Annotated in this window: 45 protein-coding genes and 5 tRNA genes (2 of these 50 only partly in view); 28 read left to right on the top strand and 22 right to left on the bottom strand. The window is 46.4% G+C overall.

Features of this window, described 5'->3' with window-relative positions:
- Window positions 1-863, bottom strand: the 5' portion of a protein-coding gene (gene ilvY / locus L1076_RS21030) for an HTH-type transcriptional activator IlvY (RefSeq protein ID WP_038873954.1). 28 nt of this gene lie to the left of the window's left edge; only the first 863 of its 891 coding nucleotides appear in the window; the start codon lies at window positions 861-863; its stop codon lies beyond the left edge, outside the window.
- 142 nt (window positions 864-1,005) lie between these two features.
- On the opposite strand from ilvY, the gene ilvC reads away from it, so the two are divergent.
- Window positions 1,006-2,490, top strand: coding sequence for a ketol-acid reductoisomerase (ilvC, locus tag L1076_RS21025; protein ID WP_038879763.1), 1,485 nt, complete (start codon window positions 1,006-1,008; stop codon window positions 2,488-2,490).
- A gap of 400 nt (window positions 2,491-2,890) precedes the next feature.
- Here the strand turns inward: ilvC and L1076_RS21020 are convergent, their stop codons facing one another.
- The 4 genes from L1076_RS21020 to L1076_RS21005 all read right to left on the bottom strand — a co-directional run bounded on the left by L1076_RS21020 (window position 2,891) and on the right by L1076_RS21005 (window position 8,115).
- Window positions 2,891-3,142 carry an accessory factor UbiK family protein gene (locus tag L1076_RS21020; RefSeq protein ID WP_005427244.1) on the bottom strand — a complete coding sequence of 84 codons (252 nt, stop codon included), beginning with the start codon at window positions 3,140-3,142 and terminating at the stop codon, window positions 2,891-2,893.
- 132 nt (window positions 3,143-3,274) lie between these two features.
- Window positions 3,275-6,397, bottom strand: a complete 3,123-nt coding sequence (vmeD, locus tag L1076_RS21015; protein WP_038869922.1) for a multidrug efflux RND transporter permease subunit VmeD — start codon at window positions 6,395-6,397, stop codon at window positions 3,275-3,277.
- A gap of 11 nt (window positions 6,398-6,408) precedes the next feature.
- Entirely contained in the window at window positions 6,409-7,515 is a 1,107-nt protein-coding gene (gene vmeC, locus L1076_RS21010) for a multidrug efflux RND transporter periplasmic adaptor subunit VmeC (RefSeq protein ID WP_038869923.1), read from the bottom strand.
- Between the two features lie 18 nt (window positions 7,516-7,533).
- The gene (locus L1076_RS21005; RefSeq protein WP_050566713.1) at window positions 7,534-8,115 is read right to left on the bottom strand and encodes a TetR/AcrR family transcriptional regulator; all 582 of its coding nucleotides are present in this window, start codon (window positions 8,113-8,115) and stop codon (window positions 7,534-7,536) included.
- A gap of 170 nt (window positions 8,116-8,285) precedes the next feature.
- Between L1076_RS21005 and rep the strand changes: the two genes are divergently transcribed.
- On the top strand, window positions 8,286-10,301 hold the full coding sequence (gene rep, locus L1076_RS21000) for a DNA helicase Rep (RefSeq protein WP_038882193.1): 2,016 nt from the start codon (window positions 8,286-8,288) through the stop codon (window positions 10,299-10,301).
- A gap of 72 nt (window positions 10,302-10,373) precedes the next feature.
- On the opposite strand, the gene L1076_RS20995 is transcribed toward rep, so the two are convergent.
- A complete protein-coding gene (locus tag L1076_RS20995) occupies window positions 10,374-10,787 on the bottom strand; it encodes a cytochrome c5 family protein (RefSeq protein WP_038882194.1) in 414 nt (137 codons plus the stop codon).
- Between the two features lie 361 nt (window positions 10,788-11,148).
- Between L1076_RS20995 and L1076_RS20990 the strand changes: the two genes are divergently transcribed.
- The 5 genes from L1076_RS20990 to L1076_RS20970 all read left to right on the top strand — a co-directional run bounded on the left by L1076_RS20990 (window position 11,149) and on the right by L1076_RS20970 (window position 11,752).
- A tRNA-Arg gene (locus L1076_RS20990) sits at window positions 11,149-11,225 on the top strand.
- Window positions 11,226-11,258: 33 nt separating this feature from the next.
- Window positions 11,259-11,334: transfer RNA gene (locus L1076_RS20985), tRNA-His, on the top strand.
- A gap of 75 nt (window positions 11,335-11,409) precedes the next feature.
- Window positions 11,410-11,486: transfer RNA gene (locus tag L1076_RS20980), tRNA-Pro, on the top strand.
- Window positions 11,487-11,534: 48 nt separating this feature from the next.
- A tRNA-His gene (locus L1076_RS20975) sits at window positions 11,535-11,610 on the top strand.
- A 65-nt stretch (window positions 11,611-11,675) separates the two neighbouring features.
- Window positions 11,676-11,752, top strand: a tRNA-Pro gene (locus L1076_RS20970).
- A 468-nt stretch (window positions 11,753-12,220) separates the two neighbouring features.
- Here L1076_RS20970 and L1076_RS20965 read toward each other — a convergent pair.
- Complete coding sequence (locus L1076_RS20965; protein WP_237304395.1) at window positions 12,221-12,946, bottom strand: HAD-IA family hydrolase; 726 nt, start codon at window positions 12,944-12,946, stop codon at window positions 12,221-12,223.
- Between the two features lie 686 nt (window positions 12,947-13,632).
- Here L1076_RS20965 and L1076_RS20960 point away from each other — a divergent pair.
- The 5 genes from L1076_RS20960 (at window position 13,633) to L1076_RS20940 (ending at window position 20,237) form a co-directional block, all read left to right on the top strand.
- Window positions 13,633-15,348 carry an ABC transporter ATP-binding protein gene (locus L1076_RS20960; protein WP_038869931.1) on the top strand — a complete coding sequence of 572 codons (1,716 nt, stop codon included), beginning with the start codon at window positions 13,633-13,635 and terminating at the stop codon, window positions 15,346-15,348.
- Between the two features lie 105 nt (window positions 15,349-15,453).
- Window positions 15,454-17,007, top strand: coding sequence for an ABC transporter substrate-binding protein (locus L1076_RS20955; RefSeq protein ID WP_045409200.1), 1,554 nt, complete (start codon window positions 15,454-15,456; stop codon window positions 17,005-17,007).
- Window positions 17,008-17,153: 146 nt separating this feature from the next.
- A complete protein-coding gene (locus L1076_RS20950; RefSeq protein WP_038869935.1) occupies window positions 17,154-18,131 on the top strand; it encodes an ABC transporter permease in 978 nt (325 codons plus the stop codon).
- 2 nt (window positions 18,132-18,133) lie between these two features.
- Window positions 18,134-19,090 carry an ABC transporter permease gene (locus tag L1076_RS20945; RefSeq protein WP_038869936.1) on the top strand — a complete coding sequence of 319 codons (957 nt, stop codon included), beginning with the start codon at window positions 18,134-18,136 and terminating at the stop codon, window positions 19,088-19,090.
- A gap of 160 nt (window positions 19,091-19,250) precedes the next feature.
- Window positions 19,251-20,237 carry an SPOR domain-containing protein gene (locus L1076_RS20940; protein WP_237304394.1) on the top strand — a complete coding sequence of 329 codons (987 nt, stop codon included), beginning with the start codon at window positions 19,251-19,253 and terminating at the stop codon, window positions 20,235-20,237.
- Window positions 20,238-20,445: 208 nt separating this feature from the next.
- Here L1076_RS20940 and L1076_RS20935 read toward each other — a convergent pair whose 3' ends face one another.
- The 5 genes from L1076_RS20935 to L1076_RS20915 form a co-directional block, all read right to left on the bottom strand.
- Window positions 20,446-22,767, bottom strand: coding sequence for a hypothetical protein (locus tag L1076_RS20935; RefSeq protein ID WP_038877071.1), 2,322 nt, complete (start codon window positions 22,765-22,767; stop codon window positions 20,446-20,448).
- 229 nt (window positions 22,768-22,996) lie between these two features.
- Window positions 22,997-24,559, bottom strand: coding sequence for a hypothetical protein (locus L1076_RS20930; RefSeq protein ID WP_237304393.1), 1,563 nt, complete (start codon window positions 24,557-24,559; stop codon window positions 22,997-22,999).
- Window positions 24,560-24,563: 4 nt separating this feature from the next.
- Entirely contained in the window at window positions 24,564-25,136 is a 573-nt protein-coding gene (locus L1076_RS20925) for a sigma-70 family RNA polymerase sigma factor (protein WP_038877068.1), read from the bottom strand.
- Window positions 25,137-25,138: 2 nt separating this feature from the next.
- Window positions 25,139-26,614 (bottom strand): hypothetical protein, encoded by a 1,476-nt coding sequence (locus L1076_RS20920; protein WP_038869943.1) that lies wholly within the window; start codon window positions 26,612-26,614, stop codon window positions 25,139-25,141.
- Between the two features lie 25 nt (window positions 26,615-26,639).
- Window positions 26,640-27,998, bottom strand: a complete 1,359-nt coding sequence (locus tag L1076_RS20915) for a protein kinase (RefSeq protein ID WP_237304392.1) — start codon at window positions 27,996-27,998, stop codon at window positions 26,640-26,642.
- A gap of 231 nt (window positions 27,999-28,229) precedes the next feature.
- Here L1076_RS20915 and L1076_RS20910 point away from each other — a divergent pair, with 231 nt between their 5' ends.
- The 4 genes from L1076_RS20910 to L1076_RS20895 all read left to right on the top strand — a co-directional run bounded on the left by L1076_RS20910 (window position 28,230) and on the right by L1076_RS20895 (window position 31,114).
- Complete coding sequence (locus L1076_RS20910) at window positions 28,230-29,237, top strand: LacI family DNA-binding transcriptional regulator (protein WP_038869946.1); 1,008 nt, start codon at window positions 28,230-28,232, stop codon at window positions 29,235-29,237.
- A 37-nt stretch (window positions 29,238-29,274) separates the two neighbouring features.
- Window positions 29,275-30,201, top strand: coding sequence for a LysR family transcriptional regulator (locus tag L1076_RS20905; RefSeq protein ID WP_038869947.1), 927 nt, complete (start codon window positions 29,275-29,277; stop codon window positions 30,199-30,201).
- A 203-nt stretch (window positions 30,202-30,404) separates the two neighbouring features.
- Window positions 30,405-30,782 carry an SMR family transporter gene (locus L1076_RS20900; RefSeq protein ID WP_237304391.1) on the top strand — a complete coding sequence of 126 codons (378 nt, stop codon included), beginning with the start codon at window positions 30,405-30,407 and terminating at the stop codon, window positions 30,780-30,782.
- A gap of 2 nt (window positions 30,783-30,784) precedes the next feature.
- Window positions 30,785-31,114: an SMR family transporter gene (locus L1076_RS20895; protein WP_005429986.1), complete on the top strand. Its 330-nt coding sequence runs from the start codon at window positions 30,785-30,787 to the stop codon at window positions 31,112-31,114.
- A gap of 77 nt (window positions 31,115-31,191) precedes the next feature.
- Here L1076_RS20895 and edd read toward each other — a convergent pair whose 3' ends face one another.
- Together edd and L1076_RS20885 are read right to left on the bottom strand one after the other, a co-directional pair.
- Window positions 31,192-32,988: a phosphogluconate dehydratase gene (gene edd / locus L1076_RS20890; RefSeq protein WP_237304390.1), complete on the bottom strand. Its 1,797-nt coding sequence runs from the start codon at window positions 32,986-32,988 to the stop codon at window positions 31,192-31,194.
- On the bottom strand, window positions 32,985-33,506 hold the full coding sequence (locus L1076_RS20885) for a gluconokinase (RefSeq protein ID WP_038869953.1): 522 nt from the start codon (window positions 33,504-33,506) through the stop codon (window positions 32,985-32,987). Before L1076_RS20885 ends, edd begins: the two co-directional genes overlap by 4 nt.
- A gap of 152 nt (window positions 33,507-33,658) precedes the next feature.
- Between L1076_RS20885 and L1076_RS20880 the strand changes: the two genes are divergently transcribed.
- Complete coding sequence (locus L1076_RS20880; protein ID WP_039975958.1) at window positions 33,659-35,035, top strand: GntP family permease; 1,377 nt, start codon at window positions 33,659-33,661, stop codon at window positions 35,033-35,035.
- Between the two features lie 9 nt (window positions 35,036-35,044).
- Window positions 35,045-35,656, top strand: coding sequence for a bifunctional 4-hydroxy-2-oxoglutarate aldolase/2-dehydro-3-deoxy-phosphogluconate aldolase (locus L1076_RS20875; RefSeq protein WP_005430025.1), 612 nt, complete (start codon window positions 35,045-35,047; stop codon window positions 35,654-35,656).
- Between the two features lie 121 nt (window positions 35,657-35,777).
- Here L1076_RS20875 and gorA read toward each other — a convergent pair whose 3' ends face one another.
- From gorA to L1076_RS20860, 3 genes are all read right to left on the bottom strand, one after another.
- Window positions 35,778-37,133 (bottom strand): glutathione-disulfide reductase, encoded by a 1,356-nt coding sequence (gene gorA, locus L1076_RS20870; protein ID WP_038877049.1) that lies wholly within the window; start codon window positions 37,131-37,133, stop codon window positions 35,778-35,780.
- Window positions 37,134-37,374: 241 nt separating this feature from the next.
- Complete coding sequence (locus L1076_RS20865) at window positions 37,375-38,073, bottom strand: glutathione S-transferase family protein (RefSeq protein WP_237304389.1); 699 nt, start codon at window positions 38,071-38,073, stop codon at window positions 37,375-37,377.
- Between the two features lie 146 nt (window positions 38,074-38,219).
- Entirely contained in the window at window positions 38,220-39,059 is an 840-nt protein-coding gene (locus L1076_RS20860; RefSeq protein WP_237304388.1) for a 23S rRNA (adenine(2030)-N(6))-methyltransferase RlmJ, read from the bottom strand.
- Window positions 39,060-39,462: 403 nt separating this feature from the next.
- On the opposite strand from L1076_RS20860, the gene prlC reads away from it, so the two are divergent.
- Window positions 39,463-41,505 (top strand): oligopeptidase A, encoded by a 2,043-nt coding sequence (gene prlC / locus L1076_RS20855; protein ID WP_042604068.1) that lies wholly within the window; start codon window positions 39,463-39,465, stop codon window positions 41,503-41,505.
- A gap of 83 nt (window positions 41,506-41,588) precedes the next feature.
- Here prlC and asnC read toward each other — a convergent pair whose 3' ends face one another.
- Entirely contained in the window at window positions 41,589-42,053 is a 465-nt protein-coding gene (gene asnC, locus L1076_RS20850) for a transcriptional regulator AsnC (protein ID WP_038869962.1), read from the bottom strand.
- 115 nt (window positions 42,054-42,168) lie between these two features.
- On the opposite strand from asnC, the gene L1076_RS20845 reads away from it, so the two are divergent.
- From L1076_RS20845 to L1076_RS20835, 3 genes are all read left to right on the top strand, one after another.
- Complete coding sequence (locus tag L1076_RS20845) at window positions 42,169-45,294, top strand: EAL domain-containing protein (protein ID WP_237304387.1); 3,126 nt, start codon at window positions 42,169-42,171, stop codon at window positions 45,292-45,294.
- 105 nt (window positions 45,295-45,399) lie between these two features.
- Window positions 45,400-46,179, top strand: a complete 780-nt coding sequence (locus tag L1076_RS20840) for a class I SAM-dependent methyltransferase (RefSeq protein ID WP_038869965.1) — start codon at window positions 45,400-45,402, stop codon at window positions 46,177-46,179.
- 205 nt (window positions 46,180-46,384) lie between these two features.
- Window positions 46,385-46,978 (top strand): hypothetical protein, encoded by a 594-nt coding sequence (locus L1076_RS20835; RefSeq protein WP_045399507.1) that lies wholly within the window; start codon window positions 46,385-46,387, stop codon window positions 46,976-46,978.
- A 76-nt stretch (window positions 46,979-47,054) separates the two neighbouring features.
- On the opposite strand, the gene L1076_RS20830 is transcribed toward L1076_RS20835, so the two are convergent.
- On the bottom strand, window positions 47,055-47,933 hold the full coding sequence (locus tag L1076_RS20830; RefSeq protein ID WP_237304386.1) for a carboxylate/amino acid/amine transporter: 879 nt from the start codon (window positions 47,931-47,933) through the stop codon (window positions 47,055-47,057).
- 73 nt (window positions 47,934-48,006) lie between these two features.
- On the bottom strand, window positions 48,007-48,432 hold the full coding sequence (uspA, locus tag L1076_RS20825) for a universal stress protein UspA (protein WP_038869971.1): 426 nt from the start codon (window positions 48,430-48,432) through the stop codon (window positions 48,007-48,009).
- A gap of 219 nt (window positions 48,433-48,651) precedes the next feature.
- Here uspA and ftnA point away from each other — a divergent pair, with 219 nt between their 5' ends.
- The 3 genes from ftnA (at window position 48,652) to L1076_RS20810 (ending at window position 51,203) form a co-directional block, all read left to right on the top strand.
- Entirely contained in the window at window positions 48,652-49,179 is a 528-nt protein-coding gene (gene ftnA / locus L1076_RS20820; RefSeq protein WP_038869973.1) for a non-heme ferritin, read from the top strand.
- A gap of 90 nt (window positions 49,180-49,269) precedes the next feature.
- Window positions 49,270-49,593 (top strand): universal stress protein UspB, encoded by a 324-nt coding sequence (gene uspB / locus L1076_RS20815; RefSeq protein WP_038869975.1) that lies wholly within the window; start codon window positions 49,270-49,272, stop codon window positions 49,591-49,593.
- A gap of 416 nt (window positions 49,594-50,009) precedes the next feature.
- Complete coding sequence (locus L1076_RS20810) at window positions 50,010-51,203, top strand: NAD(P)/FAD-dependent oxidoreductase (RefSeq protein ID WP_045409227.1); 1,194 nt, start codon at window positions 50,010-50,012, stop codon at window positions 51,201-51,203.
- Window positions 51,204-51,251: 48 nt separating this feature from the next.
- Here the strand turns inward: L1076_RS20810 and L1076_RS20805 are convergent, their stop codons facing one another.
- Both L1076_RS20805 and L1076_RS20800 read right to left on the bottom strand, forming a co-directional pair.
- Window positions 51,252-53,699, bottom strand: a complete 2,448-nt coding sequence (locus L1076_RS20805; RefSeq protein ID WP_237304385.1) for a GGDEF and EAL domain-containing protein — start codon at window positions 53,697-53,699, stop codon at window positions 51,252-51,254.
- A gap of 195 nt (window positions 53,700-53,894) precedes the next feature.
- Window positions 53,895-54,803 carry a DMT family transporter gene (locus L1076_RS20800; RefSeq protein ID WP_039975934.1) on the bottom strand — a complete coding sequence of 303 codons (909 nt, stop codon included), beginning with the start codon at window positions 54,801-54,803 and terminating at the stop codon, window positions 53,895-53,897.
- A 169-nt stretch (window positions 54,804-54,972) separates the two neighbouring features.
- Here L1076_RS20800 and rmuC point away from each other — a divergent pair, with 169 nt between their 5' ends.
- From rmuC to L1076_RS20785, 3 genes are all read left to right on the top strand, one after another.
- Complete coding sequence (rmuC, locus tag L1076_RS20795) at window positions 54,973-56,505, top strand: DNA recombination protein RmuC (RefSeq protein WP_237304384.1); 1,533 nt, start codon at window positions 54,973-54,975, stop codon at window positions 56,503-56,505.
- A gap of 78 nt (window positions 56,506-56,583) precedes the next feature.
- A complete protein-coding gene (ubiE, locus tag L1076_RS20790) occupies window positions 56,584-57,363 on the top strand; it encodes a bifunctional demethylmenaquinone methyltransferase/2-methoxy-6-polyprenyl-1,4-benzoquinol methylase UbiE (RefSeq protein ID WP_038869997.1) in 780 nt (259 codons plus the stop codon).
- 11 nt (window positions 57,364-57,374) lie between these two features.
- Window positions 57,375-57,671: the start of an SCP2 domain-containing protein gene (locus L1076_RS20785; protein WP_042604062.1), read on the top strand. The gene runs 339 nt beyond the window's last position; 297 of the gene's 636 nt are visible here — the first part of the coding sequence; the start codon lies at window positions 57,375-57,377; the stop codon falls past the right edge of the window.

The following is a 57,671-nucleotide window of genomic DNA, read 5'->3' as shown; positions in this document are numbered from 1 at the left end:
ACTTCCCATAGGGCTTTAACTAACGGGTTTTCTAGCTGGCTTTTAATACAGCAAACACCGAGTTCGAATGGTTTGATAGGCAGAACTTTCAGTCGATTTATCTTCTCTCTGACAGGGCTATTGTTGATTACCACATCCGGTGCGATACCTACGCCACAACCTAAAGCCACCATACTGACAATGGCCTCATGCCCTGCTACTTGTGCGTAGATGTTTGGTTTGATCTTCATTTGCTTAAACCAAACATTCGCTCTTTCTCTTGCTGTGCCTGCTTCTGGGAGAATAAAAGGGATCGTTGACCAATCCGGGGTTTCTTTTTGTAGTTCTTCTGCGAAGCTGCTGATTCCAACCGGAGCAATAACCGATAGAGGTATCTCGCTGATTGGTTCAAAAGCCACTTTAGCGGGTAGTTGGTCTGGCTTTGCCGAGATCGCGATATCAGCCTCATCCGCCATTATCTTATCGATAGCTTGGGCTGGATCGCCAGTAGAGAGTTTGAATTCAATAAATGGGTGTTGTATGCGGAAATCGGAAATAAGCTCCGGGAGGTGACTGTAACTTGCAGTTACCGAGCAAAATAAACGTATCTCCCCCTTTAGCTCATCTTCCGTTCCTTTGACGTAGCTTTGGTATTGCTGCCATTCCCCCAAGATCTTTAGTGCAACAGGCAATAACTTCTTTCCTTGAACCGTCAATTCGACACTTCGATTATCACGCAAGAACAGCTGTTGATGCGTTTCTTCTTCTAATTTTTGGATCTGCCGACTCAGTGCGGAAGGGCTGATATGCATTGCTGCCGCTGTCTTAGCGAAGCTTTTACTATCACATAGATGAATGAATAGTTGTAGGCTTTTGATGTTCATTAAATCTTTACGTCCATGTTGCATTTATTGCAATAAGTAATTGTGAATATATCACTTTCAGCAACAGAATGTCTGTTTTAGTATGAACTCATTCGGTAACACAAATACCGACCTCTATGGAAGAATGTTAAGGAGTACCCAGATGGCTAACTATTTCAATACCCTAAACTTACGTGAGCAATTGGACCAACTTGGTCGTTGTCGCTTTATGGACCGCGAAGAATTCGCATCAGAAGCAGATTACCTAAAAGGTAAGAAAGTGGTCATCGTAGGTTGTGGTGCTCAAGGCCTTAACCAAGGTCTAAATATGCGTGATTCTGGTTTAGACGTTGCTTACGCTCTACGCCAAGCTGCGATCGACGAGCAACGTCAATCGTTCAAAAACGCAAAAGATAACGGCTTTGAAGTAGACAGTTACGAAAAGCTAATTCCACAAGCTGACCTAGTAATCAACCTAACGCCAGACAAGCAGCACACTAACGTTGTTGAAACGGTAATGCCTCTCATGAAAGAAGGCGCAGCACTAGGCTACTCACACGGTTTCAACGTAGTTGAAGAAGGCATGCAAATCCGTAAAGACCTAACGGTTGTAATGGTTGCGCCTAAGTGTCCAGGTACAGAAGTACGTGAAGAGTACAAGCGTGGCTTCGGTGTCCCTACACTAATCGCTGTTCACCCAGAAAATGATCCTAAAGGCGAAGGCTGGGACATTGCAAAAGCATGGGCTGCTGGTACAGGTGGCCACCGCGCAGGTTGTCTAGAGTCTTCATTCGTAGCGGAAGTTAAATCTGACCTAATGGGTGAGCAAACTATCCTATGTGGCATGCTACAAGCCGGTTCTATCGTGTCTTACGAGAAGATGATTGCTGACGGTATCGACCCAAGTTACGCAGGTAAACTTCTACAATACGGTTGGGAGACAATCACTGAAGCTCTTAAGTTTGGTGGTATCACTCACATGATGGACCGTCTATCAAACCCAGCAAAAGTAAAAGCATTTGAGCTTTCTGAAGAGCTAAAAGAGCTAATGCGTCCATTATACAACAAGCACATGGATGACATCATCACAGGTGAATTCTCCAGCACTATGATGGCTGACTGGGCAAACGACGATGCAAACCTACTAGGCTGGCGTGAAGAGACGGGTGAAACCGCTTTCGAAAACTACCCTGCAGGCGACATCGAAATCTCTGAACAAGAGTACTTCGACAACGGCATTCTACTGGTAGCTATGGTTCGTGCCGGTGTTGAGCTAGCATTCGAAGCAATGACAGCATCAGGCATCATCGATGAGTCTGCATACTACGAGTCACTGCACGAGCTACCGCTAATAGCAAACACAGTTGCACGTAAGCGCCTATACGAAATGAACGTGGTAATTTCAGATACAGCAGAGTACGGTAACTACCTATTTGCTAACGTAGCAACACCGCTACTACGTGAGAAGTTCATGCCATCAGTAAGCACAGACGTAATCGGTAAAGGTCTAGGCGAGTCGTCTAACCAAGTCGATAACGCTACGCTAATCGCAGTAAACGAAGCGATTCGTAACCACCCAGTAGAGTACATCGGTGAAGAGCTACGTGGTTACATGACGGATATGAAGAACATCGCAGTAGGCGGCTAATTTCTATCTAAGTCAGTAAAGAACTCCGGATAGACTGGGGTCAATAAATACAACATACAACACAACATCTAATTAAAAGGCTTGGTCGCCGTTGACCAAGCCTTTTTGTTTTTATGAAGACTGACTGTTTCCTTCGAACCGTGGGAGTGCTTCGCTGTTAAAATCGGACGTGTTCGTTGGGATAGAATTGAAAGAAGTAGAGGTATCGTAAGTGTTGACTGAATTTGTCGTTAAGAAGACAACATTGAAGTGAATACCGAAAACAAAAAGGGTTGACGTGCACACGCCAACCCTTAAGAATTTTCTCGCTTCTCGCTTCTCGCTTCTCGCTTCTCGCTTCTCGCTTCTCGCTTCTCGCTTCTCGCTTCTCGCTTCTCGCTTCTCGCTTCTCGCTTCTCGCTTATTTATCAGCTAGCTTTTCTTCAAGCTCAGCCAATTTCTTTTCCATTTCTGTCAGCTTTTGACGAGTGCGCAGCAGAACTTGAGTTTGTACGTCAAATTCTTCACGGCTAACAACGTCTAGCTTGTTTAGCTGACCTTGGATGACTTGGCGAACTTTTTGATCAACATCCGCGCCTAGTTCTTTTACTGGCTGTGGCATTGATTCGTGAATTTGTTTAGCGATTTGCTCTAATTTCTTTGGGTCAAACATAGTGGCTAAAACTCCTTTTGATTTGCCCACATTCTATTTAATTGATACGTGAAAGTCGCCATTTAGATGGTAAAAAAGAGAGCAGCAATAAAAAAGGTCACCGAAGTGACCTTTTTCTTAGTGCTTTTATACTTACTTGTTATCAGCTAATTCGCGGTGAGCTGCTTTCGCTTCATCCACTCGAGCTAGCTTTTCCAAGTCTTTGTCTTCAACAAACACTGGTAGTGGCTTGTGTTTCTCAGCAAGGTAGCTGTAAATCACTGGCAGTACGAATAGTGTAAATAGCGTACCGATTGCTAGACCAGCAACGATTACGATACCAATACTGAAGCGTTGCTCAGCACCTGCGCCTGTTGCGTACATCAATGGGATAAGACCTGCAATCATCGCTGCCGTCGTCATCAGGATTGGACGAAGACGAACTTTTGCTGCTTCCATTACCGCATCGATACGAGACAGTTTGTTGTGTAACTGCTCTTCTTTCGCTACCTCACAGATCAAGATACCGTGCTTGGTGATCAGACCAACCAAGGTAATCAAACCAACCTGTGAGTAGATGTTCATCGATGCCGTACCCCACGCCAGAGCTATCAACGCACCACAAACCGCAAGTGGTACTGATACCATGATTACGATTGGATCGCGGATAGATTCAAACTGAATCGCCAGTACTAGGAAGATGATTGCTAGTGCCAAACCGAATGTTGCGTATAACGCACTACCTTCAGTTACGAACTGACGCGCTTCACCCATGTAGTCATGGTTGTAGCCCGACGGCAGTTTGTTTTGTGCCACGTCTTCGAACCAGTTGATCGCATCCCCCATTGCAACACCAGGAGCTGGTACAGCACCAACAGTGGCTGAGTTTAGCTGGTTGAAGTGAGGCAGTGCACGAGGCTCTGCGACCACATCAATTGTGATCAAACTACCCAATGGTACTGCTTTGCCGTCAACTGAACGTACGTAGTAATTCTTCATCGACTCTGGGTTTAGACGCCACTTACGTTCAACTTGAGGGATTACCTCGTATGAACGACCATTTAGGTCGATACGGTTTACATAACCATCGGCCATCATGGTACTTAACGTGACACCAATGTCTTGCATGGTCACGCCGTAAGCGCCGGCTTTGTCTTTATCGATGCTGATTTTCATCGTTGCTGAATCGTAGTTCAGATCCAGATCCGAATACACGAACAGTGGACTCTTCGATACATCGGTCAGAATATCACTTGCGATAGTAAACAGGCTCTCGAAGCTGTTTGGCGTAGTCACAACGAACTGAATTGGCAGACCTGAGCCTGCACCTGGAAGTTCTGGCATTTGGAAAGCCGTTACTGACATACCTGGTACATGAGAAACTAAGTCACCCACACGTTTGGTAATGTCCGCTTGGCTTGCCTCACGCTCACTCCAAGGTTTCAGTGTTGCTAGACCGAATGCTTGGTTCGAGTTAGGTACACCGTTAAACACCTGAGCGTATTCTACTTCTGGCTGGTCAGACAGAATCTTGTTTACATCGTTCATGGTGCTTTGGATGTAATCCAAGTTCGCATTTGATGGGGCTGTACCCATTAAGACCACAACGCCTTTATCTTCCGATGGTGCTAGTTCACTCGGAATGAACTTAAACAAGATCGGTAGACTCGCGAATACGATGATCGCAAAAGCAATGATAACCGGACGATGAGCCATGACTGCAGTTAGCATCTTCTCGTAGCGGTTGGTCATGCCATCAAGAACGTGGTGAACTTTTTGCTCAAACTTGCTTGGCTCTTCGTTTGCCTTCAGCATTTTTGAACACATCATCGGTGACAGAGTCAACGCGATGATACCGGACACAAATACAGCACCCGCAAGGGTAAGAGCAAACTCTTTAAATAGTGAGCCTGTAATACCACCCATCAGAGCGATAGGCGCGTATACCGCACCTAACGTCAGTGTCATCGCGATTACTGGGACAGCAATTTCTCGTGTACCAATGATCGCAGCTCGGAACGGTGATTCCCCTTCCTTGATGTGTCGATCGACGTTCTCAAGAACAACGATCGCGTCATCCACCACCAGACCGATGGCGAGTACCATTGCCAGTAGTGTCATCAAGTTCCAAGAGAAGCCCATCGCTTGCATCACCATTGCCACACCAATCAATGATAATGGGATAGTAACTATAGGGATGATTACCGCACGGAATGAACCTAGGAACAAAGTGATAACGATAAGTACGATGACTGCTGCTTCAAGAATGGTTTTCACAACTTCGTGAATCGATTCGTTGATAGCAATAGTTGAGTCGTACATCACATTCATTTTGATGTTACTTGGCAAGTTACGCTCTAGTTGAGGTAACAACGTCAGTACATCTGCTGCAATATTGATCGGGTTGGCACTTGGTGCTGCGTTAATCGCTGCAACCACGGCTTCTTGACCATTAGCACTAGCACGGTAAATATCGTGGCTCTTCTCTAGCGTCACTTTCGCAATGTCACCAAGGCGAATTACATCACCTTCACCGGTTTTCACCACAAGTGCTTCTAGTTCTGCAACGTTGGATACCTGAGTATCTGCACTGCCGTTGTAAAGTACGAATTCACCTGTCGCCTGACCAGTTGCCGACTGATAGTTGTTGGCGTTTAGTACGGTCATTACGTCAGTTGCTGTCAGCTTAAGTGCCCCCATTTTTGCAGGGTCTAGCCATACGCGCAGTGCGTATTTCATACCACCGTATAGGTCAACTTTCGATACACCGTTGACCGTGAATAACTGCGGGTTGATTACACGCTCAAGGTAGTCCGTGATCTGGCTTGAAGACAGCTCATCACTGGTGAAACCAATATACAGTACTGCCGTTGTCGAACCTGTCGACATGGTTACCGTAGGGTCTTCCGCTTCTTTTGGAAGCTGCGAACGAACCGAGTTGGTTTTCGCCAGAATGTCAGACAGCGCCGCATTCGGATCAGTGTTTAACTTCATGTTTACGGTGATGGTAGAAGTACCGAGTACCGAGGATGAAGTCATGTAGTCGATATTATCGGCCTGAGCAACGGCTTGTTCCAAAGGCTGAGTAATGAAGCCTTGGATTAAGTCGGCGCTGGCACCGTAATAACTGGTGGTTACAGTAACCACCGTATTTGTCATTTCAGGGTATTCACGAACCTGCATCTTGAATACGGCTTGCAAACCAAGCAACGCAATCAAAAAACTGATCGATACCGCTAAAACTGGACGTTTAATAAAAACATCGGTAAAGCGCATGATGCCTCCAATTAAAGCATTGGTGTTTCAGCAGGTGGTGTCAGTGCCGAATCTTCAACGATGGTCACTTTCGCATGGTTACTAAGGCGTACTTGCCCCGACGTTACCACTACGTCACCTGGTTTCACGCCTTCTAGAATATGCGCGATGTCTTTAGTACGCTCACCCACTTTCACAACGTGTTGCTTAACGCGTTTTTCACCGTCTTCTTCAGTAATGATGTACACGTTGTCGCCGTATAGCGTAAAGGTGATTGCCGTTTGTGGCAGAGTCACTTGATTCTCTAGCTTAGGCAGGATGATGTTTGCACGTGCGAACATACCGCTGCGAAGCTTGCCATCGCTATTTGGAATGTCTGCTTGGACTTGAATCAAACCACTTTGTACGTTTACTGCTGGCTCAATCGCAGAGATCGAACCTTTGAAAGGCTTGTCAGGGTAAGCGTCTACAAAGATATCCACTTCTTGGTCTAGCTTAATGCGTGAGATATCTGTTTGAGGCACAGTGAAGCGTAAACGCATTACTGTTGTATCTTCGAGACGTACGATGTCAGTACCTGCTTGTAGATATTGACCAAGATACACATTACGAATACCAACCACACCAGCAAAAGGTGCTTTTATTTCACGGCGGTCGATGGTCGCTTTCAAGCTCTCGATGTCCGCTTTAAGTGAGAAGTAGTTTGCTTCAGCTTCGTCGTACGCTTCTTTAGAAATCGATCCTTTCTTATAAAGACCTTGGTAGCGTTTGTACTTAGCTTGAGCTGCTGGCAGTTTTGCTTGAGAGCTCTTTAGGTTTGCTTTCTCAACATCAGAGTCTAGAAGAACCAGAGGTTGGCCTTCTTCCACTTGAGTACCAGAGTCGAAAGAAATCTTATCAATCACACCGCTGGTTTCGTTTGCAACAGTGACACCTTGGTTAGGTTCGATAAAGCCAATCGCTTCGATGACAGGAACCCAATCTACCGCTTTTACTTCCGTAACGGTAACAGGGAACTCTGGCTCCGGACGATTCGCCATGTATTCAGCAATTTTCTGTTGCTTGAATAAGTTGAAACCTATCACGCTTCCGAACAGAAGAACCGCGATAAGCAACATAAAGAAAGTCCACTTTTTCATTCTATTAAGAACTCCAAGTTAGTGTTTAATAATTGCATCCCAACTGGCTTCAACGGCTGCTTCCAGCGCATTGTCGTCCAGCTGATAAAATCCCAAAGCATGTTTTCTCGCAAGCGCAACACTAGCTTCGAAACTTAACCCTGATAGAATTTCGTTATCGAGGGGTTTGAATACCCCTTCCGCTTTGCCTTGATTAAAAAGACGATCTACTTGGGCAAACATTTGCCTTTCAAGTTCCCTCGTCCCTTTACGATTTCCACAAGGCAGTGATTCATATTGGACACGATTACTTAAGGTGTCTAAATTTGAGCCAGCAAGGTGCCAAATATTGAGCCACATGGTGCGGTAACGCTCTTTCAGGGGCATATCGTCATGAACATCCGCTTGAACGGCGTCCGCAATACGTTTAGTTACAGTAAGGCGAACCTCTTCCAAAAGATGTTCTTTATCTGAGAAATATCGGTAAATCGTGCCAGCTGCGACACCTGCTTCTGTAGCAAGTTTGTGCATGGAAAGACCATGAAAACCTGATTCAGCGATTAAGCGCTCGGCTGCTGCAATGATTTGTCCGTATTTATCTCCAGCAGTGTTATTGGACATAACGCCACCACCCAATGAATGAACGTTCATTCATTATAGCTTAAACTCTGGCCACGTATGCAACAAAATGTTGCATCTATCTGTGTAAAAATTACGTGAAAATCTCCGTAGCTTTCACGCGGTCACCCCTTTATCATAGGCGCCACAATTACCACCCGCAGAGAATTTCTATGAAGCTGAACCCTAGACAAGATGAAGCCGTTAAGTACGTATCAGGCCCATGCCTCGTGCTGGCTGGTGCTGGTTCGGGTAAAACTCGTGTAATTACCAATAAGATTGCTTATTTGGTTCAGCAGTGTGGCTATAAGGCACGCAATATTGCTGCGGTTACCTTTACCAACAAAGCGGCGCGCGAGATGAAAGAGCGCGTCGGTCAGACGTTAGGTAAATCAGAATCGAAAGGTTTGATGGTTTCGACCTTCCACACCTTAGGTTTGACCATCATCAAGCGTGAGTACAAGCATCTTGGCTTGAAAGCAGGCTTCTCCCTCTTTGATGATCAAGACCAACTTGCACTACTGAAAGAGCTGACAGAAAAGCAGCTAGATGGCGATAAAGATTTATTACGTCAACTACTAAGCAGTATCTCAAACTGGAAGAACGACATGCTGACACCAGAACAGGCAAAAGCGCTTGCTCAAGGTGAGCAGCAGCAATTGTTCGCGTTCTGTTTTGAGATGTACCAAAAGCAGATGAAGGCATACAACGCGCTCGACTTCGACGATCTGATTTCTTTGCCAGTGCAACTTCTGCGCAATAACGAAGAAGTGCGCCAACGCTGGCAAAATCGCATTCGCTACTTGTTGGTGGATGAATATCAAGATACCAACACCAGCCAATACGACTTAGTGAAGTTGATTGTCGGTGAGCGTGGTCGTTTGACTGTGGTAGGCGACGATGACCAATCCATCTATTCATGGCGTGGTGCTAAGCCGCAAAACTTGGTGTTGCTTGGTGAAGACTATCCAAATTTGCGTTTGATTAAGTTGGAGCAGAACTATCGTTCGACTAGCCGTATTCTGCGCGCAGCTAACATCTTGATTGCGAATAACCCACACGTGTATGAGAAATCACTGTTCTCGGAAATTCCTGACGGTGAAAAACTCAAAGTGTTGCTGGCGAAAAATGAAGAGCACGAAGCGGAGCGCGTGACGGGTGAATTGATTGCGCACAAGTTCCTAAACCGCACCGAATATAAAGATTATGCGATTCTATATCGTGGTAACCACCAATCACGTTTGATTGAAAAGTCACTGATGCAAAACCGTGTGCCATACAAACTGTCTGGCGGCACATCTTTCTTCGCTCGAGCTGAGATCAAAGACATCATGGCTTACCTACGTGTGTTGGTGAACCCAGATGATGACAACGCGTTCCTACGTATTGTGAATACGCCGCGTCGTGAAATTGGTCCCGTGACGCTAGAGAAGCTGGGTAGCTACGCCAACATGCGTGGTAAGAGCTTGTTTGAAGTCAGCTTTGAAATGGGACTAGAGCAGCACCTAACCGGTCGTGGTTTAGAGAACCTACGCCGCTTTACTCAATGGTTGGTTGCGATTGCCGATCAAGCTGAGCGTGGCGATACGGTTGAAGCGGTGCGTTCGCTTGTGCGTGATATTCATTACGAAGATTGGCTATACGAAACGTCAGCAAGCCCGAAAGCGGCTGAAATGCGTATGAAGAACGTTTCTGACCTTTACTCTTGGATTGTGGCTGACCTAGAAGGTGACAACTACGATCAAGAAGAGAAGACCATCAAAGAAGTCGTTCAACGTTTAACATTGCGAGACATGATGGAACGCGGAGAAGATGATGAAGATAGTGATGCCGTTCAATTGATGACGCTTCATGCATCGAAAGGTCTCGAGTTTCCTTATGTATATTTGATTGGTTCGGAAGAGGGAATTTTACCGCACCAAACCAGTATTGATGAAGATAACGTCGAAGAAGAGCGTCGATTGATGTACGTGGGAATTACGCGTGCTCAAAGAGAATTAACCTTTACGATGTGTAAAGAGCGTCGCCAGTTTGGTGAATTGATCAAACCGACACAAAGTCGTTTTTTAGATGAACTGCCATTTGATGACGTTGAATGGGAAGTAAACAAAAAACCAGTATCGGCAGAAGAGCGCATGGCAAAAGGCCAAGCTCACATCGCTAATATTCGAGCGATGTTTAAGAAGTAGGACAGCGTTGTTCTAATTTGCTAAAAACAAAAAGGCTTGCCAAGTGGCAAGCCTTTTTCGTTGGTGTCTTTATTACAGACCTTCAATCATGTGGTCGATGGCTGCGATGATTTCGTCATCAGAACAGTCCATACACGTACCTTTTGCTGGCATTGCATTGAAGCCTTGGATCGCATGGTTGGTTAGCACGTCTTTGCCTTGTGCAATACGTGGTGCCCAATCCGCAGCATCACCTGTTTTTGGTGCGCCACTTACGCCAGATGCGTGACAAGCAATACAGAAAGTACCGTAAACCGCGGCGCCATCACGTGGACCAGTTGGTTCTGCTTTTACTGGTTCTGCACCTGCTAGATAAACATCACCGACAGGTTTGATGCGTTCTGCGATCGCATCGTATTCAGTTTGGCTGATGTCAGAAGCTAAAGCTGCCGTAGAAAAAGTTAAGGCAGCGAACAAAACGCTAATCATTCGTCGAGACATATCCATTAAACCCACTTCACATTCCAAAGGTAAGTGACTTACCTATTTATATAGTTAGAGTATTTAGCCCTGTTGGATTCGGTTTTGCTGCATGGCCTGAATACTATGCAGAAAACCGTTCCTAACGGTCTAAAGTGATTGAACAATCTGGTTGCGACTGTTAAATCAATGTAAATAATGGGTGATTATATCCCGATAAGTTGTTGCAATAAACAACAAGTTATCCATGACAGGGCGTGAATCACATCAAAAATTCACTTTAAAGGCAGATAACTGTCGAAAAAGAGACCAAACGAGAAAAAAAGTAAAAAAAGTACTAGACGGCATAGTGTGATATCCGTATTATTCCTCTCCGCCGATGGGGCATGCGCCCGTAGCTCAGTTGGATAGAGCGTTGGCCTCCGGAGCCAAAGGTCGAAGGTTCGAATCCTTTCGGGCGTGCCATTCCGGAATACAAATTAACGGCACAAAATAGTGGTGGCTATAGCTCAGTTGGTAGAGCCCTGGATTGTGATTCCGGTGGTCGCGAGTTCGAATCTCGTTAGCCACCCCATTATTTCGGTAACTCATTAATTAATGAAGTTTCCAGTTTTGATTCAAATATCCCAAGAGTCGAAACAAAATTCGTCGGTGAATAGCGCAGCTTGGTAGCGCATCTGGTTTGGGACCAGAGGGTCGGGGGTTCGAATCCCTCTTCACCGACCATCATTTAGTTTATGGCTATACTAGAGCGGTAAACGACACAAATTGATGGTGGCTATAGCTCAGTTGGTAGAGCCCTGGATTGTGATTCCGGTGGTCGCGAGTTCGAATCTCGTTAGCCACCCCATTAATTTAAGGTGACTTCTTAGTTGAAGTATCCTGTTTGATTTGAGAGAATCAGCAAATACAGTTCGGTGAATAGCGCAGCTTGGTAGCGCATCTGGTTTGGGACCAGAGGGTCGGGGGTTCGAATCCCTCTTCACCGACCACTATTTAAAGCCTCAGTCGAAAGACTGGGGCTTTTTTACGTTTGAAATTTAGAGTGTTGGGACCAGAGGGTCGTGGGCTGGAGCGGCAGTCCGCAGGGTGCCCTGCCGCGTCGAATCTCTTCACCGACCACTATTAGAAAGCCTACTTTTTAGCAGGCTTTCGTCGTTTTAGAGCTTATGATCTTACTTGGACTGGATGAGTCGACAGTATTTCAATGGGGTTGAGCCCAAGTGGGGTTCGCCTGAAGTTAGAATATGGCTCTTCATCGACCGCTATTTGAAGCCTCAGTCGAAAGACTGGGGCTTTTTTACATTTCTCATCCTCAAAAACTCTCACGCCGCTTTCAATTCCACCAAAAATGTACAGCTTTGGGAGCTTTTGACCACCTATGATCCAAATGCTTTTCGAGCTGATAAAAGAAACCCCAGCACGGAGGCTGGGGCTTTGTATTTCTTGAGTTAAGTGCTTTATTGAGCGAGCGTTTTTAGAATTTCATTCAGCTCAACGGTCTCTTTTACTTCATAGTTTGGCTTGATATCGGTTGGGTTTACTGTGCCTGCCTCGTTAACCCACACACTCGGAATGCCCATATTGTTGGCACCCGCAATATCGGCTGGTAGAGAGTCACCAATATGAATCACTTCTTCTGGTTTTGCGTCAACAAGGTTGAGTGCTTTGTGGAAGATACTTGCAGCAGGCTTCTCTTCAGGCTCTTCGCCACCGACGATGATGTGATCCACCCATTCACTCATTTGTGTCGCTTTGAGCTTTGGATGTTGCGAGAATATAGGGCCGTTAGTGATTACCACCAACTTGTAGTGTTGGCGTAGCTCCGTAAGCATTTCCTTCACGCCAGGGAAGAACGTAAAAGCACCCATGCGAGCTGAATCGAAGAAGCTTTGTGCCTGCTGGGCTTGTTCTGCATCGATCTCGATACCTTGTTCTGCCAAGATGGTTTGGATTAAACCGCAGCGGAACGCATTTTCATTAGGTAGAAGAGCGATAAGTTGAGGGAATTCGTCGTTTAACTTCTTATATACGCCTTGCAAGTAGCGCTGTACGAAGGCTGTGGAGTCAGCGACCTGAGGGTAAGTTTGAGTAATCCAATCGGCAAACTCTTGCCCTGCCACTTTATCGGCTTTAGATGTGCCACATAAAGTCTCGTCCATATCAAAAAATATCGCTTTAAGCACAAGGGCTCCTTCATTCACTACTCGACGTTGGGCTTTAATTATCTCTTATCTTACTCAAAATGACAGTGGAAAGCGCAAAATCACCAGTTCAACACGTGCTTTTTAAGGGCTAATCAGGTTGCTGATACGGAGTTTTCTACTGCATCAAAATCACTTTAATCACAAAATCGCATAACTGACGCATAACCAAGGTTAGGTGACAGATTTCATTTGTTTTGCAGATCTGCTCACGTTTTCACCTCTATGTGTGTAGGGGGATTTTGGCTTTTTATGTATGCAGACTATTTTGTTAGTAACATTTTATGTCGAAAAGTCCCAATGGGAACGGAATATTGTTTGGTAAATGTTAATGGTGGTGCGTGAATAATAGGGATACTATCAATAGTGAGTTTATGCGTGAATTTAGAGCATTTTTCTGTTTTTATTGGTGCGTAGCGCACAAAAATGGTGTGTTATGAAAATGGTTAAATACTTGTTAATGCATTTCTATTCGCTCATTGTGCGTGTAAATAATGTTTTTTCGGCGGAATATACTTTAATTGTTGCTTTTTTGTGTGATTTTTGCCAAATTGTTTCCGCATTAAGATTTCAGAGTATTATTCTGAATTTGAACGGATTCATTCAGGTAATGAATGGCGCTTTTATTGCGCGATTCGATACCACAGACAAGGCAGTAGAGGTCTGAAATGTCACTATTAGAGGTGAAAAACCTTCGTATAGAATATCCATCCCGTCACGGTGTCCATGCGGCCGTGAAGTCGCTTTCTTTTCATATCGATCGTGGCGAAATTGTGGGTGTTGTTGGCGAATCAGGTGCGGGTAAATCCACCGTTGGTAACGCCGTTATTGATTTACTTAGCCCTCCGGGTCGTGTTGCCAGTGGTGACGTGTACCTTGATGGAGAGAAAATTTCTGGTTTGACGCCAGAAGCGATGCGTAAGGTTCGCGGCTCTAAGATTGGCTTTATCTTCCAAGACCCAATGACCTCGCTTAACCCTCTATTTACGGTTGAGCAGCAATTGAAAGAGACCATCCACGCCAACATGAAGGTGTCGGATGAAGAGGCGTATCAACGTGCGCTTTCTTTAATGCAACAGGTTGGCATTCCGCAACCTGAAAACCGTCTTAAACAGTACCCACACCAATTCTCTGGAGGTATGCGCCAGCGTGTGGTTATTGCTATCGCACTGGCTGGTGAGCCAGAACTTATCATCGCAGATGAGCCAACTACGGCACTCGACGTATCAATCCAAGACCAAATCCTAAACCTTATCCGTGAACTGTGTATCAAAAACAACGTAGGTTGTATGCTGGTGACGCACGACATGGGTGTGGTTTCAAACGTGACTGACCGTGTTGCGGTTATGTACCGCGGTGATTTGGTGGAGTTTGGCCCAACCGCTAAGGTATTGGGCGATCCTGACCACCCATACACACGCAGCTTGATTTCTGCGGTTCCTCGTTCTGACATTAAACTCGATCGCTTCCCGCTAGTGAGCTACATCGAAGAAGCAACAGAGCTACAAGAACTGGACATCAAGAACCACTGGTTAGGCCAAAGCCAAGACCAACGCGAATACACAGGCCCTCTATTGGATGTGAAGAACGTAAATCTACGCTTCGTGACCAAAGATTCGTTGTTTGAAAGCCGCCGCGAATACGTGCAGGCCTCAAACAATGTCAGCTTTGAAGTGCACGAAGGCGAGACGTTTGGCTTGGTGGGCGAATCTGGCTCAGGTAAATCGACCATCGCACGTGTAATTGCTGGCTTGTATGAACCAAACTCAGGCCAAGTAAGCTTTGAAGGCATTGACCTAACGGCACTGAAATCAGAAAAAGCGCGTCGTCCACTGCGTCGTCAAATGCAGATGGTCTTCCAAAACCCATACACTTCAATGAACCCGCGTATGAAGATTTTCGACATCATCGCGGAGCCAATTCGTTTCCATAAGCTCACTAAGAATGAAGCGGAAACGCGTCAGATTGTGAATGACCTGCTTGATCACGTAGGTTTGGGCAAAATGGCGGGCGTGAAATACCCTCATGAATTCTCCGGTGGTCAGCGTCAACGTATTTCAATTGCGCGCGCACTGGCGACCCGTCCTCGACTACTGATTTGTGACGAACCGACATCAGCATTGGATGTATCGGTACAGGCACAAATTCTGAACTTGCTGAAAGATCTGCAAAGTGAACTGAACCTAACGATGCTGTTTATCAGTCACGACTTACCTGTTATTCGTCAGATGTGTGACCGAGTGGGTGTGATGCAGATGGGTACGCTACTGGAAGTGGCGCCGACTGAGCAACTGTTTACCGCTCCTCAGCATGAATACAGTAAGAAGCTGATTTCTCTGATGCCTGAATTCACAGGTTTGAGAGAAGAAATCAAAACGGCATAAACCAAGTTTTTCGCTTGGCTGACCATCAAGGTCAACAAACCTTAGTCATAACAAAGACGCAAACACAACAAGGGATTCGAATTCCCGCATGAAGGAGTTATGCAAATGAAAACCATGAAAAGCAAATTAGCAGTGGCGCTAATGGCAGCGGGCCTAAGCTTTAACGCAATGGCAGCAGATATCAAAGTTGGCTACGCAGCTGACCCAGTATCGCTAGACCCGCATGAGCAGCTATCAGGCGGTACGCTGCAAATGTCACACATGGTATTTGATCCACTAGTTCGTTTCACAAAAGACATGGACTTTGAACCTCGTCTAGCAGAAAGCTGGGAACGTGTGAACGATACAACGGTACGCTTCAAGCTACGCCAAGGTGTTAAGTTCCACTCTGGTAATGACATGACGGCAGACGACGTAGTATGGACTTTCGAACGTCTACAAAGCTCTCCAGATTTCAAAGCTATCTTCGACCCGTACGAAAAAATCGTGAAGGTTGACGACTACACAGTGGATCTAGTGACTAAAGGTCCTTACCCGCTTGTGCTGCAAACGGCGACTTACATCTTCCCAATGGACAGCAAGTTCTACTCTGGTAAGACAGAAGATGGCAAAGACAAGTCTGAGCTAGTGAAGCACGGTAACTCATTTGCATCGACTAACGTATCTGGCACGGGTCCATTCATTGTGACTTCTCGTGAGCAGGGCGTAAAAGTGGAATTCGAACGCTTTAAAGATTACTGGGACAAAGAGTCGAAAGGTAACGTTGATAAGCTAACGCTTGTACCAATCAAAGAAGACGCAACTCGTGTAGCTGCGCTACTTTCTGGCGGCGTTGACATGATTCACCCTGTTGCACCAAACGATCACAAACGCGTGAAAGATGCAGACGGCATCGACCTAGTAACGCTACCTGGTACTCGTATCATCACGTTCCAACTCAACCAAAACAGCAACGAAGCACTGAAAGACGTTCGCGTTCGCCAAGCGATTGTTCACGCAATCAATAACGAAGGCATCGTGAAGAAAATCATGAAAGGCTTCGCAACGGCAGCTGGTCAGCAAAGCCCAGCAGGTTACGTAGGTCACGATGACAAACTGGTTCCTCGCTACGATCTGAAGAAAGCGAAAGAACTTATGAAAGAAGCGGGCTACGAAGATGGCCTAACGCTGACGATGATCGCACCGAACAACCGTTACGTGAACGATGCGAAAGTAGCGCAAGCGGCGGCGGCAATGCTGTCTAAGATCGGCATCAAAGTTGATCTAAAGACCATGCCAAAAGCGCAATACTGGCCAGAGTTCGACAAGTGTGCGGCAGACATGCTGATGATCGGTTGGCACTCAGATACGGAAGATTCAGCTAACTTCAACGAGTTCCTAACTATGACTCGTAACGAAGATACTGGTCGTGGTCAGTACAACTGTGGTTACTACTCAAACCCAGAAATGGACAAAGTAGTTGAAGCTGCGAACGTAGAAACGGATCCAGCGAAACGTGCAGAAATGCTGAAAGGTGTAGAAGCAACACTATACAACGACGCAGCATTCGTACCGCTACACTGGCAAAGTGAAGCGTGGGGCGCGAAGTCTAACGTGAAAGCGGCAGACATCGTTAACCCAATGGTAATGCCTTACTTCGGTGACCTAGTGGTTGAATAATCACGGTTAGTCGATTTTGAGGAGGGATGGATGTCCCTCCTCAACTTAAAGCACTCGACTCAGTTTTGTTTCAGTCGGACTGAGTTGGTTTTACAGACTGAATTTTCTCTCTGAATAGAGATCTATGGATAGTTAAGGGGCAAGGAATGTTTTCGTTTCTGGTCAAGCGCCTGTTTCAGGCACTGATAGTGATGTTTGTGATCAGTTTGGTGGCGTTTGCCATTCAGGATAACCTGGGTGACCCGCTGCGTGAGCTTGTAGGTCAGTCGGTTTCAGAAGCGGAGCGTCAAGCGCTGCGTGACGAACTGGGCCTGAACGATCCCTTTATCACAAAGTACACTCGCTTTGTGGGCAATGCGCTACAAGGTGATTTAGGTACATCTTACTTCTTCAAGCGACCTGCGGTTGAGGTAATTCTCGATAAGCTGGTGGCGACGCTAGAGCTCGTGTTTGGTGCGACGCTCATTATCATTCTTCTCTCAATTCCTCTTGGGGTGTACTCCGCGATTCATCCGAAGAGCATCTTTACCAAATTTGTCATGGCGATGAGTAGTGTCGGTATCTCGATTCCGGTGTTCTTAACCGCGATTATGCTGATGTATGTATTCTCCATTGAGCTGGGCTGGCTGCCTTCCTACGGGCGGGGTGAAACGGCTAATATTCTTGGTTGGGAATCTGGCTTTTTTACCATTGATGGCATCAAGCACTTGATTCTACCTTGTGTGGCACTGGCTTCGATCATGTTGCCGCTGTTCATTCGTTTGGTACGTTCAGAAATGTTGGAAGTGCTGAGCTCTGAATACATCAAGTTCGCCAAAGCAAAAGGCCTGAACTTAAACAAAATTTATTACCAACATGCACTTAAGAACACCATGCTACCTGTTCTGACGGTGGGTGGTGTGCAGATTGGTACCATGGTGGCTTACACCATTCTTACTGAAACCGTGTTCCAGTGGCCGGGTACGGGCTTTCTTTTCCTTGAGGCAATCAACCGTGTAGATACACCGCTGATCACTGCCTACGTTATCTTTGTTGGTCTGATTTTCGTGGTAACCAATACCATTGTTGATTTGCTGTACGGCATCATCAACCCAACAGTGAACCTAACTGGAAAAGGAGCTTAATCATGAGCCAATCAAATGTAACGGCCGCTCCTGAAGCAGTACCTTCTGCGTGGCAACGTTTTAAAAACTCGGATTTCTTGTACTACTTTAAGCGCGATAAAGTCGCGATGGCCAGCTTCACCGTATTTATGGTGTTTTTGGTGTTGGCGATTGCTGCCCCTGTACTTGCACCGACTGACCCTTATGATCTCACGTCCATCGATATCATGGACTCGGAGTTGCCGCCTTCTTGGATGGAAGACGGTGACGAGCGTTTTGTGTTAGGTACGGATGAGCAAGGTCGCGATATTTTATCGACCATTCTTTACGGCTCTCGCCTGTCTTTGACTATCGGTTTTCTTGCGGTTGGTCTTCAGTTGGTACTGGGTATCATTATTGGTTTGTCGGCGGGTTACTTCGGCGGCCGTATCGATAGCTTCTTGATGCGCTTTGCAGACGTACAGTTATCGTTCTCGACCATGATGGTGGCGATCATCGTCTCGGCAATCTTTAAAGCCAGCTTTGGCAGTGACTTCTACAGCCAATATGCGGTAGTCATGCTGGTGGTGATCATCGGCGTGGCAGAATGGCCGCAATACGCACGTACCATTCGCGCCTCGGTATTGGCAGAGAAGAAGAAAGAATACGTCGAAGCGGCGCGTGTGATGGGCTTTAAAGCACCTCGCATCATGTTCCGTCACATTCTGCCGAACTGTCTATCACCAATCCTAGTTATCTCGACAGTACAGGTTGCGAACGCAATCATGTCGGAAGCGGCACTGTCATTCCTAGGCTTAGGTCTTCCTGTGGACCAGCCGTCTCTAGGCGCGCTAATCAGCATCGGCTTTAACTACATCTTCTCTGGTGCATGGTGGATTACCGCCTTCCCAGGTATCGTACTCGTGACACTGGTATTGGTGATTAACCTACTTGGCGACTGGCTACGTGACGTGTTCAACCCGAAAATCTACAAGGGTTAATCACTAAAATACGCACCTATACGTTGCCTATTTCATAAAATTCTTTCTAAACTGAGAGCCGGATGCAATTCCGGCTCTTTTTTTGCTTATCACTTTTTATTCATGTTTTATTGACGCTTTGTCGCGATAATTTCATCACCTACTGTTCAGAGTGAAGCGTATGGAAATGAAGAAGGCACAACACTCCTCTCGTATCGTCCAATCCGGCTTGAGCCTTGGGTTGTTGTTGGCGTGCGCCCAATTTTCGACACCGGTATTCGCGGAGGGTTTTCTTTGCCAAGCCTCTCAAGCGAGTAACAAAGAACTGCCAGTACTTGAGCAATCTTGTCCGATCGGGAAAGGGGTATGGGGAAAGAAAGTGCCGCAGGGAGGCAATGATTTCTTCTGGATTCAATGTGGTTTGTTGCCAAAACCGATGTCTTTAGCCAAAGCCAAGCCGATCTACGGCGAAATCACCACTGATGTTTGGATGAAGCCGGAGCAAAAAGGCTACCGATGTCTTATTGGTCCTTATACTGAATTTGCCAAAGCCTCGCAGGACTTAAAGCGAGTCAAAACCTTGTCGACATACAAAGAAGCCTTTATTCGTGTGGTTGGCAAAGGTACATCAGAGCCAGTGAAGCAAACTAAGCCAATGCCCAAGCCAGTTTCGAAACCAAAACCAGTCGAGCCAGTGGCCGCCTCTCGACCTGATACAGGGGCATTTCAGGCCAAAGAGGCACCCGCAAAACAAACTGTTAAGCAAACCTCGGCGACCCAAGTTGCCGCAAAGCCTGCCAAAATGACTAAGCCTGCTCAACCTGCGAACAGCAGTAAGAACGTTCAGGTTCGTTTGAAAACCATCTTACAAGGTAAGACGTTTGTGGTGCCGTACTTGGTCGAGAATAACAACCAGTTCTACATGGAACATGGCAAGCCGTGGAATCGCTTAAATTACGCGAGTTCGAAGCAAGTGTGTCAGCAATTGGGAATGAACTTGGCGAGCGCGCCTGAGTTTAAAACGTTGCGTGGCTCTGGTGTGATGGAAAAAAATAATTGGCCATTACAATTGCCGTACTGGGGTAAAGATAAGAAGGGGCTATTTGCTGACCGAGAGCCCAATCAGTTAACAGGCACCTCGTTGCTGAATGTGATTTGTGTGAAGTAGTTAAACTGATACAAAAGAGCCCCGCTTGAGCGGGGCTTTTTTTGCGGCCTCAAACAGAGGAGCTATTTGAGACTGGTTTCCCTGTGGCAATTCGCGCAACAGTATACTTCTTTGATACCTTTGCACTTTTCCCAGAAAGTTCTGCGTCGACGATGCAGGTGGATCTGGCTACAACAAGGTTTCGATAGTATTTGTTTATCTTTACTCATTAGTCTTCAATTAAAGGCAGTGATTCCATCACTTTTTCTATTGCTTCTTGAGAGTGTGAGTACAGACCGAACTCTGGAGCAGATACCCAACCGTTTTGTTCAACGCTTGAGTTGATGCCGATGTAGAAGTCGCCAAACTCTCGGTTTACGTTACGGTGGCGAGTCTTGTAATCAGAATCTGCGCCAGTTTCTTCTAGAATCAGAGTTTCGCGGTTTGTTGTGCTATCTAGAGAGACTGTCCAGTTACCTGGTGTGTAGAAGCCTTCTGGTTTGATAGACTCATACTCGTAAACATCGCTTGCGTATTCAAACTTACCCGCTGCGTAGAATAGCTCTGTTTCCTCTTCTGCAACGGTCTCGCTCTCTACCGTCATATCAAATTCAACCTTACCGTTTGCGACCTTTTCGCTCACTGGTAGTGCTTGTGCGAAAGGTGCATCCGTCGAATCCAACCAGAATAACTCGTCACCATCGATTTTCACTAGGATTTGGTCGCCATGCGCGGTTTTGTTTTGGTAAAGCATTTCATACTCAGAACCTTCGTCGTCATACAATTTGCCATCTTTGATTTCTACATCCCAACAATCTTTGTTTTGGTAAGCCGCGTAGCTTGGTAGCTTGTCCAGTTTTGCCAAAATCGCGTATGGGTCGTACTCTGATTCCCAAGAGTTGCTTAGGTTATCACTGATGTTTGCCGAATACTCTTCGCCTTGCTCATCATCGTTTGAACCCCAACACCATAGTAGGCCTTCGGCATCTTTCATAAGAATCGCATGGCCAATTTCGCCATCGTTGCGTGCAAAGCTGCCCATTTTTGCCGCTTTACCGTTAAAATGGTCGATAGTGAAGCCTAGTGTTGGTACGACTGGTGGTGGTGTAGTGCCTTCTTTTACTTCTGGTAGTTTAAAGGTTACACGAGCTTCACCATCTTCGTTGTCTTCTACACTAACGGTAAATGTTTGACCTGCAGCGTAAGCTTTTTCTGGGGAACCTTCGACAGTGATGATTGCGTTGTCGTTTTCATTGATAGACAAGCCTTCGATAGAGATCGACTCCGCTGAATACTCTTCTAGTTGGCCATCTTCGTCTTTGAACAGACCAGAAATGTCTAGAGTTTGCTCAAAAGCTTCACCTTGCTGCAGTTGCCAGTCATCAACGATGCTTTGCAGACGTTTTTGCTCTGCTTCAATGACGATTGGCGCTTGGTTAGCGGTTTCAATATCCAATTCGAATACTGTGCTTACAGTAGCTAGTGTTTTTCCAGAAGAGTCTTTATCTTCTGCTGTAAGGATGATTTCAAACTCGCCCGCTTTGGTGACTTCAGTTGTTGGTGAAAGAATCAGTTGTTCACCTACAATGCTAACTTCGATACCTGTGCCAGTAAGGTTGTGAGTCAGTTTCGGTGTTACTAAGTTTTGGTCTTTGTCTTTGAATAGACCTTCAATGTTTAGTTCAACACCATCGAAGCCTGCGCCTTTTACGATTTCTGGTAAGTTATCTAGCTTATCTTCGGCTGCTTCTTCAACGTTTTCGCTGACAACAAGCTTGTTGTTGACTACGGTTTCTGGCGCTAGGTTTTCGCTTTCTGGTGTGCTGTCAGTGATCACTGGGCGTAGGTTTGGATCATTGATATCTGCACCAGACTCCACCAGACGGTCTACTTCTTGATCAGCTGCTTGCGCGAATTCAGTCGCTTTTTTCTCGTAGTTCGCAGGGTTTTGCGCTTTAGATTCAGTCAGAATCTGAGCGGTTTTATGTAGTTCGGCACTTTTATCTACGCCCGAAACGAAGTCGCTGTATAGGTCGATAGGAGCCTCTTCAGTACCACCAAGTGCTTGGTTAACTTTTGCTGCGGCTTCTTCTTCTGTTAGCGCGTCGTTGTTTGCCATCTCAATCGCGACAAGGTCTGTGATTGGTGAAATAACGTTAGACGAGTTTGGTGCTCGGAAAACCAATTCGTGCGCCATTGCTTGGCTTGGGTGATCCATATCTACGGTGTAAGTGCCTGCATGTTTTGGATCAAGCTGAATAAGTTGTTTCTGCTTTAAGCCGTTTGGCGTGATGGTTTGTAGAGCCAGCGTCGCTTCTGGTTTTGCTTTGATGGTAAGCTGACCTTTCTCATTCGTCAGACCAAGGAAGGTATCAGAGGTATCCCATTGGCCGTTGTTGTTCAGATCTTCAAATACCACCGCGTTTTTGAAGTAACCATCAAAGCCTGTGATCACTACACCAGAATTACCACCGTTTGAACTACTATCTGAACCACCACAACCTGTTAGCGCGATAGCCACTGACGCTGCTAGTAAACTCACCTTATTCATTGTTTTTAATCCTTGTTTCGTTTCCGAATGAGAAAGTCGCTTTTTATTGTTTTATCTCCAAATCTCACTAGTGAGATTGGAAAAGCTGCGCATTTTGGATCGATTTTGGAAGCAGCTTCAAGATACGAAAAACCGCAAAAAAACCGTAAAAAAACTTTGAATATTTTTTTGTTGAGTAGATTAGTTGTTTAAATTATCAATAGTGGTGCTGATTATGGAATACAACGACTTATTTTGAGTTTTTAGTTAATTTTTGATTGGTTTTCGTACCAAGAGGATCGTGATAAATCATATTGAGCTTAAGTTCTTCAACTTCACTGGCGTACTTAGGTAAGGGACGTAAAATGTAGCTGTAAGCTTCCCCATGAAGAAAGACGTCATTGGCATGGTAATCATTGTTGAAGTAAACAAAGGCATACGCGGACGGTATTGGTGCAGTGGCACAATGGGTGTTGTTGGAATAAGACACGATATCATTGAACATGCCTTCGCCCGCGACAATTGAAGCGTCCCAAAATTGGCACATTTCATGACTGAAGAAGTCGCTATTGGGTGCACTTATGTTGAGGTCGGAGTCGAAACCATCGTAATACTCATCACCTTGAGCAAACCGCCTATCAAAAATGTAGTTGTTGGCGAGTGTATGGCGATAACCCCCTTCAGTTGGGATGAGCAAATCAAACAGTGTGAAGTGCTCAAGATCCTTTCCAGTATTGACGTTCAAACGTTCTTCCATCGAACGTTTGTTTTTCTGCATGGTGTAGCTTTCGAAACGATTATTGTCGAAGACAGTAATAAAGTAGTTTTCGGTTTCTTTATGCACACGCGAGGTATAGACCTTTTTGGTGGTCCATATTTGTTGCGTTCTGTTGGTTTGCACAATCAGTGAATCATCGCTGATCTGATAGCTGCCCACTTTCTTTAGTTCATTCTCTTCTGGGCAACGAGTTTTGTTGTTGGCTGCGGCATAAAAAACGTCGTCATCGATAAACTGAAATGCCTCGCAATACACGACTTCATACTCGAATTTTTTCCCACCAAGCAAAGTTGTGGATTCAAGACGATAGACAATGCCATCAATGAGAGGGTGCTCAGTGTTATTTTGTTCTTCAATCACCGCTGGCAGTTCAAAACGTGTGGTAACCCATGCATGATCTTCCGAGCCATGGTGGTCATCTCGTGCAGATACAGCCAAGAAGGTGGTTTGGTCGAAGGCTTTTGGCGCACCTTGAAGCATGATTTGCCCTTGATTGAGCACACTTAACCCGTTGGCATTTTCTAGCCAAATACGAGTTGTGAGCAGGTCACCTTCCGGATCTTCAAATAGTTGATCTAACCCTAGCGAGTAGTTGATGGGGTTGTTTTGTGTAAGCTCCCAACCAAAGATGATCGTTTGTAGTTGTTGTTCCACGGCAAGGTTAATGATCGGCTTGCCGTTGTTTGTCGCATCGTTATTTTGGTTGTTACTGATGTAAGTTTGAGTCAGGTCTCCGGAGTAATTGACCACCGATGATCCAAAAGCATCTTGAACCTGTTCAGGTTGCTCTGATAACGCAGATTCGAGTGCTTTTTCAAAGGCAAGTTCGTTGTTTCGTTCCAAGACTGATGAGGTTAAGGCTTGCTTTACTTCAATCAACGAAGTGCGCTCACCTTGGGACGTTTTTCTCTTATCTAGGCCATTTTGTGCTGGCTCTATATTGGCAGCCGCAGCGGCTGCTTGTTCATCTGAAAGCCAGTAGCTTGCCATTAAGCAAACACCCAGTGCGCCTGCAATCCAGTATTTTTTCGTCATGATATTACGCGTGCGCCATTCTAGATTGCAGCCAGCTGCGCGAGAACTTAAGGTCTTTTTCAATCAAACTGGCGCTGCATTCGAGCAGTTCACAGATCTCTTGGTTTTTCATGCCCATCAGATACTTGAGCTTTAATGCGTTAGATTGGCGCGGATAGCGTACACTAAAGTTGTCGAGCGCTTTGTCCATGATGATGAGTTGCTCGAAGCGATCTTCTTCCTCTTTCATCAAGGTGATGTGTTGGCGCTTCTGCGCTTGATGAGCACGTGCATTGTCGATCAAAATCTGGCGCATTACCTTGGCGGCCATCAAGAAGAAATCGCGCTTGGTTTCAATCTCACTCATGTCGCAACTAGACATCTTTAAGTAGGCGTCATGGATTAGCGCCGTGGTGCTGTTCACGCTGTCTGCCAGTACCTTATTGTCGGTGCCGTATTTTTCGGCATTGCGTTCGCGCTCTTGCTGAGCAATTTTACGCAATTGAAGATAAGCGAATTGGTATAACTCACTTTCCGCTTGTTTGTTACCAGCTTGCCATTGTTGAATGATTTGCGTCAGGGTGGAATTGGAAGCCATGGTTATACGTCCTCACTTACTTTTACAAACTCAGAGATGGTGTGGGTTTCAATACGGTCAGAGCCATCACGGTTACGACTGATGTCTTGCTGGTAGCGATACAAAATACCTTGTTCCCACGTTTTGCCTGCTGGCAGGTATTCCCACGTGGTGTAGTTGATTTCAGAAGGGGTTGGTGACCAACGTACCATCACATTCATCTGCGCTAGTTCTGCGCTCGGCTCATCGTTGTTGACCCACCACATATCCAAATAGTCGTTGGTGACATCTTGGGTATATAAGCGGGTGTCGGTAGGGCAGGTGATGGCATCAACAGGTAGACGCAATACTTGGTTGTAACGCATCAACAAACAAGATTGTTTCATTGAATCACGTAGGTACTGGGTTTGTTGCCACACACCTTGGTAGGCAATTTGGCTATCGATGGAATCGGGGTAGGTGAACCATAGCATTTCAGTACGGTTTTGGTGCTGGATGTGCTCGTTTTGACCTAACCCTTGCACTTTTTCCATCAAAAGTCGGGTGCTTGGGTCAAAGTTGAGGGCAACAGAACGATATTTCCAATCGCCTTCATCGTCGTAGTCTTCCAGTGAGAAGCCGTTGAGATCGTTACGTGTGCAGCCGGTATCGGAACAGCCAACCAAGCTCTCCCATTCAGAAAACTTTTCGATAGGCTCGACAATGTCTTCGGTTATGCTGTGGTTACGTGCTAGGAAACAACCTTGGAAGTAATCACCAATGCTTGGATGCTGAATAAGAGACGTTTCGGTAATGGTGAAGTTAACCTCGCCAATCGGTGGGCGATAACGTGGATGATGTTGGTAACGAATATCAAATGCACAAGCGCGGCCTTGCCAGTCCTTTTTCTTGATGATGATGTTCTTAAAGCGCACGTTTTTGGGCTCAAAGATGATTTCATTCGAAGCAAAGTTTTTCTCAATATAGGTTTGGCTTTCATTGAGATGCTCCACCGCTTCTTCTACCGAAACCCAATCTAAGTTGAGCTGATGTTTGGCATTATCAATGACATTGAGATCGAGGCGTTTGAGTTGCGCTTGGAAGGCTGGGTCAGAGAGAACCTTGTTGGCTAACACAATCTCTTGGCGATTTTCTGGTGTGCTATCGAGAGAAAGCAACAAGCGGGTCATATTGATACTGCGACTTGGCTTGGTGGTTGCCATGGTTGGAGTCAAGACTTCTTGGCTGGACATAGTCGTCAGTAGATAGCCTTTGTCGTCATTACCGAGGAAAAAGCTGATGACATCGCCTGGATGATAATCAAATGCACCTTTCTGCGTAAAACCAGAAAGGTTAGAGGTCGTTTTGTAATACAGTCCCGTCACCGGAGAGTCGATGAAAAAACCTTGCTTGATGGTAGGCGTGACTGCTTCTGACACCTCGGGTGCAGAAGTCATGTTCGCCCAAGCTGGGGCCATCGCTAAAGCGGATAGCCAAATCGCCATGGAACGTGTGTACATCTTTGTGTTTAAGCCTTTTTGTGTTTTAGCCTTTCTGTTTAGTGCGAATATCAGGTGCACAATTTGGCTGACAACTTATTGCGTTTGTTAGGTGCTTCTCTGGCACCGGTGTCATCATCGCCAATAACATTTTTTGTTTTATGTGTTTGGGGATATCTGGATTAGACAGAATCCGCCTACGTGTCAGCTCCATCATGGCACTGACGGACATATGCTCGACATTTTGCCCCTTGGCGTGGAAGACAAGGCGTGTTACTTCGTACATGATGTCTTCTGCAACCTTCTTCTCTTGTTGCAGTTGGATGTTCTTTTGAATCAGAGTGTTACTGAACAACAAACCAGATAACACTAAGATTGCGGACAATACCGATGGCAGCGGTCGGCGCTGTACTAGACGAAGTATGCTGTACAGCGGCCAGTGCTTTTTTTGTTCGATTGGACGGTGCTCAAGAATGTTCTCAATATCTAACCGTAAGGTGCGCACATTGCGGTAGCGTTGCTTTGCTATAGAGCGAGTTGCTCGACGGATCACCCAATACACATCAGACCAAACTGGTGGGTTTGGAAACATCAGCGCCAGAATCTTACCCAGAGAATACACATCACTTTGCTCCGTTAAGAACTGGCCTTTTTGTTGTTCGGGGCTGGCGTAATGTTCACTAAAGGCGATTAAGCCTGAATGCGATTCTTCAGAATTCGACTGCGCTTTTTGTGTTAGGTTAAAATCGAGCAGTTTTGGCCGCTTGTTGCGATCAATCAGAATGTTTTCCGGCTTGAGATCCGCATGCAAGACCTGATGCTGGTGGGCGTGTTCCATGGCCTCACAGATCTGCTTGAACAGCAGTAACTTATCGTCGTCTTCCATTGGCAGTAATGAAAGGTAAGCGTCCAGAGTTTGGCCAAAAACTCGTTCCATCACGATGTAAACCGAATCATCGTGTAGACCGCCATCGAACACTTTGGCAATGTATGGGTGATTCAAGCGAGCCAGCAATTGCGCTTCATCAAACAATGCTCGTTGTCCTAAAACCTGACTCAAATTGCTTTGGATAAACTTGATTGCAAGGTCTTGCTCAAACGTCTCATCAGCGCGCTGTGCCGCATAGACTACCCCCATGCCACCACGACCTAATTCATGGGTAAGGCGATATTTACTGATCACTTCTCCACTTAGATCGACTTCATGGCTCGTGGCCTGATGCGCGCAAAAACCGAGCAACTGAGTGAGTTGTTCCTGTTGTTGGTCGATAGCCAAAAGAGGGGCGATTTGGAGGTAAAGCTCAGGTTGACTTTTCTGCAATGCTGCTAGGTATTGCTGTTGTTGAGAGTCGTCCAGATCAAGCAGGTGATAGTAAATCTGGGTTTTGCTGGAGCCTAACTGCACTATACTTTTTATCTTATTTTTTTAGGTACGGCAGTTTATAAGAAACTTAATATTAATGTCATTTATTTATTCGGCTTTGAATCACAATTATGAGAGCGCAATTTGGTTACTGTGTTTTTATTAAGCTTATGATTTTGTTGATTATATGGTGAATAATCTCTACTTGGCTTGTCGCGAGCGGGCGTATTGGTCATAATGTTACTAGTAACATTAATGATAAATTAGATATTTATGGCTCAACATAATAAAAAATCACGAACGACATTGCAGGATGTCGCAGACAAAGTTGGCGTAACTAAGATGACGGTATCGCGTTATATGCGTAATCCGGAATCTGTGGCAGAAAAGACTCGAGTAAAGATCGCCGCAGCGATTGAAGAGATGGGCTATATCGAAAACCGTGCTCCGGCGATGTTATCTAAGTCTTCCAGTAAAGCGATTGGTATCTTACTGCCTTCACTGTCCAACCAAATTTTTGCTTCTTTTGTTCAGGGCATTGAAACGGTCACTAAAGCTAATGGTTACGAAACACTGCTCGCACACTTTAGTTATGACGAATTGGAAGAAGAACGCAAAATCGCGTCGCTGCTCTCTTACCAAGTTGATGGCTTAATCCTAACCGAAAGCCACCATACCCAACGCACTTTACAGATGATCAAGAACGCCGGTGTGCCCGTGGTCGAAACCATGGAACTGCCAGAGCAGCCGATTGATATGGCGGTCGGCATGGATCACGAAGATGCCTCTTACAGCGTCGTAAAGCGTATGTTGGAATCTGGCAAGCGCACCATCGTTTACTTCGGCGCTCGCTTGGATACGCGAACAAAATTGCGTATGCAGGGCTATGACCGCGCAATGACTGAAGCGGGGTTGGAGCCAAAACACGTCCTAACGGGTGATCACTCAAGCTTTTCGCTAGCGCATGATTTATTAGAGCGTGCACTTGCAACTTACCCTGATCTTGATGGCGTTTTCTGTACCAACGATGATATTGCTATTGGTACCTTGTTAAGCGCTCAACAACGTGGCATCAAAGTGCCAGAACAACTTGCGGTCGTTGGCTACAACGCTTTAGACATTGGCCAAAGCATCAGTCCAAAACTGACCAGCGTGGATACGCCGCGTTTTGAAATTGGTGAAAAGAGTGCAGAGTTGTTGATTGCGCGTCTAAAAGGGGAAGCTCAAGAAGACAAAATGGTCGATATGGGTTACCGAATTACCGCAGGCGAGAGCGTTTAGTCCGCCATTATTTCAGTTTCATCACTAGGGTGCCGTTATGCCACATCAACTTGATGCGCTAGACCTCAATTTAATGCGCTTACTCAAAGCCGTGGTGGATAACCGCAGCATCAAGTTGGCGGCGATGCAGCTTGGTATTTCGCAACCCAGTGCCAGCCGTGGTGTGATGAAGCTGAAAGACGTGTTTGATGATCCATTGTTTGTGCGTAAAGCGCACGGGGTGGAGCCATCCCCAATGGCAATTCGCTTAGCTGCGGAGTTTGATAACATGCTGTCGCCGCTAGAAAAAGTGGTCCAGGAGTTTTCGGACTTTGACCCGCTCGAATACCAAGGTCAGATTGCGATTGTGACCGACCCCTATTTGATGGATGAACAAGGTCAGCGTTTATTGCGCGGTTGCCATCAAGCCTTTCCTCAAGCTTCGTTTGTCTTCTCAAGTTGGAACATCTATTCCCAAGACGAGATGTTAGAGGGTGAGCATGACTACTGTATTCTCGACCAAGAAACTGAGTTGTCGAAAGACATCTACATGCGTCCATTGTTTGTCGAAAAACGGGTGATTTTGGCTCGTAAAGACCATCCAACCTTATCTCAAATCAGCAATGACTGGGATACGGTGTCGGAATTGCCACTGGTCTCTCTGCCTGCTCCTGCGTCTTACAATCCACTTTGTACAGTTGAATCTGAGTATCGCCGTATGGGTTACGAGCCTGTCGTACTACTTAAATCCTACAACTTGCGCGTCGCTTGCCAAATGCTGCTTGAGACCGATGCCATCATGTATGCTAGCCAAAGTACCGCGCACTTGATGCACGAACTTGCCTCTTATCCAATGCCGATGGTCAACCGAGAGTTCAGCCAGTTTGTTGTTTCGGGGGGGTATTTACAGACCTACCGTAACCACCCATTGCACCGCCATTTGCACCAAGTGGTGCAGCAAACCCTCAATACGCCATTAACGTGATCGGATAAGCAAACTGTCCTTTAAGATATTCAAAAATGAATATCTCAATTACCTGTCTGTTTTACTGAAGAAGGGCTAATCTGACTGCAAATAGTCAGGAGAAGCGGCTCTTTTTATCTTATCAATTCTTTGAATGTCTGATTCTTAAAGGACATTCACCATTCTCCGTTATGCAGTTTTTTAATTTCTGGGGAGGATGAATCATGCTCATTGCACGTCTATTTTTATTGCTTGCCATTGTTGCCGAAGTTGCTGGCACCAGCACCATGTCGTATATCGGCGAAAGTAATGCGTGGGAAGGCTATCTGGTGATGTACGTTCTGATCGCCATTTCCTATTACTTCCTGTCGAAAGCAGCAAAGAAAATCTCTATCGGTGTCGCGTACGCAACGTGGGAAGGCTTGGGTATCGCCTTGATTACCCTAGTTTCTATCGTTTTATTTGATGCCAACTTAAGCGCGCAGCAGTTGCTTGGTTTGGCGTTGGCAGTGGTCGGTATCGTGTGTGTGACGCTCGGTGAATCACACGGTCAGCCTCAACAAAAAGATGAGTTGTCACGCTCATCGAATGCGAGGAGTTAATCATGAGCCAATTTTTTACTGTTTCATTTGGATTTGTTGTTATGGCGGCGTTGGTCGACATCATGGCGAACATGGCGCTGACTCGTTCTAAAGGCTTTAAGCACAAAGGGTGGGGCATCACTGCGATTGTATTGGTGATGGCGGCGTTTACCTTGCTTGCTCAAGCGGTAAAAGAGATTGACCTTGCGATCGCATACGCCTCTTGGGGCGCGATAGGTATCTTAGGTACCGCGATTGGTGGCGCTTTGCTGTTCAAACAAAAGCTTAAGCCAATTGGCTGGTTTGGTATCTTTGTAGTGATTGCAGCAGTTGTGGTGATGAAGACGGCTTGATGATTGAAAGTTATCTACGAAGCAAAAAGCGGAGTGCACAACACTCCGCTTTTTCTGTTTTTGAGGGGCTTCCCGCCCTACACAATAAAGCTTGCGCCTTCTTCTGCGCTCGAAACGCTCTGACGAATCACGCTAAAGAAACCACGACCCCAAGTCTGTTGTTTCGCTTCAGTGTCCATCTCTAACAGTTCACGACCCGCAACATCGCTGAGGTTATTCAACTCGCCAGTTTGGCAATCAACGCGGATGATGTCGCCATTGCGCACCAAACCAATCGCGCCGCCACGAATCGCTTCTGGAGATACGTGAATTGCTGATGGAATCTTACCTGATGCACCAGATAGTCGACCGTCCGTCACTAGCGCGACTTTAAAGCCCGCTTTCTGCACGTTGCCGAGAATTGGCATCAGTTTATGCAGCTCTGGCATGCCGTTCGCTGCAGGACCGTTGTGCGTCACAACCACGATGCAATCTTGGTTTAGCTCACCGCGTTTGTACGCTGCTTCCACTTCGTGTTGGCACTGGAATACGATCGCAGGCGCTTCGATGATGCGCTGCTCTTCTTTCACCGCAGACACTTTTACCACGGCTTTACCCAAGTTACCGTTAAGTACGCGAGTACCACCAGTGTTTTGGAAAGCTTGCGTTGGCGCAGCAATCACTTCGCCGTCTTGGCTGCCACCACATGGTGTCCAAGTCAGTTTACCGTCGACTAGTGCTGGTAGCCTCATTTGGTCTTCGAATTCGCCGAATACCGGTTTCACGTCCCGGTGAAGCAAGCCTGACTCGTCCAAACGATGCAATAGCGCAGGTACGCCGCCCGCTTCTTGGAACGCGTTCATGTCTGCTGGACCGTTCGGGTAAACGCGCGCCAACAGTGGCACGACTTCAGATAAGTCACTGATGTCTTGCCATGTCAGAATCAAACCTGCTGCACGCGCCACAGCCAACATGTGGATAGTGTGGTTGGTGCTGCCGCCCGATGCCAACAGCGCAATAATGCCGTTGATCAGGCTCTTTTCTGTGACGACTTCAGACAATGGACGGAAGTTGGCTGAACCTGCATTCATTGCCGCGATTTTCAGAGCTGCATGATCGGTCAGCGCCTTACGTAGCTCAGTATGTGGGTGGATGAATGCCGAACCTGGCAGCATCAAACCCATTGCTTCAAATACAAGTTGGTTGGTGTTTGCGGTGCCGTAGAAGGTACATGTGCCAGCTGAGTGGTAAGCGCGACACTCCATATCAAGCAGTGCGTCTTTGCCAACTTCGCCCGCCGCGTATTTTTGGCGAACGTCGACTTTCTCTTCATTGCTGATGCCCGTTGCCATCAAACCTGCTGGCACAAATGCCGTTGGTAGGTGTGCGTAAGACAGCGCGCCCATCAATTGTCCTGGTGCGATTTTGTCGCAGATCCCCAGAAGCAAAGTCGCATCGAACACGTTGTGGCTCAGTGAAAGTGCCGTAGATTGGGCAATTAAGTCACGAGAAAACAGCGACATGTCCATGCCAGCTTGACCTTGAGTCACGCCATCACACATTGCCGGAACGCAGCCAGCAACTTGCGCAGTGTGACCGTAGCCAGACAGCACTTGTTTGATTTGATCAGGGTAGTGTTGGTAAGGCTGGTGGGCACTCAGCATATCGTTGTAAGCACTGATCAGCGCCACATTCGAATGAGTGAAATCCAGAATGCTTTTCTTTTCTGAAGAACAAGATGCTGCAACAGCGTGCGCCAAGTTACCGCAAGACAGACCGACACGACCTTTGCCGGCTTCTGCTTGGACTTCAGTGCGAGCAAGAAACGCCGCACGCGCCTCTTGGCTGCGCTCTACTAAGCGTTGAGTAACGTCTAAAATTACTTGATGAGTCATGCGGTCACCTCATCTTGAGCTCGAATGAGTTCAGCTGCGTTAGTTACCACTTCTTCGATCGTGGCATCAATATCAACAAAAATGGTACGAGGTTCGTTCTCTGGGCGCTCAAGCGTTTCAAACTGGCTGTTGACCATGTTCTCTTTCATGAAGTGACCTTGGCGAGCACGCATGCGTTCAAGGATCAATTCTTTGCTGCCGTCTAGGAATAGGAAACTAACGTTTTCGTTACCGTCGCGGATTTGGTCACGGTAAATCTTTTTTAGTGCCGAGCAGACAATAATGCCGTGCTCGTTTTTGCTTTCTAAGCTATAAGCAGCGTCGCGGATACGTTCTAGCCATGGTTTGCGGTCGTCGTCATTCAGAGGCTGACCTGATGCCATTTTCTGAATGTTTGCTCGTGGGTGAAGGTTGTCTCCATCAATGAATTTACGTCCTAGCTTTTCTGCTAAGTGCTCACCAATTGTGGTTTTGCCACTCGCACAAACGCCCATAACGACGACACTACTACCAGCCATAACTTATCCTCATAACAAATTTGCGCGTGATCTCAATTTTTGAATTCACTTTAAAATATGGGTTTATCTTATTCATGTTATCGGTAACATGTTACCGGTAACTCAAATAAATGTGAACCACGACACAAACAATAATTCTTAAAGGTGAACCCATGGAACAGCTAACCCAAGCTCCAGACCCTACGTTCCTACTAACGATTGCCGTCCTCGCGATTGCAGCGTTACTTGTATTGATTATTAAGCTAAAAGTGCATGCTTTCGCTTCCCTAACTATGGTGAGTTTAGGTACTGCGATTGCCACTGGCGTTTCTTCTGATCAAGTTGTCCCAACCATGATGAGTGGTTTTGGTGGCACACTGGCATCAGTTGCATTGCTGGTTGGTCTTGGCGCAATGATCGGTAAGATTTTGGAAGTGACTGGCGGTGCAAAAGTACTGGCAGACACTTTGATTGGACGCTTCGGTAAAGAGCGCGCACCGTTAGCATTAGGTGTGGCATCATTACTGTTTGGTTTCCCAATCTTCTTTGATGCTGGCCTAGTGGTTATGATGCCAATCATCCTAAGTGTGGCTGCACGCTTTGGTGGTTCGCCAATCAAATACGCGCTACCAGCGGCGGGTGCATTTGCTGTAATGCACGGCTTTGTTCCTCCGCATCCAGGTCCTGTTGCAGCCGCTGAATTCCTAGGCGCAAACATTGGCCTACTGCTTGTTGTTGGTATCCTAGTCGCTATCCCAACTTGGTACCTAGGTGCTTACCTATTTGGTTTGTACGCAGGTAAGAAATTCGATATTCCACTATCAAAAGCGTTCTTCAACGGTGAAACACAAGTTGATGAATCTAAGCTGCCAAAATTTGGCACAGTAATGACCATCCTAGTACTGCCTGTACTGCTAATCTGTCTAGACACAGTACTGAACACGCTAGCGGTTGCGGGTGTGATTGATGGCAAAACAGCTCTGGTTGAGTTCCTACGTATGCTAGGTAAAACACCAGTAGCACTTCTGATTACGCTGCTTGTATCTCTTGCGATATTCGCAAAAGACTACGGCATGGCAAAACTTGAGAAGCTGTGTGGCGACTCATTAGCTCCAATCTGTGGCGTTATCCTAGTGACAGGTGCGGGTGGCATGTTCGGTGGCGTATTGCGTGCAAGTGGCATCGGTGATGCGCTAGCAGACGTTCTGACTGATACAGGTATGCCAGTAATCGTAGCAGCGTTTGTTATCTCTACCTGTCTACGTGTTGCTCAAGGCTCAGCAACCGTAGCACTAACGACAACCGCAGCACTTATCGCGCCGGTCGTAGCAGCATCAACAGGTTTGAGCGAGCTAGACCTATGCTTTATCGTTATTGCGATTGCAGGTGGTGCAACAGTGCTTTCTCACTTCAACGACTCTGGTTTCTGGCTAGTTTCTCGTCTACTAGAGATGGATGAGAAAACAACGCTAAAAACTTGGACGGTAATGGAAACGTTACTTGGTAGTATCGCGTTTATTATCGTAGCAACATTAAGCTTTATTCTTTAGAGGTTACCCATGACAACACTTGAACAACGATTAAGAGAAATCAAAATCGTCCCAGTTATCGCAATCAACGATGTAGCACACGCTCTGCCACTGGCAAAAGTGTTGGTAGAAAACGGTTTACCATGTGCGGAAGTAACATTCCGCACTGAAGCGGCGGCTGAGTCGATCCGCATCATGCGTGAAGCGTACCCAGAATTGCTGATTGGTGCTGGTACAGTACTGACAACAGAGCAAGTGGACATCGCGATTGAAGCGGGCGTGGACTTTATCGTGAGCCCAGGTTTCAACCCAACGACAGTGAAATACTGTCAGCAACGTAACGTGACAATCGTACCGGGTGTGAACAACCCAAGCTTGGTTGAACAAGCGATGGAAATGGGTCTACGTACTCTGAAGTTCTTCCCTGCTGAGCCTTCAGGCGGCGTAAACATGCTTAAAGCACTAACGGCAGTTTACCCAGTGGAATTCATGCCAACAGGTGGTGTAAGCCCATCTAACGTGGAAGATTACCTAGCGCTGAAATCGGTTGTCGCTTGTGGCGGTACTTGGATGGTGCCAACCGCTATGATGGACAACGGCGATTGGGAAGGTATTGCTGAATTGGTTCGCGCAGTTAAGTAAAACGCGCAAACGGCTCCGAAATACCCCCGAACGTTTTAAAACGTGAATAGAAAAAGGGTCATCAAGTAATTGATGACCCTTTTTGTTTATCTGCTTAAATCGCAAAGTGATTCACGCGTGATTAACGCATCGTCACGAACTCTTCAGAGCCTGTTGGGTGGATAGCCACAACAGAGTCGAAGTCTGCCTTGGTTGCACCCATCTTCATTGCTACACCGAAGCCTTGAATCATTTCATCAACGGTAAAGCCGATGCCGTGTAGACCAACAACCGTTTCTTCTTCGCCAGCACATACTAGCTTCATCTTACATGGTTGACGGTGCTTAGTAACCGCTGTGTACATCGCAGTAAAGCCAGACGTGTAGACTTTGATGTTGTCTTTGCCGTATTTCTCTTCTGCTTCTTGAGTCGTTAGACCGATTGTGCCGATTGGTGGGTGGCTGAATACCACGGTTGGTACCAATTCGTAATCCATCTTCGCGTTAGTTTTGCCATTAAATAGGCGTTCAGAAAGTTGACGACCCGCTTTAACAGCCACTGGCGTTAGCTCAATACCACCTTCCATGATGTCACCCACACAGTAGATGCCAGGAACGTTAGTTGTTTGGTATTCGTCTACCTTAATGTAGCCACGGTCGTTCGTTGCAACGCCAGTTGATGCTAGGTTGATCGCATCTGTAGCTGGGTGGCGACCGATTGCCCAGATTAGGGTATCTACGTTTTGGCTTTCACCGTTTTCTAGGTGCAGAGTTAGGCTGCCGTCTGCTTCTTTCACCACTTCTTTTGGTACAGAGTGGGTGTGCAGCGTTGGGCCTTCCGCTTCCATTACTTCTACTAGCGTTTCGATGATCATTGGGTCGAAGCTACGTAGCGGTGATTCTTTACGGCAGAACAGGTGTGTTTCTGTGCCAAGTGCATGTAAAACGCCCGCGATTTCAACCGCGATGTAACCCGCGCCGATCACTGCAACGCGTTTTGGTTGCTCAGCAAGCTCGAAGAAGCCGTTTGAATCGATGCCGTATTCTGCACCTGGAATGTTTGGAATTGTTGGACGGCCACCCACTGCGATCAGGATATGATCCGCGGTGTAGTGTTCGCCGTTTACTTCAACTGTTTTCTCGTCAACGAACTTAGCAAAGCCTTTGATAACGTTTACTTTGTTGTTGCCAAGAACACGGTCGTAAGATTGGTGGATACGACCAATGTAAGCCTGACGACTCTCAACCAGTTTGCTCCAGTCGAAACCTTTTACATCTACATCGAAGCCGTAGTCTTCTGCGTACAGGTTCATCGCTTCTGCAACTTGCGCGCCGTGCCACATGACTTTCTTAGGCACACAACCAACGTTTACACAGGTGCCGCCAAGGTCTTGAGCTTCGATAAGCGCTACTTTAGCACCGTACATTGCCGCACGGTTTGCTGATGCGATACCGCCGCTGCCGCCGCCGATACAGATATAATCAAAATGAGTCGCCATTACTTTCTCCAAGAGCTTATTAATTTTGTCTGACAATAATTACATTGGGGTGCTGGGTGATGAACTCAACAGCCCAACGGAATTGTTGTTAATTCCATGTCCCTATCATAAATCGAGTCTAGCAATTTCCTAAATGGGAAAAAGTGACATTGCTTATGACAAATAGCGATGAAAGGATAGCAAAGCGGAATAAGGCGCTATTCCGCTTGGTGTTTTTCATGCTCAGGGGAGAGGAAAAGCATTAACCGCAGCAGCTTGATGTGCCACAGCCTGACTGGGCTTGCACGTCCTTACCATCTGCTAGATAAGTGTTGGTGAGGTAGAAGTTGCTAAACAGCTGCACGAAATCTTCCGATACAGTCTTCTCTACCAATCCTGATTCTAGGATGTGCTTTTGCCATGCCTGCATTTTTGGCAGACCACAGAAGAAGTCGTAACCAGAGTGCGCTTTGACGATTGCTGCGCGGTGCAGAAGTGGCAGCCACGCCATGTCTACATTGCTTAGTTCATCGGATTTGAAGAACTTGGTTTTACCAGACAGTTGGTTTTCTGCTTTTTGGAACGCTTTGATCAGCTTCTCTGCACGTTCTTCGAAGGTTGCTTGGTCTTTGCTGCCCATGGTGCCGCACTGAGGTAAGTAGTGTTTAGAACCTAGGTAGCTCCATGCTCGGTCTAGTGCGCGTTGTTCGTTTGTCACGCCTTGCTCTAACGGACCGTATTCGTCTTCGATGTATTCGATGATTGCATCCGACTCAAACAGTGCCGTGCCAGATTCTGTCACCATCACAGGCACTTGACCGTTTGGTGAGATGTCTAGGAACCATTGTGGTTTGTCTTTTAAATTGATGTATTCAATCTCGTAAGGGATCTGTTTTGCTTCTAGTGCCGCGGTTACGCGTTGAACAAATGGGCAAATTTTAAAACTGATAACTTTAAGCATGGTCATTTCTCTCTATGTTTTAGCTTGTTTACATCCCTAAGACGCAGGCAAAAAAGAAAAGACGAAGCGCAGACGAAAATTTTTAGAAAATAAAAAAGCGCAACGAGGTCATCGTTGCGCTTTAAGATTCTGAAATTCAGTGTTTTTTATTCTGGAACGATCCAGTCGACTTTCCAGTGGCCGGTTGCTGGTGCGATCGCTTCTTGTAGGAATGGCAGAATCTCTTTCATCTGGCTTTCCAGTTTCCACGGCGGGTTAATCACGATCATACCCGATGCGGTCATGCCGCGTTCGTTGGTGTCGGGAGAGACACCAAGCTCGATTTGCAGGATTTTAGTGATCCCCAAGCCTTCTAGGCCTTCAATCATATCTTCGATATCGCAGCGGTTTACCACTGGGTACCAAATTGCGTAGATACCCGTCGCCCAACGTTTATGGCTTTGGAAAATCGCTTGTACTACGTCACGGTACTCTTTTGCGAGCTCGTATGGAGGATCAATCAGCACCAAACCACGGCGTTCTTGTGGTGGCAAACTGCCTTTCAGACGCTTAAAGCCATCTTCTTTGTAGATGCTCACTTGGCGATCGCGGTGGAACTCTTGCTCAAGCAATGGGTGATCGGCTGGGTGCAATTCAGTTAGAACCATGCGGTCTTGCAGGCGGATTTGCGCACGTGCAACGCGTGGTGAACCTGGGTAGTAACGCAGATTCTCACCGTTGTTCAATGTTTTGATTGAATCGATGTAGCTTGCAATCTCTTCAGGGATGTTTGGGTTGTCCCAAATACGTGCGATGCCTTGTTTGTATTCGCCCGTTTTCTCAGACCATTCGTGAGTCAGATCGTAACGTCCCACACCCGAGTGGGTATCGTGATAAACAAACGGCTTATCTTTCTGCTTTAGTGCATCAAGAATGAGGCTTTGAACGATGTGTTTTACCACGTCAGCATGGTTGCCAGCGTGGAAGCTGTGGCGGTAACTTAACAAATTAAACTCTCGAAACACTCTTTGACTGAGTGTGGTCTGTGATTTTTGCGCGATGGCGGTATTATACTCAAGTAACTTGAAGATGTAGAACTTCGATTCAAATCAGTTGAACTGATAGAAGGATGGTATTGAAATTTCTTTAAGTCACCCATACTTAGTATGAGTAAACAAATTGAACCTAAGTCGAATTGCCATGCTCCAACAGAGTGCTTAGCTTGACTTAGGCATAACAACACTCAAGGACAGAGTAAGCTCTCTTTGGCCCCTTCGGTCATCGCAGCATAGAGAAAGGGAACGGAAATCCCCCCATCCATGTTGTTGGCTTGCCTGTGCATTGGGTGCGCTTATTTTTATGCAAATACGAATAGGCAATTACAGAGCCAAAACACAAAAGGAATTATTCATGTCTAATCCACTTCTTACGTTTACGGATCTTCCTCCGTTTTCGCAAATCAAACCAGAACATATTAAACCTGCAGTCGAGCAGGTGATTGCGGATTGTCGTGCCAAGATTGACGAGGTACTGAAAGACAACGCCAACCCAAGCTGGGTAAGTGTTATTGCTCCTATTGAAGAAGCTGATGATCGTTTGAGTCGTGTTTGGTCCCCAGTCGGCCATATGAACTCGGTCGTAAACAGTGAAGCGTTACGTGAAGCGTATGAAAGCTGTCTCCCAATTTTGTCTGAATACGGCACTTGGGTTGGTCAGCACAAAGGTCTGTACGAAGCGTATAAAGCGATCAAAGCAAGTGAAGAGTACACGACGCTGACGCGTGCACAGCAGAAGACTATTTCTGATTCACTGCGTGACTTCGAGCTTTCAGGCATCGGTTTACCATCAGACGAGCAACATCGCTACGGTGAAATTAGCAAGCGTATGTCTGAGTTGAGCTCAAAATTCTCTAACAATGTGCTGGATGCCACCATGGGATGGACTAAGCACGTTGCCGACGAAAAAGATCTTGCGGGTATGCCAGAGTCAGCGCTTGCTGCAGCGAAAGCCGCAGCAGAAGCGAAAGAGCTCGACGGCTACCTAATTACTTTAGATATCCCTTCTTACCTGCCAGTCATGACGTACTGTGACAACCAAGAACTACGTCGAGAGTTGTACGAAGCATACGTAACGCGCGCTTCTGATCGTGGCCCTAACGCAGGCAAATGGGACAACTCAGAAATCATCACAGAGCAGCTAAAACTGCGTCATGAAATCTCTCGCATGTTGGGTTTCAACACTTACAGCGAAAAGTCACTGGCAACCAAAATGGCCGAGAATCCTTCGCAGGTACTTGGCTTCCTAAACGATTTAGCGACCAAAGCGAAGCCACAAGGCGAACGTGAAGTGGAAGAATTGCGTCAGTTTGCTGAGAGTGAATTCGGTGTGACTGAGCTAAACGTATGGGACATTGCCTATTACAGCGAGAAGCAAAAGCAGCACTTGTTCCAAATCTCGGATGAAGAACTGCGTCCTTACTTCCCTGAATCAAAGGCAGTAAGTGGTTTGTTTGAAGTGCTAAACCGCGTATTCGGTATGACTGTGACTGAGCGCGAAGGTGTGGACACTTGGCACGAGTCAGTACGCTTTTTCGATATCTTTGATAGTGAAGGCACATTACGAGGCAGTTTCTACCTAGACCTTTACGCACGTGAGCACAAGCGTGGTGGTGCATGGATGGATGACTGTCGTGGTCGTCGAGTGACGCTATCTGGCGAGCTACAAACGCCGGTTGCTTACCTAACGTGTAACTTCAACCGCCCTGTTGGTGATAAGCCAGCGCTGTTTACGCACGATGAAGTGGTGACTTTGTTCCACGAGTTCGGTCACGGCATCCATCACATGCTGACGCAAGTAGAAACAGGCGCGGTATCGGGTATCAATGGTGTGCCTTGGGATGCGGTTGAGTTACCAAGTCAGTTCTTAGAAAACTGGTGTTGGGAAGAAGATGCGCTGGCGTTCATTTCTGGCCACTACGAGACTGGCGAGCCTCTACCAAAAGCGATGTTAGATAAGATGCTTGCGGCGAAGAACTTCCAGTCGGCGATGGGCATCCTACGTCAACTTGAGTTCGGCTTATTCGATTTCACTCTGCACACAGAGTACGACCCAGAAGTGGGTGCTCGCGTTCTTGAAACCTTGGCAGATGTGAAGCAGAAAGTTGCGGTACTGCCTGCGGTTGAGTGGGCTCGATTCTCACACAGCTTTGGTCATATTTTTGCTGGTGGTTATAGCGCGGGTTACTACAGCTACCTATGGGCAGAAGTATTGTCTTCAGACGCGTTCTCTCGTTTCGAAGAAGAAGGTATCTTCAACAAAGAAACGGGCATGAGCTTCCTGAACAACATCTTAGAAATGGGTGGCAGTGAAGAGCCAATGGAGCTATTTAAACGCTTCCGAGGTCGTGAGCCAGAAATCGATGCACTACTGCGTCATTCCGGTATCGCAGCATAATCTCGATTGAGAATGAAAAAGGGCAGCCAAGTGGCTGCCCTTTTTATTTTTTGATTCGGCTTTTATTTTATGGATTCAGCGTCTTATGGATTTACGTTGCGATTAATTGGGTTTTGCAGCGAAATCAGGGTCTCTGTAGATTGGACTTCATCAATAGCCTGCAGCTTATCAATCAATACAAACTGCAGTTCTTCAATCGATTTGCACATCAATTTGACGAATATGTTATACGCGCCCGTGGTGTAGTAAGCTTCCACCACTTCATCGAGGGCGTTGAGTTTTTCCAACGCAGAGTGATAGTCACGTGCGGCATTGAGATTGATGCCAATAAAGCAACATACGTCATATCCTAGCTTTTTGGTGTTGACGATCACCTCAGTACCTTCGATGATGTCCGCCGCTTTCATTTTCTCGATACGAACGTGGATCGTTGCAGGGCTAACATCAAATTGTTTTGCCATTTCTGCATAAGGCGTTCGAGCATCGGCCATCAGCGTTTTTAGAATGGCACGATCAAGATCGTCGAGTTTCGGCAGCGTCGCATTCATACAATGTTTTCCGTTGGGTATGAGGTGTGAAATTCATTTTATACGCACAGCGGGCCGGATTCACAAGGTTTTAGCAGGGATAACCGCGAGGTAGCTCTGATGTCATGGAGTTGATGTGCCACTTTTTCTGTTTTTTATCGCGATGTTGTGCAGTGCGATCGTATCGGCGCAAGAGCAAAAAGTACTTGTTGTACATTCCTACCACCAAGGTTTCTTTTGGACCGACTCTGTTCAGCGCGGTTTTGCCCAGCAACTTGAAGATCACCCACTCGATATTCGAGTTTTGTACCTTGACTCTAAGCGCAGCCAAAGCCAGCAGTTCTTCAATCAACTCGAATCACTTTATCGCACCAAGCTGAGCGAAGAGCATTTCGATGCGATTGTCGTCAGTGATAACAATGCACTTGCTCTGATGCAGCGTTTGTCAGATGTATTGCAAAATACGCCAGTCATTTTTAGTGGTATCAACAATTACATTCCTACTTTGCATCAGGGACTAAAAGCCACAGGCGTGATCGAAGATATTGATTTGCTTGCCAACCTTACGCTTATCGAGCGATTACACCCAAAGCATAAGCAGATTCTTGTCGTTAGTGATCATTCGGTCACTGGATTAGCGCTTCGAGCTCAAATAGAAGAATTTCTTGATAAAAACCCGCAATATCGCGACAAAGTTCGTCATCTTGTTCCTGACAATGTCGATATGTTGAAACAGGAAGTTTCGCGACTGAACATTGAGAATGTGGTGCTATTTTGGACTTACTACCGCGATATTGATGGCAATGTTGCCACGGACAAAGATTGGCGAGACATCAATCAAGCATCGAACGCGCCTTTATTTATGGTGCACGATATTGGGTTGGGTCATGGTGCTGTGGGTGGTGTGATTCAAAGTGGTTATCGTCAAGGTTTTGAGGCGGCAAAGTTATTGGCCTATGTGCTGGATAACCCAACGCGGCCGTTGCCAGCGGTAGTACGCGCGGAATCGGACATTAAACTCGATTACCAATCGGTCGTTCGCTGGGGGTTGGGGGCTGAACAAGAGGCATCGTCGGTGTTCTTCAATAAGCCCGCAGAATTTACCGAGCGCTACGCAAAAGAGATCAAATTGTTTGGTAGCCTATTTATCGTCATGGTGATGGTGATTCTGCTGCTGAGTTACTACTTGCAGCGTATTCGCCGTAGCGAGAGCATTGCCCGTGAAAGCCAAGCGATTTTGGAGTCGGTATTCGACCAGAGCATGCAGTATATGGGGATTCTCGACCACCATGGTTTGCTCAACTCGGGCAACGATCGTCTGCAGTCTTTGCTTTATCATCAGGATATACGTCTCGATCGTCCACTTTGGCATCATAAACACTGGAGTGAAGAAGCACGTCAGTTGCTCGCCAACTATTTTCAGTCTCAGAATCGTAATGTGGCGACCTTTGAAGCTGAAATTTGGAGCACAGAACATGGCGCGATGGTACTGGAAGTGTCGTTAAAGCCGTTTTCTCAACAAGTGGGTGACCAAGAACAATACTTGTTTGAAGCGCGTGATATCACTAGCCGAAAAGCAATGGAAGACAAGCTTTATCAGCGTGAGTCGAGCTTGCGTAGTTACTACGAACAGCAACCTGTGATGATGGTGACATTAGATAATAATAATCGGATTCAAGAGGTGAACCGCTTTGCTCAGCAGCTTTTAGGTTATCAACCGTTGGATATGCTGGGTCATCACTTGTGTGCATTCTACTCTGACGAAAAAGCACTGTACCCCCGCCAAGTGCTACTTCAACCACAGCAAGTGATGCATGGGGTTTGGCGTCGTGAAATTGAGTATCGTCATGCCTATGGTCATTCTGTTTGGGTTCGTGAAAATATCCGTCCATTGAGGGATTCTGACCAATTGCTGATCGTCGGTGAAGACATCACGGAAACCAAAAAGCTTGCTAAACAACTGGAATATCAAGCAAGTTACGATCTGCTGACTGATACCTACAACCGCAACTATTTTGAACTCGAACTGCAAACGGCGTTACGAGAAGTGGAAAGCCATCGTCGTGTGCATGCCATGCTTTATCTCGACCTCGATCAGTTAAAAGTCTTGAACGATACGGTGGGACATGACGCAGGCGATGCGGCCATTCAGTTTTGCGCTAGCATGCTTGAAGAAGTGCTGCCTCATAACGCGGTGCTTGCGCGCATGGGCGGTGATGAATTTGCCGTATTGCTCAAGGATTGCGATGAATATGGCGCGATCAGCGTTGCTAAACACATTATCTCAACATTAAGCGAGCAGCTATTTCGTTGGGAAGACACGCGTTTGTTCATGAGTTGCTCGGTGGGCATTCGTATTATTGACCACACCGCCGAGACACCACAAATGGTTCACGCTCAGGCAGACTCTGCGTGTCACGTCGCCAAAGAGCAGGGTCGTAATCGCTATAACCTGTTCAGTTTAGACAATGAAGAGCTGCAGCGTCGCCAGCTCGAAATGCAGAGCGTTAACTTAGTGCATGAGGCATTGTCGAATAAGCGTTTGGAACTGTTTGCTCAGCAAATACTGAATTTGCGTGGTGAAGGTTCGCCGCTGTGCTTTGAGATTCTAGTACGTATCCGTGATGCTCAAGGCAACTACTTGTCTCCAGGTATTTTTATGCCAGCTTCAGAGCGCTACAACATCGCGCACTGGATTGATAAGCAAGTTATCACCCAAACACTTGAGTGGTTTGAAGTGCGTCCCGAGGTGGTGGAAAAGCTCGGTCGCTGCGCGATTAACTTGTCCGGCCAATCGATGGGTAATCAAGAGTTTATCGACTTCTTATTGGAGCGTTTGCAGCTGTCTTCTATTCCTTGTGAGAAGATTTGTTTAGAGATCACCGAGACCGCTGCGATGAGCAATATTGATCAAGCGCTTGGCTTCTTCACTCGGGTTAAAGCGTTGGGATGCTTGATTGCATTGGACGATTTTGGTTCTGGTCTATCTTCTTTTGGCTACTTGAAGCAACTTCCTGTCGATATCGTGAAAATTGATGGCCTTTTCGTGCGAGATATCAACACGAACGAAATGGATCGTGTCATGGTGCGCTCGATTAACGACCTTGCGAAGCAATTAGGTAAGGTCACAGTTGCTGAGTTTGTGGAAAACGACCAAATTACCGAACACTTAAAAGCACTGGGTGTGGATTACGGACAAGGCTATGCGATTGGTCACCCTCAGCCATTGGCTGAATTGGTCGAAGCACTTCAACCACTTTAAACGGACGGCACTATTCTCTACCTAGATTGTCCTCAACCTAGCAATTGGAGGCGGGTTGGGTATACACTCAGCGCCAGTTAAACCGATTTTTACTGGAGCCTCCTTTTGCAACTGCAATTGATTTGTGAAGACCCATCTCAACAGTCTCACCTTGATGAACTCGCTGCGCGTTGGCAGCTTTCTCACACAGACGACAGTGACTTTGCTTTAGTTCTAACGACAGATCGTTTAGAGCTACGTAAAGTGGACGAGCCGAAGCTGGGTGCGATCTTTGTTGATTTGATTGGCGGTGCAGTGGGGCATCGTCGCAAGTTCGGTGGCGGTAAAGGGCAAGCGATCGCAAAAGCGGCGGGTCTAAATAAAGGAGCAACACCAACCATTCTAGATGGCACGGCCGGCTTGGGTCGTGATGCATTCGTTTTGGCGTCATTAGGTTGCAAAGTCCAAATGGTGGAACGTCACCCTGTGGTAGCAGCGTTGCTGGATGATGGCTTGGCTCGCGCGAAGCACGATCCAGAAATTGGTGCTTGGGTGTCAGAGCGTATGTCGCTGATCCACGCTTCTAGTCATGACGCCCTCGACCAATTAGCGCAAGATAAAGACTTCGTGCAGCCTGATGTAGTCTACCTTGATCCAATGTACCCTCATCCTGAGAACAAAAAGAAATCGGCACTCGTGAAGAAAGAGATGCGTGTGTTTCAATCGTTGGTGGGTGCCGACCTTGATGCAGATGGCTTGCTGGCACCAGCAATGGCATTGGCGAGCAAACGTGTGGTGGTGAAGCGCCCTGATTACGCCAACTGGTTAGATGAACAAAAACCAAGCATGGCGATTGAGACTAAAAAGAATCGTTTCGATGTCTATGTGAAGGCGTCTATGGCGTAATTCAACTAAACGACTGACAATAAAAAACTTCTTCTTACAGCGCCCGATTTGGCGCTGTATTTGTATCTGACGTTTGCTCAGCTTATTGATACTTTTCTCTTGCTAATTCGGCACTCTGACTGTATATCTAACTAAGAATTATTATTATTACACTTTGTTTGATGCAGTCGCTGATAGTCAGAAACTAGATAGCTGGAGTAGTAGCATGGCGAAACGTTTATGTAAGATGAGCCGAAAGCAAATCGCTGAGAGTTTGGGTGATATTCACCGCTTGGTGGTTGCGCCTAAATTCGTTTGTCGTTCTTGTGCCCGCTCTTCTGCGTCAAAAGATTCTTTGTGTAAGCCTGCTGCGATTCCTCCTCAGAGTTGCCAAGATAAACCAATTGCCGAACAACAAGCTTGTGGGTTATTGGCAGAAGCGTTGCCAAGTCATTCTCTTGCTCAAGAGGCACCTATTATGATGACGGCTGAGCAAAATATTGAAAAAGCGGCGATCGTTAAGCGCGTAGTGGAACGAGTTAAAGAGAAAAAATTGGCAGCGAAAGTCGCAGCCGCAACTACCCAGCTAGAGACGCCAGCTATGTTTGATTTGTCAGATAAAAAAGCGCTGAAAAAGGCGAAGAAGGCGGTTAAGAAACACTATAAGCAGCAAAAGAAGTTGCTTAAGTTAGCCAAAAAGCAGCAAAAATTGCTCAAACGTCAGCGCAAGCTTGAAGCGCGTAATGCCAAGCTAGAAGTATTGTTACCAACGCCATCCACTGCGTTGATGAGTGCAAGCTCGCAAGCCAAAATGCATTAATCGAATCAACAAATAAAAAACGCTCTCCAGTTGGAGAGCGTTTTTTATTGTTGGAATGTTTGTTGGGATCGATGTGTTACTTATTGGCGTAACTCATCTCTACGCGCTTCTTCACCCAAGTCTCATTAATCCACAGCGACAGTATGATGATCGCGCCGCCAATGGCGAGTCGCATTACATCAACATCACGGTTCCAAATGACAATGTTCACTATCAAACCTGCTGGAACTAACGCATTGTTCATTACCGCAAGTGCACCTGCGTTGACCATGGTTGCCCCTTTGTTCCACGCAAAGTAACCAAAGCCTGATGCAATCAAACCAAGGTAAGTCAAAATGCCCCATTGCGTTGCTGTTGTCGGCATCTTGTCTAAGTTGCCCATCAAAGCAAAGGCGACGGTCGCTACGCACAATGCCCCTAAATAGAAGTAACCAAATACCGTGTGCTGTGGCAATTCCACAGGTTCGGTTTCCATAATGTATTTATAACCTACCTGGCCAATAGCAAAGCACAAATTGGCGCCCTGTACGACCAAGAAGCCGATCAAGAAGTTCTCATTGATGCCTGCAAATTTAATCCACGCAGCACCCAGTACTGCAATTGCTGCTGTGACCAAATACCAAGGCGAGAAACGGCCTTTCAAAAAGTCATAAATCAAGGTGACGTAAATAGGGGTAAATACGGTGAACAACAGTACTTCTGGTACAGAAAGGAGTAAGAAAGATTGGTAGTAGAAGCAATACATTAACCCGAGTTGGAAGCCACCAACGATCATCAATTTCGCGATCAGAGATTTGCTTACGCCACGGAATTTTAAGAAAGGTATGAACACGACGCTCGCCAGTGCGACACGCATGAAGACAGAAAACCAAGAATCGACCTGACCGGCAAGGTAAACGCCGATCAGGCTAAATGAGAATGCCCAAAGTAGGGTAACTGCGGATAGATAAGCCATAATAGATGAGAATCTTTATCAACAACAAAGGTGCCCGCAGTCTAACCAAGTTTTATCGTTGCGCCAATCCAAATTAGTCTTTTAGCGGTACGACCAGCATATCGACAGGCGAGCAGTTAATAAGTTGACGCGTCGAGGACAGAATCTTGCTCCAGAAATCTTGGTGGTGCCCACAAACGACCAAATCGATGTTGTAGTCTTGAATGGTATCGCACAGCTCATTATTCAGATCCCCACTACCCACTAAAGTATGTGTAATTGGATATTCTGCGAACTCTTCAAAATTGGCCAGCTGTGTACGGGATGCTTCCATCGCTTGATGTTGTGCCTCGGCCATATTGATATCGATAAGACCCGTGTAAAGCTCGGCGTAATTCACATCGATATGAATGAAAGAGACTTTCGCATCAAGAGGCTTAGCCAGTGATACGGCTTTCTTAATCAATACTTTACTGTCGTCTGAAAGATCGACTGCCACAAGTATGTGTTTATAACTCATATTGATATCTCCTTGATAAGGTCATAGTGTCAGATTAGCACTAAGTGTCAGATAATTTTGCTGAAGTGATCTCATATCAATATCGTGGGTACAAACTCTTGCCTCAGTAATCATGTTATAGTGGGTTATACCCAAGTGACTTTAGACCAATCATCCTCGCTGAGCCTGCTCAGCTCGAGGTTACTTGGGTATATTGCATGCACATTAATAGGAGTTAACATGCTGTCTCAAACTATGGTTGAACAATTGAATGAGCAAATTAACCTAGAATTTTTCTCATCCAATCTATACTTACAAATGAGTGCTTGGTGTGAAGACAAAGGTTTTGAAGGTGCGGCTGAATTTTTACGTGCACACGCCGTAGAAGAAATGGAGCACATGCAACGTCTTTTCACTTATGTAAGCGAAACCGGCTCAATGCCAATCCTAGGTGCAATTGAAGCTCCTAAGCATGATTTCGCAAGCCTAGGCGATGTTTTCCGTGAAACCTACGAACATGAGCAAATGATCACGGAAAGAATCAACAAATTGGCGCATGTTGCATTTACAAGCCAAGACTACTCAACGTTTAACTTCCTGCAGTGGTACGTGGCTGAACAGCACGAAGAAGAGAAGTTGTTTAAAGGGATTTTAGATAAGATCGAATTGGTAGGTGAAGACGGCAAAGCATTGTTCTTCATTGACAAAGATCTGGCACAAATGGCAAAAGAAGGTTCATCTTCAATTATGGATGCTCCAGCTGCATAACGCGTTCTCAACGCGCTAAGTAGCGGGTAAAGGACGAAGCATTGATCGTCTTTTTCTCTTGAGCATCATTGAAGATGTAGGGAGGAAAAGATGATCAGTGGAGACACAATCTTATTTGCGCTAATGGTGGTGACGGGAGTTAATATGGTCCGTTATCTCACCGCTCTTCGTTCTCTTATTTACATCATGCGTGAAGCGCATCCTTTGCTCTATCAGCAGGTGGATGGCAATGGATTTTTCACCACCCATGGCAATGTCACTAAACAAGTGAGGTTGTTCCATTACATAAAAAGTAAAGAGTACGACCATCATCATGACGAAGTCTTTACTGGCAAGTGTGAAAGGGTTCGCGGATTATTCATTTTATCGACCGCTTTACTCGGTGTGACCCTACTGGGGGCCTTTATTCTCTAGGTCATCAAGCAGTGCTTGGAATTTAAGCGCTTTTCCCATTCGACATTTGTCGTTAGAATAGCGCCCGCAGAAAGCAAGGATGTGCAATGAGCACATCCTTTTTTATTTGTGGACTTATATACCCAAGTGACTTCAAGATGCAGAGTTCAGAGCATTGTCATTGATTTGACTTCAAGGAAAACAACGCAGCGTAATAGCCAGCTCTTTCCAAGTTGTTTGACGTAGAAATCGGGTCAATGACACGCTCCCGAAGGGCGAGTTGCCTTGGTTTGTATACTTTGTTGTCGATTTTTGATTTAGACCCACTAAACCTTTAAATCGCCGCCGCGTCTACAAACCAAGTCATCCTCGCTGAACCAAGCATCTCGAGGTTACTTGGGTATAAACCAATTTAAATAAGTAATTGAGCGTTACCAATGAGTAAGAAATTTGATGTTGTTGTAATTGGCGCAGGTGCGGCAGGTTTGATGTGTGCGGCAGAAGCCGGCAAACGTGGACGCAATGTGCTCGTACTGGATCATGCAAAAAAGCCAGGACGTAAAATCCTTATCTCAGGTGGTGGTCGTTGTAACTTCACTAACTACGACGTCTCAGCGAGCAACTACTTATGTCAAAACCCACATTTCGTGAAATCGGCGCTATCGCAGTACACCAACTGGGACTTTATCTCGCTGGTCAGCAAGCATGGCATCGAGTTTGAAGAGCGCGATCACGGACAGCTGTTCTGTGTTGATGCATTTACCGCAAAAGACATCGTTAAGATGCTACTGGCAGAATGCGACATGCCAAATATTCAGCAGCGTTACCAATGTGATGTACACTCAATTGAGAAAACCGACGCGGGCTTTCGTCTACATGCCGGTACTGAAAACATCGAGTGTGAATCTTTAGTGGTGGCAACAGGCGGCCTGTCGATGCCTAAGCTTGGTGCGACGCCATTTGGCTACAAGATTGCTGAGCAGTTTGAGCTTCCGGTGATTACTACTACGGCAGGTCTAGTACCGTTTACGCTGCATAAAGAAGACAAAGAAGATTTTGCTGAGCTATCGGGCATTGCGATTCCAGCAGAAATCACCGCGCAAGACGGCACCATGTTCAAAGAAGCGTTGCTGTTTACCCACCGCGGCTTGTCGGGCCCTTCGGTACTACAAATTTCTTCATTCTGGAGAGCGGGTCAAAAGGTGACGATTAACCTCGTTCCAAACGACGACATCGCTGAACTACTAGAACGCAGTCGCGAGAAGCATCCGAACCAATCCCTAAAGAACACGCTAGCAAAAGTGCTACCAAAACGTTTGGTTGAGGTGTTGATTGAACGTAAAGAATTAGCAGACAAACCACTTAAGCAGTTCAACCAGAAAGAGATGACGACCATCGTTGAGCGTTTAGAGAGCTGGGCAGTAGCACCAAACGGCACGGAAGGTTACCGCACTGCAGAAGTGACCCTAGGCGGCGTAGATACCGATCACCTGTCTTCAAAAACCATGGAATGTAAGAACATCAAAGGCTTGTACTTCATCGGTGAAGTGATGGACGTAACCGGCTGGTTAGGTGGCTATAACTTCCAATGGTGTTGGTCGAGCGGCTTTGTTGCTGGTCAGTGGGTGTAACTAGCTAAGTAAAAGAATTGAAAAAGGCCGAGCAAATGCTCGGTCTTTTTATTTGAACAACTTCTCGGCGCGAACTGGGGCGCTAAAACGGAAGCCTTGCCCGTAGATACAGCCGTGCTCATATAGGTATTGTGCTTGTTCGTCGGTTTCGATGCCTTCCGCGACTACCTTAAGTGATAGGGTTTGGCCCATGGCGATGATGGCATTCACAATCGCGTTGCTGTCGGTGTTGCTTGGTAGATCGCTAACAAAAGAACGGTCGATTTTCAGCTTATTGATTGGTAAGCCTTTCAAGTACGACAATGACGAATAACCAGTACCAAAGTCATCCAAAGAAATCTCAATACCTAGCTCGCGCAGTAAGTTAAGTGATGCGATCGCTTGTTGTGGATCTATTAATAAGAAGCTTTCGGTGATTTCTAACTCTAAACGATGAGCTGGGAATTTTGTCTCTTTAAGAATGACGCCCAGCTTAGTAATAAAATCGGATTGCTGAAGTTGGAGTGCCGATACGTTAACCGCGAGCTTACCAAAATCAATGCCGCTATCTAGCCAAGCTCGCCCTTGTAAACATGCTTGTTCAAGTACCCATTTCCCAATGCTTTGAATAAGGCCTGTTTTTTCTGCAATTGGAATGAAGTCTGCCGGAGAAATAACCCCAAGCTCTGGGTGCTGCCAGCGCAGTAATGCTTCGACGCCAACCAACTCGTTCTCACTGAGGTTGTATTGCGGTTGGTATGCCAAATGCAGTTGGTTTTTCTCGATGGCTTCATGCAAGGCCGATTGCATTCTGACATGAGTGACCGACTTATCTGTTAAGTCTGGAGAGTAAAATGCGTAGCCATTTCGACCGTTTTTCTTCGCCAAGTACATAGCGGTGTCTGCATTCTTCAACAAGGTTTCGCTGTCTTGGCCATCTTGCGGGTAACGTGCTACGCCCACGCTGGTGGAGATGCGTAACGCTTCGTCTTTACTGACTTCAAAAGGTCGATTGAATAAGCTAAGAATGTCTTCAATGGTGTCGATAAGTTGTGAGTCAGAGACGATATTCGGCAATATGATGACAAACTCATCACCGCCTATTCGTGCAATGTGCGCGCGTAAATGTAGGACTTCTTGAAAACGTTCTGCGAGTTTCGTTAGTAATTGATCACCACAGAAGTGCCCCATGCTGTCGTTGATGTGTTTGAAATGGTCAATGTCGAGGAATAACGTTGCAAAGGCGTGGTCGTGCTTTTGTCCACTTTCAATGTGTTGCTCGAGAAGGCTAATCAGATGTGTTCGGTTGGGAAGGTTTGTTAGTGGGTCATAAAATGCCATGCGTTGCAGCTTTTCTTCGTGCGCTTTACGTACTGAGATGTCTTCGAACACGCAGATGTAGTTTATCAGATGATTTTTATCGTCCATCACCGCACTGATAGTGGCTAATTGCGGGTAAATACTGCCATCTTTTTTGCGGTTGATGAATTCGCCTTTCCATTGGCCTTTGGTTTCTAACTGGTGCCAAAGTGTCTTGTAAAAGGCTCCATCATGATGCCCTGAGCGCAGAATATTAGGATTCTTACCAATCACTTCTTCGGCTGCATAGCCTGTAATATGAGTAAAGGCACTGTTTACATCGAGGATGTTCGCTTTGCGGTCAGTAATCACCATACCTTCATGGGAGTTGTCGAAGATTTTCGATGCGAGTGAGAGCTGAGTTTCGACCATTTTTCGGCGTGTGACGTTTCTTGTCATCCCCAAAATACCAATTAATTCACCACTGTGATCTCGGATCGGTGATTTGATGGTTTCAAGCCAAGTGGGGTTGTTGTTGTCATCTATCAGGGTGCATTCTTCAACGGTGTTTTGGCTGCCTGTCGCGATCACTAATTGGTCGGTGTCGATGAACTTCTTAGCTCGTTTGCTGCTGAACAATTCAAAGTCATTCTTACCAACAATGTCGCTGCCGGTCATTTGCCATGAGTTTTCCACGCTGCGATTGGTCATGGCATAGCGACCGTCGGTACTCTTTATCCACGTATGATCTTCTAAACAATCGATGAACTCTTGCAGGGTCGGCAGCGATTCTGGCAATTGAACTTGATGGCGCTGTTGTTCTTTAAGGTAGGTTTGGCTTATGTCAAAGCTAATTCGTCCAGCGATGGCGCTTAACCAAGCCGCCACCGTTTGCTTCTGTTGGTTTGGATGAACCAAAGCCAGAGCTGCAAACAATTTTCCGTTGGGCAACCAAACAGGGCAGTAGCTTAATGTTTGTGACTCAAAGGAAACTTGTTCAGCATCGAAGTGAGCAGGTTGGAATCGGTCGGTCGCGATATCTAAAATCGCTACAATTTCGCGGTGGTGCTGCGGTGATGTGGCGACTTCACTCAATCGCCATTGATGAGTGTAGCTAAATTTATAGAGCTGACCGTGCGCCTTAGTGGCATCACAGCACTGTTGCAGAGCGAGTTTCCAGTCTGTCATCAATGCAGGAGAGATAGCGAAGCGAAACATAGTTAATAAAGCATCCTGAGCGCCCTTGGATTTGTGTTGTTAACATCTGATTAGACGTTCATATCGGGCTTTGGCTATATCGTATCCAAAGCCCGAACAAATCCAAGCAAGGAACACTTCATTAATCGAGTAAACTGTTAGCTAGCTCTCTTTTTTATAAATTCCGTCTCATTTTTGCAATGGTTTCGGATGTGGCTACTGGGCAGTATTCGCTTTTTTTTGCTTTCTGCCAAACTTCACTTGCTGAATGACTAAGCCGCTGATGATCAATACCAAGCCAATCAAAGTGGATGGATGAATGTCTTCGCCAATGATGGTGGCAAGCAGCATTAAAGATATAAATGGTGAAGCGAAAATTAGGTTGCTGATACGCGCGGTATTTTCGGTCAGTTTGAGTGCGGATAACCACAATACAAAGGTGATGCCCATTTCAAACAAGCCGACATAAGTCACTGCTGCCCAGCCTTTGGCTGTGATTTGGCCCCAATTCGCGCCTTCATAAACACTTAAACCAATCGCAAATGGAATCGCAACCAAGAAGCCAAGTAAGACACCTACCACAGGGTCGGCTTTGTTTTTGGTATTAAGAATCCAGTAGCTTGCCCAAAGCAGGGTCGAAAGTAATGCCAAGCCAACACCCAGTGGGCTTTCAAAATCCATTCCTAGCACATTACCTTTAGTCGCAATCACAATCACGCCGAGGTAACTAAAACCACAAGCGATCCAGTCTTTACCTCGGATTTTCTGACCCAAGAAAACCGCCGCCATTAAGGTAAGGGTGATTGCCCAACTGTAGTTAATTGCTTGTGCTTGAGACGCAGGTAGCAAGTCATAAGCTTTGAATAAGATCAGGTAATAAGCCAGTGGGTTAATCAAACCAAGCAATAGGTAATACCAAGGGTTAGATAAAAATGTGTTACCCAGTTGGTTGAGCTTGCCCTGTGCACCACACACAGTGATAAGTGCGATAGCCGAAACAATACTCGCCATGGTAAGCATCTGAATCGGTGAGAATTCCGCCAAAGTCAATTTAAATGCGGTCGCTACTGTTGACCAAAGTAATACCGCTGATAGCCCAAATCCTAGGGCGCGACGCTCGTTCATGATGCCTCTGTGTGATGATGTACCGCTCATCGCTGTTGGTTTGAGCAGGTGTGAGTATGTTGTACGGAGCGCCTAGTGTATGCGAGGATTTTTCATCCAACAAACTGGACATTTATCCAGTATGTAAATACCATTATTAAAGATAAAAAACACAGGCTAACTCGCTATTATGCAATGGATTCTTGAGCATCAATCTCTCATTCTGTCTTCTCTTTTTACCGCGACCATCAGCGGTGTTGCAGTGGGTTGGTGGGTTAAACAACGCTTTGCCACGCAAACTCAATTGCTCGAACAACAGCTCTCCTCTGAAAAACAGCTTCATCAACAACAACTTGAACAGGTGAAGCAAAGCCTTGCCGAAGCACAGCAAGAATTGGATGAGCTTGATGACGAGCGCGACAAAGCAGCATTCGAAGTGCGCCAAACTCACGGTAAATTGATGGCCGCGATGGAAAAGCTGCGCTATTTCGAAGCGGTGAAGCAAGAGCGTCAGCAGTATTTTGATGAGCTAGGACAGATGCGTGAACACAAATCGCGTCTTGAAACCCAGCTTGGTGAGCAGCAAGCGCGACACGAACAAATCAACCAAGCCAATGCTGAAAAACTGCAAATTCTTGAGCAAGCAGAAGTGCGTTTGAAGCAGCAATTTGAACACCTAGCGAATCAGTTGTTTGAAGAGAAAACCGCCAAAGTCGACATGCAAAACCGTCAGAGTTTGGAAGGTTTGCTGTCTCCACTCAAAGAGCAACTGGAAGGGTTCAAGAAACAAGTTAACGACAGCTTTAGCCAAGAAGCCAAAGAGCGTCACACCTTGGTGCATGAGTTGAAGAACCTGCAACGTTTGAATGAGCATATGACCCGAGAAGCGGTCAATCTGACTCAAGCTCTGAAAGGTGACAACAAGCAGCAAGGCAACTGGGGTGAAGTGGTTCTGGCTCGTGTGTTGGCAGAATCTGGTTTGCGTGAAGGGCACGAGTACCAAACTCAGGTGAGCTTGCAAAACGAAGCAGGCAAACGCTATCAGCCGGATGTGATAGTTCACTTACCGCAAAACAAACAAGTGGTGGTCGATTCGAAAATGGCGCTGGTGGCGTACGAGCGCTACTTCAACGCAGAAAACGACATTCAACGAGATCAGGCGCTGAGCGATCACCTAGCCGCGCTGCGCGCGCACATCAAAGGCTTGAGCCTTAAAGATTACCATCAGCTAAAAGGCATTCAGAGCCTAGACTACGTACTGATGTTTATTCCGGTGGAACCTGCATTTCAAGTGGCGATACAAGCTGACCCGAGCTTGGTCAAAGACGCGATGGAGCAAAACATTATTTTGGTCAGCCCGACCACTTTGCTGGTGGCGCTACGTACGATAGATAACTTGTGGCGTAACGAACGCCAAAATGAAAACGCTCAGTTGATCGCTGAACGAGCGGCAAAATTGTACGACAAACTGCGTTTGTTTGTTGATGATATGGAAGGGCTGGGCGGTGCACTAGACAAAGCCAACCAAACGTACCAAGGCGCAATGAATAAGCTAGCAACAGGGCGAGGCAACGTGATCCGTCAAGCGGAAAGCTTTAAGCAACTAGGAGTGGAAGTAAAACGTCCAATCTCGCCAGATCTTGCTCAGTTGGCGCAGACAGAGTCATTTTCGGAAAATGCTTCTTTAGTAGAAAGACATCCGGCTGAGGATAAAGTAAACTAATCGCCCGCAGTACAGTGGGCGACCCTATTTGTTATCAACCGCCCCGAAGTGAAAAAGTGCTGCCCAAGAGGAATCAGAATGACGGACACAAGTGTGCAATCAAATACAGCGTTAGATAACGACACTACCCACTTTGGTTTTACCACAGTGGCAAAAGACGAAAAAGTGACCAAAGTTGCCGAAGTTTTCCACTCAGTGGCAGCAAAATACGACATCATGAATGACTTGATGTCAGGTGGTGTTCACCGCCTTTGGAAGCGTTTTACTATTGATTGCAGTGGCGCTCGTCCGGGACAACGCGTTCTCGATCTAGGTGGTGGTACAGGCGATTTAACAGCGAAATTCTCACGCATTGTTGGCGACCAAGGTCACGTGATCCTTGCGGACATCAACAATTCAATGCTGAATGTCGGTCGTGACAAACTGCGTGATAACGGCATTGTGGGTAACGTGCATTACGTTCAAGCGAACGCAGAAGAACTGCCGTTCCCAGATGATTACTTTGACGTGATCACTATCAGCTTCTGTCTACGTAACGTCACCGATAAAGACAAAGCGCTGCGCTCTATGTTCCGCGTATTGAAGCCAGGTGGTCGTTTGTTGGTACTTGAGTTCTCAAAACCAATCCTAGACCCACTATCAAAAGTGTACGACGCGTACTCGTTCCACCTATTGCCAAAAATGGGTGAGCTAGTGGCAAATGACGCAGACAGCTACCGTTACCTAGCAGAATCTATCCGTATGCACCCAGACCAAGAAACACTGGAAGGCATGATGAAAGAAGCGGGCTTCGAAAACACCAAATACTACAACCTAACGGGTGGTATTGTGGCGCTGCACCGCGGCTACAAGTTCTAAGGATAAGCGGTATGCCATTTGAACCTCTTATCACTGCCGTTATTGAAACGACACTAAATACGCTGATTAAAGACGATCCTGAATTGGGTCGTCGTTTGTCACGTCTTAAAGGTCAGGTGATTCAAATTCACCTCAAAGAAATCAATAAGACGCTGACGTTCATCTTCAGCCAGCAAATCGATGTTTTGGGCAATTACGAAGGTCAGCCAGATTGTTATCTGTCGCTGAATCTAAGCGTACTTCCTGAGCTGCGCGATCAAGCCAACATCACTCGCCTTATCAAGCAAGACAAACTTGAGCTTGAAGGT

Source organism: Vibrio sp. MMG023, assembly GCF_021654215.1.
In the GTDB taxonomy this organism is placed as follows: domain Bacteria; phylum Pseudomonadota; class Gammaproteobacteria; order Enterobacterales; family Vibrionaceae; genus Vibrio; species Vibrio jasicida.
Note: the sequence above shows the minus strand (reverse complement) of the source record. Positions and strands in the feature narration are given on the sequence as shown.

What these genes read in the sequence shown, in the direction of transcription:
- L1076_RS20900 (WP_237304391.1), top strand. Translation starts at nt 30,405, where the DNA reads ATGCTCATTGCACGTCTATTTTTATTGCTTGCCATTGTTGCCGAAGTT.
- L1076_RS20830 (WP_237304386.1), bottom strand. Translation starts at nt 47,933, where the DNA reads ATGGCTTATCTATCCGCAGTTACCCTACTTTGGGCATTCTCATTTAGC.
- L1076_RS20945 (WP_038869936.1), top strand. Translation starts at nt 18,134, where the DNA reads ATGAGCCAATCAAATGTAACGGCCGCTCCTGAAGCAGTACCTTCTGCG.
- ftnA (WP_038869973.1), top strand. Translation starts at nt 48,652, where the DNA reads ATGCTGTCTCAAACTATGGTTGAACAATTGAATGAGCAAATTAACCTA.
- vmeD (WP_038869922.1), bottom strand. Translation starts at nt 6,397, where the DNA reads ATGCGCTTTACCGATGTTTTTATTAAACGTCCAGTTTTAGCGGTATCG.
- L1076_RS20940 (WP_237304394.1), top strand. Translation starts at nt 19,251, where the DNA reads ATGGAAATGAAGAAGGCACAACACTCCTCTCGTATCGTCCAATCCGGC.
- L1076_RS20805 (WP_237304385.1), bottom strand. Translation starts at nt 53,699, where the DNA reads ATGTTTCGCTTCGCTATCTCTCCTGCATTGATGACAGACTGGAAACTC.
- uspA (WP_038869971.1), bottom strand. Translation starts at nt 48,432, where the DNA reads ATGAGTTATAAACACATACTTGTGGCAGTCGATCTTTCAGACGACAGT.
- L1076_RS20880 (WP_039975958.1), top strand. Translation starts at nt 33,659, where the DNA reads ATGGAACAGCTAACCCAAGCTCCAGACCCTACGTTCCTACTAACGATT.
- prlC (WP_042604068.1), top strand. Translation starts at nt 39,463, where the DNA reads ATGTCTAATCCACTTCTTACGTTTACGGATCTTCCTCCGTTTTCGCAA.
- L1076_RS20950 (WP_038869935.1), top strand. Translation starts at nt 17,154, where the DNA reads ATGTTTTCGTTTCTGGTCAAGCGCCTGTTTCAGGCACTGATAGTGATG.
- L1076_RS20930 (WP_237304393.1), bottom strand. Translation starts at nt 24,559, where the DNA reads ATGACGAAAAAATACTGGATTGCAGGCGCACTGGGTGTTTGCTTAATG.
- L1076_RS20905 (WP_038869947.1), top strand. Translation starts at nt 29,275, where the DNA reads ATGCCACATCAACTTGATGCGCTAGACCTCAATTTAATGCGCTTACTC.
- L1076_RS20875 (WP_005430025.1), top strand. Translation starts at nt 35,045, where the DNA reads ATGACAACACTTGAACAACGATTAAGAGAAATCAAAATCGTCCCAGTT.
- L1076_RS20925 (WP_038877068.1), bottom strand. Translation starts at nt 25,136, where the DNA reads ATGGCTTCCAATTCCACCCTGACGCAAATCATTCAACAATGGCAAGCT.
- L1076_RS20835 (WP_045399507.1), top strand. Translation starts at nt 46,385, where the DNA reads ATGGCGAAACGTTTATGTAAGATGAGCCGAAAGCAAATCGCTGAGAGT.
- L1076_RS20995 (WP_038882194.1), bottom strand. Translation starts at nt 10,787, where the DNA reads ATGGATATGTCTCGACGAATGATTAGCGTTTTGTTCGCTGCCTTAACT.
- L1076_RS20960 (WP_038869931.1), top strand. Translation starts at nt 13,633, where the DNA reads ATGTCACTATTAGAGGTGAAAAACCTTCGTATAGAATATCCATCCCGT.
- L1076_RS20920 (WP_038869943.1), bottom strand. Translation starts at nt 26,614, where the DNA reads ATGTACACACGTTCCATGGCGATTTGGCTATCCGCTTTAGCGATGGCC.
- asnC (WP_038869962.1), bottom strand. Translation starts at nt 42,053, where the DNA reads ATGAATGCGACGCTGCCGAAACTCGACGATCTTGATCGTGCCATTCTA.
- vmeC (WP_038869923.1), bottom strand. Translation starts at nt 7,515, where the DNA reads ATGAAAAAGTGGACTTTCTTTATGTTGCTTATCGCGGTTCTTCTGTTC.
- L1076_RS21020 (WP_005427244.1), bottom strand. Translation starts at nt 3,142, where the DNA reads ATGTTTGACCCAAAGAAATTAGAGCAAATCGCTAAACAAATTCACGAA.
- rmuC (WP_237304384.1), top strand. Translation starts at nt 54,973, where the DNA reads ATGCAATGGATTCTTGAGCATCAATCTCTCATTCTGTCTTCTCTTTTT.
- L1076_RS21005 (WP_050566713.1), bottom strand. Translation starts at nt 8,115, where the DNA reads ATGTCCAATAACACTGCTGGAGATAAATACGGACAAATCATTGCAGCA.
- L1076_RS20810 (WP_045409227.1), top strand. Translation starts at nt 50,010, where the DNA reads ATGAGTAAGAAATTTGATGTTGTTGTAATTGGCGCAGGTGCGGCAGGT.
- edd (WP_237304390.1), bottom strand. Translation starts at nt 32,988, where the DNA reads ATGACTCATCAAGTAATTTTAGACGTTACTCAACGCTTAGTAGAGCGC.
- L1076_RS20865 (WP_237304389.1), bottom strand. Translation starts at nt 38,073, where the DNA reads ATGCTTAAAGTTATCAGTTTTAAAATTTGCCCATTTGTTCAACGCGTA.
- ubiE (WP_038869997.1), top strand. Translation starts at nt 56,584, where the DNA reads ATGACGGACACAAGTGTGCAATCAAATACAGCGTTAGATAACGACACT.
- L1076_RS20935 (WP_038877071.1), bottom strand. Translation starts at nt 22,767, where the DNA reads ATGAATAAGGTGAGTTTACTAGCAGCGTCAGTGGCTATCGCGCTAACA.
- L1076_RS20955 (WP_045409200.1), top strand. Translation starts at nt 15,454, where the DNA reads ATGAAAACCATGAAAAGCAAATTAGCAGTGGCGCTAATGGCAGCGGGC.
- uspB (WP_038869975.1), top strand. Translation starts at nt 49,270, where the DNA reads ATGATCAGTGGAGACACAATCTTATTTGCGCTAATGGTGGTGACGGGA.
- L1076_RS20910 (WP_038869946.1), top strand. Translation starts at nt 28,230, where the DNA reads ATGGCTCAACATAATAAAAAATCACGAACGACATTGCAGGATGTCGCA.
- L1076_RS20800 (WP_039975934.1), bottom strand. Translation starts at nt 54,803, where the DNA reads ATGAACGAGCGTCGCGCCCTAGGATTTGGGCTATCAGCGGTATTACTT.
- ilvC (WP_038879763.1), top strand. Translation starts at nt 1,006, where the DNA reads ATGGCTAACTATTTCAATACCCTAAACTTACGTGAGCAATTGGACCAA.
- rep (WP_038882193.1), top strand. Translation starts at nt 8,286, where the DNA reads ATGAAGCTGAACCCTAGACAAGATGAAGCCGTTAAGTACGTATCAGGC.
- L1076_RS20895 (WP_005429986.1), top strand. Translation starts at nt 30,785, where the DNA reads ATGAGCCAATTTTTTACTGTTTCATTTGGATTTGTTGTTATGGCGGCG.
- L1076_RS20885 (WP_038869953.1), bottom strand. Translation starts at nt 33,506, where the DNA reads ATGGCTGGTAGTAGTGTCGTCGTTATGGGCGTTTGTGCGAGTGGCAAA.
- gorA (WP_038877049.1), bottom strand. Translation starts at nt 37,133, where the DNA reads ATGGCGACTCATTTTGATTATATCTGTATCGGCGGCGGCAGCGGCGGT.